The following is a 56620-nucleotide window of genomic DNA, read 5'->3' as shown; positions in this document are numbered from 1 at the left end:
TGGCTGGATGGTGCGCCGGAAGCGGCGCACCCCGGGTAGGCGTCGTGCGCCATGCGCACGGAAAAGACCGATGCGCGGCGCACACGGCCTCGTCATGGCCCAAGATCGCGAGCAAAGCTCGCTCCTACAAACAGGCGCGGCTTACAGCCCCTTGACCGCGAAGATGCCGGCGGCGTTGCGCCAGTAGCCCTTGTAGTCCATGCCGTAACCGAAGATGTAGCGATCGATGCACTGCAGGCCTACGTAATTGGCCTTCAGGTCGGGACGTGCCTTGCGGTCGTGATACTTGTCGATCAGCACCGCGGTATGCACGGCACGTGCGCCGGCATGGTGGCAGAAATCGATGATCGCACCGAGAGTGTGCCCTTCATCGAGAATGTCATCGATGATCAGCACGTCGCGGTCGATGAACGACACTTCCGGCTTGGCTTTCCAGAACAGTTCGCCACCGCTGGTTTCGTTGCGGTAACGGGTCGCGTGCAGGTAGGACGCCTCAAGCGGGAAGTTCAGCTTGGTCAGCAGCTTGCCGGAAAAGATCAGGCCGCCGTTCATCACGCAGAACACCACCGGGTTGCGCTCGGCCAGCTCGCCGTTGATCTGGCTGGCGACCTTGTCGATGGCCGCTTCCACCTCGGCTTCGGTGTACAGGCAGTCGGCTTCCGCCATGACTTGGCGAATGTGCGCGAGATCGGCGGACATGATGAGACTCTCTCTTGATCGGGCTGATGAATGGCGGCGAGCGACCTGAAAGCTGATCGACTCGTCAAATAAAAGCGGGCAAAGGTACAGACCCGTGCAGCGCTTGCCAAGTATCGGCAGACCAGCGTAGCCGATGCGCCATGCCGGACGTCGTGACTTATCAATCACCCACCACTTGGCATGAGCAATGCTTTAATCTAACGCGATTTTTCCCAGAGCCCCGTTGGAGATCCCAGCCCATGCCCACTCGCGAGATCCGCCACCCGCTGATCCGTCACAAGATCGGCCTGATGCGCCGCGCCGATATCAGCACCAAGAATTTCCGTGAGCTGGCCCAGGAAGTGGGCGCCCTGCTGACTTATGAAGCCACCAATGACCTGCCGCTGGAAGCCTACAACATCGAAGGCTGGGCCGGCACCGTGCAGGTCGAGAAGATCGCCGGCAAGAAGATCACCGTTGTGCCCATCCTGCGTGCCGGCATCGGCATGCTCGATGGCGTGCTCAGCCTGATTCCCGGTGCCAAGGTCAGCGCCGTGGGCGTCGCGCGCAACGAGGAAACCCTCGAGGCGCACACCTACCTGGAGAAGCTCGCACCGGAAATCGACTCGCGTCTGGCCCTGATCATCGACCCGATGCTGGCCACCGGCGGCTCGATGGTCGCCACTATCGACCTGCTGAAAAAAGCCGGCTGCAAGGACATTCGCGCCATGGTACTGGTCGCCGCCCCCGAGGGCATCAAGGCGGTCGAGCAGGCTCACCCGGACGTGACCATCTTCACCGCCTCCGTCGACCAGCGTCTGAACGAGCACGGCTACATCATTCCGGGGCTGGGTGATGCCGGCGACAAGATCTTCGGCACCAAGCAGAAGGACGCCTGACATGTCGCAGACGGACTTCAACGATCCGCTGTGGCGCCAGGGCATTGCCGGCGCACAGATGCTCTTCGTGGCCTTCGGCGCCCTGGTGCTGATGCCGCTGATCACCGGCATGGACCCCAACGTGGCATTGTTCACCGCGGGTATCGGCACCCTGCTGTTCCAGCTGGTGACCAAGCGTCAGGTTCCGGTTTTCCTCGCCTCCAGCTTCGCCTTCATCGCGCCGATCCTGGCAGCCAAGGGCGAGTTCGGCCTGCCTGCCGTGATGGGCGGTGTGATCGCCGCCGGTCTGGTCTACATCCTGCTTTCGCTGTTGGTCAAACTGCGCGGTCCCAACTTCATCGACCGGCTATTGCCCCCTGTGGTGATCGCGCCGGTGATCATTTCCATCGGCCTGGCGTTGTCGCCGGTCGCGGTGAACATGGCCATGGGCAAGGCCGGTGACGGTAGCGTCGAGCTGGTGCCGTACAAAACCGCGATGATGATCTCGATGCCAGCTTTGATCACCACCCTGCTGGTGGCCGTGCTGGGCAGCGGCATCTTTCGCCTGGTGCCGATCCTCGCCGGTATCGCGGTTGGTTGCGCCATCGCCGCCGTGCTCGGCGTGATCGACACCACCGCCGTGAGCCAGGCCTCCTGGCTCGCCGTGCCCAACTTCATCGCACCGGAGCTGCATTGGGGCGCCATTCTGTACATGGTGCCCGTGGCTCTGGCGCCAGCCATCGAGCACATCGGCGGCGTGGTCGCCATCGGCAACGTCACCGGCAAGAACTTCGTCAAGAACCCCGGGCTGCACCGCACCCTGCTTGGTGATGGACTCGCCACCTCGGCCGCCGGCATGTTCGGTGGCCCGCCCAATACCACCTATGCCGAAGTTACCGGCGCGGTGATGCTGACCAAGAGCTACAACCCGAAGATCATGACCTGGGCTGCGGTATTCGCCATCGCCCTGGCCTTTATCGGCAAGTTCGGCGTGGCCCTGCAGAGCATTCCGGTACCGGTGATGGGCGGCATTCTCTGCCTGCTGTTCGGCTCCATCGCCGTGGTCGGCCTGAACACTTTGATTCGTCACCAGGTCGATCTGTCCGAAGCGCGTAACCTGATCATCGTTTCGGTGACCCTGGTGTTCGGCATCGGCGGCATGGTCATTGGCGGCAAGGAATTCGCCCTGTCGGGGATATCCCTGTGCGCGATCAGCGCCCTGCTGCTCAATCTGGTATTGCCGGGCAGCGCCAGCTGGCGCAAGCGGGAAGTGGAAGAAGCCTGATTCCGTCGCCCAATGAAAAAGCCCGCGATCATCGCGGGCTTTTTTCGTCTGCACGGCGTTACGACTTACCAGCCAACGCCGAAGCCCAGGGTGTAGCGGGTTTCATCCAGGTCACCCTCGGCGCCGCTGACCATGTCCTTCTCGGCTTTCACGTTCAGCGAAGCCCAGTCGGTCACCTTGTAGCGCAGGCCGATCTCGGCATCCAGGCTGTAATCGGCCGCACCGCTTAGCGGACGACCGACTTCGCCGACGCTGAACAATTCGACGGTCTTGCCGACCAGATAGCGGTTGTAGTCCCACTTCACGCTCATGGCGTAGAAGCGATCCTGTTCGCCATTGCTGTAGCGGTAGTCGCTGCGGTTGGCCAGGGTGGCAATGGAGAAGGCACCCAGCTCGTCATCCCAGAACTGGTAACCAGGGCCGGTACCGAGGGTGCGCTGACGCTCCACTTCCTCGATGCGGTCGCGCTTGTATTCGAAGCGCCCCTGCCAGAACCATTTCTCGGTAAGGAAGCGATCGAGCGCGTATTCGGCGCTCCAGTTGTCGGTGCTGACGACGTCATCCTTCAACTCGCGATTGTAATCGGCGAGCGCATTGTGCCGCCAAAGACCGTGACGGGCCTGGGTCTTCAGATCGACATCGTAATCGTCGGAATCGCGCTCGCCGCGCTTGTAGTCCAGACCGAGATCGATATTGCCCTTCCAGGTGAAATCTTCCACCAACGGCTTGGGCTTCATGATCTGCTCGATCTGCGTCAGTTCGATGGTCTTGGGCGCCTCGCCATTGGCCAGCGTCACCTTGCCGGGCTCGGCGGCCAGCAGCGACTTGGCGCGCTCACCATCTACGGGGCCGAGCTTGACCAGCAGCTCATGCTCGCTTTCCAGGGTGGCGATCTTCTTCCAGTCCAGCGGGATGGAGCCGCCGAAGTCGGTCTCCAGCAACAGCTTGCTGCCGTCGAAGAAGCGGATGGTGCCAGTCAGGCGATCACCGTTCTTCAACCAGACGGTATCGGCGAAGGTAACTGAACTGCACAAGGCGATGCTCAACCCGAGCAGGGACAGCGATGTAGAGCGAGGCATAAGGGAGATATAGAGGTTCGTGAGCGAAAGCCGGGCATTATCCGCAAGCCCGGCGCCAGAGCAACAGCTGACCGATCCAGACAGCTAGAGTTCAGGTTTTTCCGTTGGGCGGCAATTCCGCCGGACGACTTCACCAGCCCACGCCAATACCGATCAGATAATGTCGATCTGAAACGGTCTGCCCCTGCCCCCGCAATTGATCCAGTTCATACAGGAGCGACAGCCGCGCCCACTGATTGAGTCGGTAGCGCAGACCGAACTCGCTATCGAGCACGTAGTCGATCTCATCGACATGCGGAATCTGCAATTCGGCGTTAGCGTAAAACTCCAGCCGTGTGCCCCAAAGCAAGCGCTTGTAGTCCAGCTCCAGCGATGTGGTGTTGAAGGCCAGGTCGGCGAGCTGCGACTCCAGGCGCACGCGGTTGACCTGGCCGATCAGATCAAAGCGCCCCAGTTCATCGTCCCAAAAGCGATAGCCGGGGCCAGTACCGGCGATGCGCTGGCGATCGACCGTCTCGAACTCATCCTCGGCTTGCTCAACCCCGACCCGCCAGAACCAGTGTTCGGTGAAAAAGCGATCAAGGTCGTACTCCAGCTCCCAATTGTCCTCGACCTTTCTGTCGTTCTTGGTTTCGCGCTCCAGCTCGCCGCTGAGCACATGACGCCAGCGGCCGTGCTCAAAACGGGTATTGCCCTTGAGCTTCCACTCATCGACATCGTTCTGGTTGCGCTTCATGTCCAGCTTGGCGTCTAGGTTGCCCTCCCAGAGGTGATCCTCCAGCAGCGGCCGTGGCGGCACCAAGCGTTTGATCTCTGCTAGAGGCAGGGTGTACTCGCGCTCTCCCTGCACCCGGACCATGCCCGCTCCGGCCGCGGCCAACCTTTCGCTGCGCTCGCTGTCGAAACCGCTGCGCCGTACCAGCAGGGGCTTGTCCGAACTGAGGGTATCGATATCCTTCCAGTCGATCAGCACCTGGCCGGCGTATTTGGTCTTCAGCGCCAGCTTGCCGCCATCGAGCAGGATGATCTCGCCGCTCAGGCGATCACCGTTGTTCAACCATACGGTATCGGCCCAGAGCGGGGCTGCCAGGGTAAACAGGAACAAGGCGATCAGTACGCGCATGATGAGGGCACACCCTATGGGCAAGACGAAACCGCCAGAGTCTGCATGGCCGGCATCGCCACCGGCAAGCGTGGAGGCGCGCCGCGAAGCGCTGTACCTGGTGTTGGCGCAGGTGCCGCAAGGCAAGGTCGTCAGCTATGGCGAGCTGGCGCAACTGGCCGGCCTTGGTCGTGCAGCGCGCTGGGTCGGCCGCACGCTGAGCCAGTTGCCCGACGGCACCACCCTGCCCTGGCACCGGGTAATCGCCGCGGGCGGGCGCCTCAGTCTGGCGGCCGGGAGCCCTTCTGGCGCGGAACAACGCGCGCGCCTGCGTGCAGAAGGCATCAGCATCCTGAACGAACGTGTGGATATGCGTCGTCACGGCTGGCGCCCGATGGAGCACAGCAGTTAGAGTGCGCCCTACGAACCACCCCTGCCCAGATTCGAGCCTGATGCCACGCAAATCCTGGCGAGAAGCCCTCGCCACCTATGCCAACCCCGCCACACTGGCTCTTCTGCTTCTGGGTTTCGCCGCCGGCCTGCCCTACATGCTGGTGTTCTCGACCCTTTCGGTATGGCTGCGCGAAGCCGGTGTGGCGCGCGAGACCATCGGTTTCGCCAGCCTTATCGGCCTGGCCTACGCCTTCAAGTGGGTGTGGGCGCCGATGCTCGACCAGTGGCGCCTGCCGCTGCTCGGCAAGCTCGGCCGCCGTCGCTCCTGGCTGGTGCTTTCGCAAGGCCTGGTCGCCATTGGCCTGATCGGCATGGCCAATTACGACCCGCAAACGCACCTGTCCTCGCTGATCGCCCTCGCCGTGCTGGTGGCCTTCGCCTCGGCCACCCAGGACATCGCCGTCGACGCCTACCGCCTGGAAATCCTCGGCGACGAACATCAGGCTGCGCTGGCCGCCGCGTACATGACCGGCTACCGCGTCGCCGCACTGTTGGCCACCGCCGGTGCGCTGTACTTCGCCGAAGGCTTCGGCTCGACCGCCAAGGATTACCAGTTCGGCGCCTGGACCGGCACCTACCTGGTCTTCGCCCTGCTCATGCTGCCTGGGCTGCTTACCTCGCTGTGGATGCGTGAGCCACCGGCGCCGCCACACATTCATGTCCCACCGCCCAAGCACGGCTTCTTTCATCAGTTGCTGGCGATCCTCGCGGTGATCGTACTGGTCATCGCCGTGCCGACCATGTTCATCCAGTTCTACCAGAGCGACCTGATGCTCATGCTGCTCGGCGATGTCAGCATGCAGGAGCTGCTCTACAACGACCGCGCCTTCCTGCGCGCCATGCTCTACAGCACCCTGGCCTGCGTGTGCGCCTCTGGCCTGTTCTGGGGCGGGCTGGCGCCGGTGCTGAAAACCGCCGCGGCGAAATACGGTTTCTTCCACCAGCTGCTTTCCGTGCTGCTGCTGATCATTTTGCTGATTTCCATTCCGGCGATGGTCACCCAGTTCTACGAAAGCGACCTGCCACTGCTGTTCCAGGGCCAGATGAGCCTGCAGGAGCTGCTGTATTACGACCGAGCCTTCCTTCGCGCACTGCTCTATACCCTGCTCACCGGCCTGTCGATATCCAGCCTGTTCTGGGGCGGCATGGCCCCTGTGCTCACACCGATCAACGACTTCATCGTGCGTTATCGCTGGCAGGCGTTGCTGCTGCTGAGCCTGATCGCCACCTATCGCCTGTCCGACACGGTAATGGGCGTGATGGCCAATGTGTTCTACATCGACCAGGGCTTCACCAAGGAGCAGATCGCAAGCGTCAGCAAGGTCTTCGGCCTGGTGATGACCCTGCTCGGCGCAGGTGTCGGCGGTCTGCTGATCGTGCGCTTCGGCATCATGCCGATCCTGCTGATCGGCGCGGCGGCGTCGGCCGCGACCAATCTGCTGTTCATGCTGCTGGTGGGCATGGGGCCGCACCTGAACATGCTGATCGTCACCATCAGTTGCGACAATTTCAGCGCCGGCCTGGCCACCTCGGCGTTCGTCGCCTACCTGTCGAGCCTGACCAACCTGAAGTTCTCGGCCACCCAGTACGCCCTGCTCAGCTCCATCATGCTGCTGCTGCCACGTTTGATCGGCGGTTATTCCGGGGTGATGGTGGAGCACCTCGGCTATGCCAACTTCTTCCTCGCCACGGCGCTGATGGGCATTCCGACGCTGCTGCTGATCCTGCTGCAGTGGCAGCGCCAGAGCAGACAAAGCTAGGCGCCACGGCACCTGCCGCAAGACCGCTGACAGTCTCGATAACAGGCATAAAAAAACCGGCCAAATCTCGCCTGGCCGGTCTCGTTCTGCCGCAATAGACGCGCTTATTCGGCTGGCGCGCTCTCGTGCACCATATGCACCACCCGCTGCGGGAATGGGATGCCGATGCCACGCATCTTGAGTCGGTCACGGGCCTGCTCGTTGAGCATGAACATCACATCCCAATAGTTGGGCGTATCGACCCAAAGACGCAGGGACACGGTAATGGCGCTGTCACCCAGGGCGCTCACTACCACAACCGGCGCAGGTTCCCTGAGCACGCGCTCGTCCTGTGCCAGCTCCAGCAACACTTCACGGGCTGCCTGCAGATCGGCCTCGTAATCAACGCCCACATCGAACACTACCTTGCGCGTCGGCTGACGGTTGTAGTTGGTGATGATGCCGTTGGACAGGTTGCCGTTCGGCACGATGACCGTCTTGTTGTCGCCGGTACGCAGCACGGTATGGAAGATCTGAATGCTGTCGACCGTGCCCATCACGCCCTGAGCCTCGATCCAGTCACCAATACGCAGCGGGCGGAACAGCAGGATCAACACACCGCCAGCGAAGTTCGCCAGGCTGCCCTGCAAGGCCAGACCAATCGCCAGGCCTGCCGCACCGATCGCAGCGATGAAGGACGTGGTTTCCACGCCGACCATCGAGGCCACGCTGATGATCAGCAGCACCTTGAGGATGATATTGGCCATGCTGCCAATGAAGCCCTGCAGCGCCGGATCGGCCTTGCGCGCAGCCAGCAGCTTGCTGATATTGCCGGTCAGACGATTGATGAACCACCAGCCGATCAGCAGGGTTACCAGGGCCAACAGCAGCTTGCTGCTGTATTGCATGATCAGAGGGATCCACGTTTGCGATTCACGCAGGAGCTGATCGATTTCAGCATTGAGATCCATAGGGATTGCTCCTTGGTTGGGGCGAAACGACAACGCCATGGCTGCGCCTACAGCCATGGCGTTATGGGCATGATGAATGCGACGCCGGGCAGACGCGCGGGTTCAATCACCCATTCAATCGCGGAAGTTATTGAACTGCAGCGGCATGCCGAATTCGTGACCACGCAGATGGGCGATGGCCTCCTGCAGGTCATCGCGCTTCTTGCCGGTGACACGCACCTGCTCGCCCTGGATGGCGGCCTGCACCTTGAGCTTGGCGTCCTTGATGTGGGCGACGATCTTCTTCGCCAGCTCCTTGTCGATGCCCTCGCGGAAGGTGACTTCCTGCTTCATCACCTTGCCGGAGGCGTAAGGTTCCTTGGTTTCCATGCACTGGCAGTCGATCTTGCGCTTGATCAGGCTGCTGCGCACGATGTCGAGCATCTGCTCGAGCATGAACTCGGCTTCGGCAGTCAAGGTCAGCGCCTTGTCCTTGCTCTCGATGCTGCACTTGCCGCGCAGGTCGAAACGGCGGTCGAGTTCCTTGATGGCGTTGTCGACCGCATTGGTCAGTTCGTGTTTGTCCAGTTCAGACACGACGTCGAACGAAGGCATGAGTGGGCTCCTGATGGACGGCGCGATCCTCTTCACGGAGTGAGCGCGCCTGACTTGACGATAACTTTGGCGGGCCCATTATACCCAGTCTGATATACGCCGCTTGGCGTCCTTCCTCTCTGCCTGCGAGCCTGCACCATGCCCAACCCCCATCTCAGCATCCTGGTGGTGGACGACGCCAAGTTTTCCAGTGCCATGATCGGTCGTGCCCTGAGCCAGGCCGGCTACCAGGACGTGCGCTTCGCCAGCAGCGCCAGCGAAGCGCTGCAGTTGCTGGAGCAGCGCCCGGCCAGCGTACTGCTGGCCGACTGGCTGATGCCCGAGATCGACGGCCTGGAGCTGACCGCGCGGGTGCGCCAACTGGACGAGACGGCCGATCACTACACCTACATCATCCTGCTGACCGGCAAGGAAGGCGAAAACGTCCTCGGCGAAGCCTTCGACCGTGGCGTCGATGACTTCATCAGCAAGGCGGCGATGAACGAGCAACTGGTGCCACGCGTCTACGCCGCCGACCGGCTGTGCAATACCTTGCAGCGCCTGCTGCACGAGAACCGCATGCTGACGCAGAACATTGCCAGCCTGGAGCGGCGCAATCTGGTCGACCCGCTCACCGGCCTGGGCAACCCGCGCTACCTGCGCCAGAAGCTCGGCGACAGCCTGCGCCAGATCGAATCGCGCGGCGGCGCCGTGTGCTACCTGCTGATCGGCCTGCAGGATGCCGGGCAGCTGCGCAGCCAGTATGGCGACCGGTTCTTCAATGAGCTGCTGCACGGCGTCGCGCGCCGCCTGCAGCAACTGGTGCGGCCACTGGACGTGCTGACCCGCCTGGATGACAACCACTTCGGCCTGATCACCCTGCTCGAAGACCTGCACGAATGCTCGCCGAGCAGCTTCAAACGCCTGCATGAAGGACTGAATCTCAAGGCGTTCAAGACCAGCGAGGGCTTCATCACCCTCAAGGCCGGTATCAGCCTGGTCGGGCTGGACGCCAAGGCGCTGCCAACCGACCCCGAGCAACTGATCCAGCACGCGGACAAATTGCTCGCAGAGTCCTACGCCAGCGGCCGGGTCGCCGCCATGCGCCTGCCCCTGCCGTGACCTGGCACATCCTCGGCGCCGGCAGCCTCGGCAGCCTCTGGGCCACTCGCCTGGCCCGCGCCGGCTTGCCGGTCAGGCTGATCCTGCGCAACCGGCAACGCCTCGATGCCTATCGCCAGGCCGGTGGCCTGACGCTGATCGAAGCGGGCCAGGCCCAGCAGTACGCGATTGCCGCGGAACTGCCACAGACGGACACGCCAATCCAACGCCTGCTGCTCGCCTGCAAGGCCTATGACGCGCAGGACGCGGTGACCAGTATCGCCACGCGTCTGGCCCCGGGTGCCGAGTTGCTGCTGTTGCAAAATGGCCTGGGCAGCCAGGATGAGGTCGCGCAACGTTTACCCGGCCAGCGCTGCCTGTTCGTCTCCAGTACCGAAGGCGCCTTTCGTCCTGCCGACTTCCAGGTGGAGTTCGCCGGACATGGCCACAACTGGCTGGGCGACCCAGGCAATCCGCAGCCGCCCACCTGGCTGAACGAGCTGCAGCGCGCCGGCATCGCCCACCAGTGGAGCCCGGACATCCTCGCGCGCCTGTGGCGCAAGCTCGCGCTCAATTGCGCGATCAACCCGCTCACCGTATTGCACGACTGCCGCAACGGCGGCCTGGCCGAACATCCGGCCGAGGTCGCCACCCTATGCGCCGAACTCGCCGAGCTGCTGCAGCGCTGTGGTCAACCGGCTGCGGCGGAAGATCTGCTCGAGGAAGTACGGCGAGTGATTCACGCCACCGCGGCGAACTACTCGTCCATGCATCAGGACGTAGCCCAGGGTCGCCGCACCGAGATCAGCTATCTGCTGGGCTACGCCTGCGCCGCGGCGCAGCGCCATCAGCTGCATCTGCCGCACCTGCAGCACCTGCAACAACGCCTGCTCGGTCACCTGCAAGCACGCGGCTTGCCTGTGAACTAGCGGCCCAGGCCGTGGCAATGGCTGCCCCGGCGCGCTAACCTGCCGTTTTCATTCACCACAGCGATAACCTCATGAGACTGCGTCAGCGCCTGGAAAACCTGCCGGTTGGCCGCAAACTGCTCGCCGCGCTGCTGGTGTTGCTCGCCGCGGTGATGCTGGTGGCCAACCTGGCCTTCATCAGCGCGGCCTACTGGATCACTCAGGAGAGCATGGCGCCACAGGCCCTGCACACCCTCGGCCGGCTCATCGCCAGCCCGGCGCTGAGCGCGCAGGCGCTGCGCTCGCCGGACTCGGCCGAAGCACTGCTAAAACGCCTGGACGAATACGCGCCGCTGCGTGCCGCGGTGATCTACGACGGCAACGGCAACAGCGTGGCGCAGTTGCAGCGCGGTGAAAAACTGCAACTGCCGCAGGAGCTCGACGAACTGCAGAACTGGCGTGTAACCGCCTTTCGTACCAACCTGCTGGTCGAGCTGCCGCATCCAAGCGGCCGCCCCGGAGCGCTGTTGCTGGTCGCCTCCAGCGAGCTGCCTGGCGCGTTCTATACTGGTACCCTGACCGCCAGCCTGGTCATCCTGGCCTTCAGCGTGCTGCTCTGGCTGCTGGTGGCCAAACAGATCAAACGCCTGGTGACCAAACCCATCCGTCGTCTGGAAGAGCTCTCACGCCAGGTCACCCGCGAAGAGAACTATGCACTGCGTGCCAATCGCGGCAATCAGGATGAAATCGGCAGCCTGGCCGACGCCTTCAACACCATGCTGATGCGTATGGAGGCACGCGAGCAGCAGCTCAAGCGCGCCCGCGACGACGCCCAGCAGGCCTTCGACCAGGCGCAGAGCCTGGCCGAGGAAACCCGCCACTCCAATCGCAAGCTGGAGCTGGAAGTACAGGTGCGCAGCAAGATCGAGAAAAAGCTCACCGGTTTTCAGAACTACCTCAACAGCATCATCGACTCCATGCCTTCGGCGCTGATCGCCCTCGACGAACAGCTCTACGTGACGCAATGGAATCAGGAGGCCAGCGCCCTGTCCGGCACGCGCCTGGAGGAGGCGCTGAACCAGCCGTTCTTTCTCGCATTCCCACCGCTCAAGCCGTTTCTCTCGCAACTCAAGCACACCGCCGAACAGCACAGGGTGGAAAAGATCGAGCGCGTGACCTGGCACAAGGGCGAGGATCCCCACCACTACGCGCTGACCTTCTATCCGCTGATGGGCAGCGCCGGGCGCGGTGTGGTGATCCGTATCGACGACATCACTCAGCGCCTGGCCCTCGAGGAAATGATGGTGCAGTCGGAGAAGATGCTGTCGGTCGGCGGCCTGGCCGCGGGCATGGCGCACGAGATCAACAACCCGCTCGGCGCCATCCTGCACAACGTGCAGAACATTCGCCGACGCCTGTCACCGGACCTGGAAAAAAACCTCGAACAGGCCGAGCAGGCTGGCGTCAGCCTGGCCGTCATCCAGCACTACATGACGGCGCGCGAGATACCGCGCCTGCTCGACGGCATCCAGCAGGCCGGCCAGCGCGCCGCCAAGATCGTCAGCCACATGCTCAGTTTCAGCCGGCGCAGCGACCGCCAGCTCTCGCCCTGCGACCTGCCAGCGCTGATCGATCAGGCTCTGGATATCGCCGGCAATGACTTCGATCTGGCCGACAGCTTCGATTTCAGAACCCTGGAGATCGTGCGCCAGTTCGACCCGATGCTGGGGCCAGTGGCCGGTACCGCCAACGAACTGGAGCAGGTGCTGCTCAACCTGCTGAAGAACGCCGCCCAGGCCATCCATCAGCGCGACGACGAGGCCGAGCCCGGCCGCATCATTCTGCGCACCCGGCAAGCCGGCAACTGGGCGGAAGTTCAGGTGGAAGACAACGGCACAGGCATGAACGAAGCGGTGCGCAAGCGCATCTTCGAGCCGTTCTTCACCACAAAGGAGGTCGGCCAGGGCACCGGCCTCGGCCTGGCGGTTTCCTATTTCATCGTCACCAACAATCACAAGGGGCAGATGGAGGTGCACTCCACGCCGGGCCAGGGCACCTGCTTCACCCTGCGCCTGCCGTTGGCCTCGCTGCCCGAGAACACAGGACTCTGAGCCATGGGCTTTCGCCTCTCGAAGATCTACACCCGCACCGGCGACAAAGGGGAAACCGGCCTGGCCGATGGCCGCCGAGTCGGCAAGGACCACCCACGTATCGACGCCATCGGCGAACTGGACACGCTCAACAGCCAGCTCGGCCTGCTGCTCGCCGATCTGGATGAAGCGGCAGCGACCAGACCGGGCCTCAAGGAGATCAGCGAGGTGCTGAGCCCCTGCCAGCACCGCCTGTTCGATCTCGGCGGCGAGCTGGCAATGCCCGAATATCAGGCGCTGCAATCGATGGAAATCGAACGTCTGGAGTCTGTTATCGACCGCTGGAACGACGAGGTCGGACCGCTGGAGAACTTCATCCTGCCTGGCGGCTCGAGACTGATCGCCCAGGCCCATGTCTGCCGCAGCTTCGCCCGCAGCGCCGAGCGCCGCTGCCAGCATCTCAACGCCGTCGAGCCGCTACGCGCCGAGGGCCTGGCTTACGTCAACCGTCTTTCCGACCTGCTGTTCGTCGCCGCCCGCCTGATCGCCAGACGCCAGGGCGTTGCCGAGGTACTGTGGAAGGCGGCTGACAAACCATAGAAACGATCACGCCCCCGCCAACCGTCCAGCATCCATCCGCTGCCGGGCCGGCTTTTTGTAGGAGCGAATTTATTCGCGATCATCGACGTCCCCGTGCCTGCCGCCCTTCGCGGATAAATCCGCTCCTACAGAACATGGATTCACATCCACACGGTGCAGGGTCGGCTTTTTGTAGGAGCGAATTTATTCGCGATCATCACGGTCTCGGTGCCTGCCGCCCTTCGCGGATAAATCCGCTCCTACAAACCGTGCCGCCACATCCATCCGCTACCGGGCCGGCTTTTGTAGGAGCGAATTTATTCGCGATCATTGACATCCCGGTGCCTGCAACCTTTCGCGGATAAATCCGCTCGCCCCCATCCATACATTCCTGCGCACCTACAGGGCAGGCCAGAACGCGCGGATACCCGCTACACCTTGTGCGCCGGTCTGCCAGGCGCGTTCGATATCGGCCGGGGCAACGCCGCCCAACAGATAGGCCGGCAGGTTGAAATGGGTCAGCAGTTCGCGCGCAGCCTCCCAGCCCAGCGGCTGTGCCTCAGGGTGCGTCGCGGTCGCCTGCACCGGCGACAGGGTGACGAAATCCACGCCCATCTGCGCCGCCAGCGCCAGCTCCTCGGCACCGTGGCAGGAGGCCGCCAGCCAGCGATCCTCCGGGAAAGGCCGGCCACCCGCGGCATACTTGCGCAGCTGTTCGGCGGTCAGGTGCCAACCCGCCGCAGGAAAATCCCCCAGCCACTCCAGCGGTCCCTTGAGCATCAGTTGCGCCTTGCCGGCACACAGGCCCTGCACGTCGACAGCCAAATCTCGGTACTGCGGGTCGAACATATTCGGCGCGCGCAACTGAATCAACCGTACTCCCTGCGTCAGAGCACTGCGGATATCGGCGAGCAGCTCACTCGGCTCTAGGCCATCCGGGGTGATCAGGTAGCGGTCCGGCAGGCGCGCGGCGGCGACTATGGGCTTGTTGGCAGCCGGGAACTCGTATTCCAGCAACTGCCGCTCGCTAGCCCAGGCCAGCGGCTGGCCTTCTGCGCCATGCGGCTCGCCACTGAAGGCCGAGACTTCCCAAACGTCCAGCAACACCTGCTTGTCCGGGTAGTCGTGGCGAATCTGGATCAGCGGGCGCGCCGCCTGCGGACGAATGCCCAGCTCCTCCTCCAGTTCGCGATCAAGAGCGACACGCACCGCCTCGCCCTCTTCCACCTTGCCGCCGGGGAACTCCCATAGGCCGCCCTGATGTTTGTCCTCGGGCCGCCTGGCGATCAGGATGCGTCCATCGACATCCCGAATCACCGCTGCGGCGACATGCACACGCTTCAACCCTTCACCTCCTGCAATGCCGCCTGATACCAGCGCTGGAACGCCGGCCAGCGATAGATGGTTTCGACATAGGCCGCAGCCGCTGTCGGCAGCGCCACACGATAGCTGCGCAGTCGCGCGGCGACCGGCGCATAGAAGGCGTCGGCGATGCCGGCCTGGCCGAACAGATAGTTGCCGGCGCTGGCGTAACGCTCGCGGCAGCCGGCCCAGATCGCACAGATGCGGTCGATATCGGCCTGTGCCGCGTCAGGCAGTTCGGCCAGTGCCTGGTCTCGCGCCAGGTCCATGGGCAGGTGGCTGCGCAGCGCACTGAAACCGCTGTGCATTTCAGCGCAAATGCTGCGCGCCAGCGCGCGAGCCTGACGCTCCTGCGGCCACAGCTGCGACTCGGGATAACATTCGGCCAGATACTCGGCAATCGCCAGGGAATCCCAGACGGCGCCCTGCTCAGTCAGCAGAACCGGCACTTTGCCGGTGGGCGAGTAGCGCAACAGTTGTGCGCGACTGTCAGGCTGAAACAAACGTACCCGCAGCTCTTCGCAGTCGGCTCCGGCCAGATCGACCGCCAACGCCGCACGCAGCGACCAAGAGGAATAGTTCTTGTCGCCAATCACCAGTTGCAGTGCCATCTTGCGCGTCCTCGCCTAGGGTCTTGGAAATGATCTGAAGTCGCTCGACGTTAAAAGCCCGTCCTCCGAATAGCAAATTCCCGCGCGTCATGGGGTCATGAGGCGCGGGAATGAGAGAGGCAGCTCCAGGCTCAGCGAGGACCGTTTCCAACTCGGAGCCAAATCTCAGGCTCGTGGCCTGAGGCCTGCAGCCGCTTATGTGCGGTATTCGGCGTTGATCTTGACGTACTCGTGGGACAGGTCGGTGGTCCAGATGGTCTCGCTGCAGGCGCCGCGACCCAGCTCGATGCGGATGGTGATCTCCTCACGGGCCATCACCGCTGCGCCCTGATCTTCGGTGTAGGTGGTCGCTCGGCAGCCCTTGCTGGCGATGCAGACCTCACCGAGGAATACGTCGATCCTGCTCACGTCCAGTTGCGGCACGCCGGCATAGCCGACAGCCGCGAGGATGCGCCCCCAGTTCGGGTCGGAGGCGAACAGCGCGGTCTTGATCAGCGGCGAGTGGGCCACGGCATAAGCTACGTCCAGGCATTCCTGATGGGTGCCGCCGCCGTTGACCTGCACGGTGACGAACTTGGTCGCACCTTCGCCGTCACGCACGATGGCCTGCGCCACTTCCATGAACACGTCGAACACCGCCTGCTTGAGCTTGGTGAACAGCTCACCGGAAGCCTCGCTGATCTCCGGCAGCGCGGCCTGGCCGGTGGCGATCAGCATGCAGCAGTCGTTGGTGGAGGTGTCGCCGTCGATGGTGATGCGGTTGAACGACTTGTTCGCCGCGTCGCGCACCAGATCCTGCAGCACGCCCTGGGCAACCTTGGCGTCGGTAGCGATGTAGCCGAGCATGGTGGCCATGTTCGGACGGATCATGCCGGCGCCCTTGGAGATGCCGGTGACGGTGATGGTCACGCCATCGTGCTGGAATTGACGGCTGGCCCCCTTGGGCAGCGTGTCGGTGGTCATGATGCCGGTGGCGGCGGCTTCCCAGTTGTCGACCTTGAGATCATCCAGCGCGGCCTGCAGCGCGGATTCGATCTTCTCCACCGGCAGCGGCTCGCCGATCACACCGGTGGAGAATGGCAGCACGGCACCTTCGGTAACGCCGGTCAATTCGGCCAGACGCGCACAGGCGCGGCGCGCACGGGCTAGGCCGTCCGCACCGGTACCGGCGTTGGCATTGCCGGTATTGGTCAACAGGTAACGCACCTCGCCACCCAGACGCTCACGGGTGATCAACACGGGCGCAGCGCAGAACGCATTGGTGGTGGTGACCCCGGCGATACGCGAGCCCTCGGCGCAGCGCATCACCACCACATCCTTGCGCCCGGGGCGCTTGATGCCGGCCGAGGCGATGCCCAACTCGAAACCAGGAACCGGGTGCAGGGTAGACAGCGGGCCAAGACCAACAGCCATAAGGTGAGCTCCTTGTAAGACGTGCCGACCGCCAGGCGGCCTGAAAGATGGTAAAACGCCGCGAGCGGCAGAGCCGTCGCGGCGTCATCGAGGGCGGCAACAGCATAGCCGAAGCCCCCTCTACTGCAAGCGCCTTGGCGGCGCTCACCTGCCGTGATCAGCCGATCTGACCGTGGCAGTGCTTGTACTTCTTGCCCGAGCCACAAGGGCACGGCTCGTTGCGCCCTACCTTCGGCTCGGCGCGCACCGGCGCGGCAGCCACGGCGACATCGCCCTCTTCGCCTTCATTCTCTTCAGCCGCCAGCGCCGAGGCATCGGCGTGCTGGAACTGCATACGCTCGGCCATGGCCTCGGCCTCGCGACGCAGACGGGCTTCTTCCTCGGCCGGATCTTCGCGACGCACCTGAACGTGGCTGAGCACGCGGATGGCATCGCGCTTGATCGATTCCAGCAGTTCCTGGAACAGGGCGAAGGACTCGCGCTTGTATTCCTGCTTGGGGTTCTTCTGCGCGTAGCCACGCAGATGGATACCGTGGCGCAGGTGGTCCATGGTCGACAGGTGGTCTTTCCACAGGTCGTCCAGTACACGCAGCAGAATCTGCTTCTCGAAGGTGCGCAGGGCCTCGGCGCTGGCCTGAGTCTCCTTCTCGTTGTACGCCGCCAGCAGCTCGGCGAGGATGCGCTCGCGCAGGGTTTCCTCGTACAGCTTGTGGTCTTCGTCCAGCCACTGCTGGATCGGCAGCTGGATGCCGAAGTCGCTCTGCAGGGTGGACTCAAGGCCAGCAACGTCCCACTGCTCCGGCATCGATTGCGGCGGGATATGGTTGTTGACTGCGGCAGTCAGCACTTCCTCGCGGAACTCGGCGATGGTGTCGCCGACGTTATCGGCAGCCAGCAGGCTGTTGCGCATGTGATAGATCACCTTGCGCTGCTCGTTGGCCACGTCGTCGAATTCGAGCAGTTGCTTGCGCATGTCGAAGTTGCGGCCTTCGACCTTGCGCTGGGCCTTCTCGATGGCATTGGTGACCATGCGGTGCTCGATGGCCTCACCGGACTGCATGCCCAGGGCCTTCATGAAGTTCTTCACCCGATCCGAGGCGAAGATGCGCATCAGGTTGTCTTCCAGCGACAGGTAGAAGCGGCTCGAACCCGGGTCGCCCTGGCGACCGGCACGACCACGCAGCTGGTTGTCGATACGGCGCGATTCGTGACGCTCGGAAGCGATCACGTGCAGGCCGCCAGCCTCGATCACCTGCTGGTGACGCTTCTGCCACTCGGCCTTGATCTGCGCGATCTGCTCGTCAGTCGGGTTTTCCAGCGCGGCAACTTCCACTTCCCAGTTGCCACCGAGGAGAATGTCGGTACCCCGACCGGCCATGTTGGTGGCGATGGTCAGCGCACCCGGACGGCCGGCCTGGGCGATGATCTCCGCTTCCTTGTCGTGGAACTTGGCGTTGAGCACCTTGTGCTCGATACCTTCCTTGTTCAGCAGCAGGCTGACGTACTCGGAGGTCTCGATGGTCGCGGTACCGACCAGGATCGGCCGGCCCTGAGCCTGGCAGTCCTTGATGTCGGCGATGATCGCCTGGTACTTCTCTTCCTGGGTCAGGTAGACCAGGTCGTTGAAGTCCTTGCGCGCGATCGCCTTGTTGGTCGGGATCACCATCACGTCCAGACCGTAGATCTGGCGGAATTCGAACGCCTCGGTATCGGCGGTACCGGTCATACCGGACAGCTTGTTGTAGAGACGGAAGTAGTTCTGGAAGGTGGTCGAGGCCAGCGTCTGGCTCTCGGCCTGGATGTTCACCCCTTCCTTGGCTTCGATGGCCTGGTGCAGACCCTCGGACAGGCGACGGCCCGGCATGGTACGGCCGGTGTGTTCGTCGATCAGAATCACCTGCCCGTTCTGCACGATGTATTCGACATTGCGATTGAACAGCTTGTGCGCACGCAGGCCGGCGTAGACGTGGGTGAGCAGGCCGAGGTTGTGCGCCGAGTACAGGCTTTCGCCCTCGGCCAGCAGGCCGGCTGCGGTGAGCATCTCCTCGACGTACTGGTGGCCGGCCTCGTTGAGTTCGACCTGGCGCGACTTCTCGTCGACCTTGTAATGGCCTTCCTGAGTCACCACGCCTTCTTCTTCCTCGATGTGCTGCTTGAGGCGCGGGATCAGCTTGTTGATCTCGATGTACAGCTTGGAGCTGTCTTCGGCCTGACCTGAGATGATCAGCGGGGTACGGGCTTCGTCGATGAGGATGGAGTCGACTTCGTCGATCACGGCGAAATTCAACTCGCGCTGGAATTTGTCTTCCAGGCTGAAGGCCATGTTGTCGCGCAGGTAGTCGAAGCCGAATTCGTTGTTGGTGCCGTAGGTGATGTCGGCGGCGTAGGCGGCGCGCTTCTCTTCCGGCGGCTGGAAGGGGGTGACGATGCCGACGGACAGGCCGAGGAATTCGTACAGCGGACGCATCCAGTTGGCGTCGCGGCGGGCCAGGTATTCGTTGACCGTGACCACGTGCACGCCCTTGCCGGACAGTGCGTTGAGGTAGACCGCCAGGGTACCTACGAGGGTCTTGCCCTCACCGGTACGCATCTCGGCGATCTTGCCTTCATGCAGGGTCATACCGCCGATCAGCTGCACATCGAAGTGGCGCATGCCCATCACCCGCTTGCCGGCCTCACGGGCCACGGCGAAGGCTTCGGGGAGCAGTTTGTCGAGGGTTTCGCCTTTGGCCAGACGGCCCTTGAACTCTTCGGTCTTGCCACGCAGTTGCTCGTCCGAGAGGGCGATCATCTGCTCTTCGAGGACATTGACGGACTGCACCGCCTTGAGCATGCGTTTGACTTCACGCTCATTCTTGCTTCCGAAAAGTTTTTTAAACAGAGGCGCAAACATATCGACAGGATCTTCCGGCGAATGGATGGAGGTCGGCGCAAATCGCGACCTGGCAGCCTGCATGGCTGCGGGCGAAGGGGGCATTCTACCCGGAAAACCCGGTGAGGAAAGTGACGTTGTCAGCCCATTGCTGCCGCGTGATGGCGAAGGCCACGCATCCCCGGCGAACCGGGGGCGCGGCGTGAAACGTTATATGAGGGTCGCATGCTGGCAATTCAAGGGCAGCGCAAAAGCGGCATGCTCACTCGACGCCGCTGGCACGCGCGATGTACAGCGCAGGATTGACCTGACGGCCATCCTTGCTGACCTCGAAATGCACGTGATAACCGGTGGAGCGCCCCGTGCGACCGACCTTGGCGATGGTCTGACCGCGCTGCACCAGATCACCGATCTGCACGGTGTTGCTCTGGTTGTGCGCGTAAAGCGTGACGTAGCCATCGGCGTGGCTGATTTCCACGGTATTGCCGTAACCCCTCTTCTTGCCCGAGAAGGTCACCACCCCCGCCGCCACGGAAACCACATCGCTACCGGGCTTGGCGGCGAAATCCATGCCCTTGTGCATGCTCGAACGGCCGGTCAGCGGATGCACGCGACGGCCGAAAGGCGACGACACATAACCTTGCAAAACCGGACGTCCGGACAGTGTTTCTGCTTCGTTCAGGCGACGTTCGCCAAGCAATTGCTCCAGCACTTCCAGCTGCTGTTCGCGGCTTTCGACACGCAGGGCGAGTTCATCCAGCGCGCTCATGAAAGGTGGCGGCGTGTAAGCCGAAGCGCCCAGGGCATCTTCCGCACCGCCCTGGCCAACGCTCAGGGAGAAGTCGAACTCGCCGGCGTCCAGCTCTGCCAGCTCGGTGAGGCGTTCGCCCAGGGCATCGAGCCGGGTCAGGCGCGCCTGCAGTTCGGCGACGTGCACGGCGAACGCATCGAGCTGACGCTGGGCGTCCTGACGTACCGCACCGACCTGCTCGCGCTGCTGGTCGAGCGCGTCTACCAGCGAGGTGTCGACCACAGGTTCGGCTGTCAGCCACTTGGCGCCCAGCGCGGCACCAGCGCCCAGGCTCATGACCAGCAATAGGACGGCCGACAGCAGCAACCAACGCAGGTTTAGATGGATCGTTCGCGCCGAACCGTGACGGCTGTTGAGCAGAATGATATGCATGGTTTCCCCATTTCGCAGAACACAGGCCGGCAGCACGCTCTGCTACCATGACGGCTCTGCAATCAAAGGCCTCCTGCCATGACGTTTCGTCCCTTGCCGGCTCAGGCACCCGCTAAGCTGTTACGCGAAGCCAAGCCCCTGAAAGCGCTGTTCGGTCAGGCGCAACGCCTTACCCACCTGCAGCGTCTTGTCGAAAGCCAGCTACAACCAGCTGCCCGGGAACACTGTCATGTAGCGTCCTGGCGTGAAGGCTGTCTGCTATTGATCGTGACCGATGGCCACTGGGCAACACGCCTGCGTTATCAGCAAAGAAAGCTGCAACGACAACTGCAGGCACTCGAAGAATTCGCGACCTTAACGAAAATTCTGTTCAAGGTGCAACCTCAAGGGGGCCAGAATCGTGGAACCGGTCGCACCCTGCACTTGTCCAATAGCGCCGCCCAAAGCATTCAGGCGACCGCCGAAGGTATCAGCGACCCCAGGCTGCGCGCCGCATTGGAGCGCCTGGCCAGTCATACCCAGAAAGGCGAATAACGCCCCGCTCCGTTCGTCGGCAAACTCCCGCTCGCGCCCTACGCCAGGCAAATGGCGCCAGAAATCCTCCTGAACCGTTCCTTTCCCTCAACCGCCCCAGCATTTCGCGCTCTCCGGGGGAGGATACGCTTGACACCGGACTGGCAAGTTTGTGTGCGCATCGCTTACTGACTTAGCACTATCCATTACCGCGTGCGCTGAGCGTTTGGCTTTTGCTCTTGAAGCGCGATCTCACAGACGACGCACAAGCTCCCCCTTCAGGAGGCCGAGTGGAATCGCCGTGGAAGGGGTTGAGCGACATGGATGTCGCGAGAGCCGTGATGGGCCAGGGATGGCCCTTCGTCGGTGGGCCGCATCCGGTCGTGCCCCTGGAGCGGTGATGGAGCGAGGGAACCCCGGCGCAGCCGGGGCCGTATGCAGGGGTGTGTTTCTTTGCTTACTTTCTTTGCACAAGCAAAGAAAGTGAGTCGCCCGTAAGGGGTGAAACCCATCAGATCAGGCGACGCGCCAATGGATAGTGCCAATACCGAAAGCACACATTTATTTGCCAGTACGGTGTCAAACCGCAACTTCCCCAAACTATGCGAAGAACCATAAAAAAGGCCACCCGAAGGTGGCCTCAAATAAAGCTGGAAAGAGAGTAGGTTTACACGGCCGCAACCGGGCGCATGTAAGAGATCGGCGCGAGCTTGGCGTCCTCGAAGGTCACCATTTCCCAGGCATCGGTCTGCTCAATCAGCGTACGCAGCAAACGATTGTTCAGTGCGTGACCAGACTTGAAACCCTTGAACTCGCCGATCAGGCTGTTACCCAGCAGGTACAGGTCGCCGATGGCGTCGAGAATCTTGTGCTTGACGAATTCGTCCTCGTAACGCAGGCCGTCCTCATTGAGCACGCGATACTCGTCGACCACGATGGCGTTTTCCACACTGCCACCGAGCGCCAGATTCTGCGAACGCAGGAACTCGATGTCACGCATGAAGCCGAAAGTGCGGGCCCGGCTGACTTCCTTGACGAAAGACGTGCTGGAGAAATCCACACTGGCGCTCTGCGTACGGTTGCGGAACACGGGGTGATCGAAGTCGATCTCGAAGCTCACCTTGAAGCCGTCGAAAGGCACGAAGGTGGCGCGCTTGTCGCCCTCCTCCACGGTTACCTCACGCAGGATGCGGATGAACTTCTTCGGCGCTTCCTGCTCCTGCAGGCCAGCGGATTGAATCAGGAATACAAAGGGACCGGCACTGCCATCCATGATCGGTACTTCGGACGCGGAGAGCTCGACGTAGGCGTTATCGATGCCCAGGCCTGCCATGGCCGAAAGCAGATGCTCTACCGTATCCACCTTGACATCACCATTGATCAACGTGGTCGACATGGTGGTTTCACCGACATTCCCGGCCAGTGCGCGGATTTCCACGACGGGGTCGAGATCGGTGCGACGAAACACGATACCAGTGTCCACCGGTGCCGGCTTCAGGGTCAGGTAAACCTTCTCCCCCGAATGCAGGCCAACGCCGGTGGCACGGATGATGTTCTTCAGGGTGCGTTGTCTGATCATGGCTTGGCCGCTATATCGCTAGTTGCGAACTGTTTTCAACAATGGTCGGGAATGATAGCAGAACCGACCTTTGCTGAACACCAATCACCCATATACTCCTGATAAATTCCATCAATCAGCCTGGCGACGCAGGAAAGCCGGAATATCCAGGTAATCCATATCGTCCTGGGTATTGAGCTTGGCTGCAGTGGCCGCGCCGCTGTGGCTCTGACGCTGTACGGTCGGACGCTCGTAGTCCTTGTAGTTGACCGATTGCTCGCTACGCGGCTGCGCGGCGGGCTGCTGGGCGACCGGCTGGCTGACGGCGACCTGCACGGTGTTATCGACCACCTTGACCGGTTTTTCCATGCGCGCACCAAGGCCGGTGGCGACCACGGTAACGTGCAGCTCATCACGCATGTCGGCATCGATCACGGTGCCAACCTTGACGGTGGCCTGCTCGGAAGCGAACTGCTCGATGATGCTACCCACGTCGGAGTACTCGCCCAAGGACAGGTCAGGACCGGCAGTGATATTCACCAGGATGCCGCGGGCGCCCTGCAGATTGACGTCTTCCAGCAGCGGGTTGCGGATGGCCGCTTCGGTGGCTTCACGCGCACGGTTCGGACCGCTGGCGCAGCCAGTGCCCATCATGGCCATGCCCATTTCACTCATCACGGTCTTCACGTCGGCGAAGTCGACGTTGATCATGCCCGGACGCTTGATGATGTCGGAGATACCGCGCACGGCACCGGCCAGCACGTCGTCAGCCTTGGCGAAGGCGGACAGCAGGCTGGCATCCTTGCCGAGGATGGTCAGCAGTTTTTCGTTGGGGATGGTGATCAGCGAGTCGACGCTCTCGGCCAGCGCACGGATGCCTTCATCGGCGATGACCATGCGCTTCTTGCCTTCGAACGGGAACGGACGGGTAACCACGGCCACGGTGAGAATGCCCAGCTCCTTGGCCACTTCAGCGATGACCGGCGCGGCGCCGGTACCGGTACCACCACCCATGCCGGTGGTGATGAACACCATATCGGTGCCGGAAAGTACTTCGGCGATGCGCTCGCGATCTTCCAGCGCGGCCTGACGACCGACTTCCGGATTGGCGCCAGCACCCAGGCCCTTGGTCACGCCCGGGCCGAGCTGCAGAACGGTGCGCGCACCGATGTTCTTCAGCGCCTGCGCATCGGTGTTGGCGCAGATGAACTCGACGCCCTCAATGTTGCTGACAGCCATGTGATTGACCGCGTTACCGCCGCCACCACCGACACCGATGACTTTGATCACCGCGCTTTGTGGAATGTTGTCTACTAGTTCGAACATGATCCCTCTCCTTCCTTTCTAGTTGTGTAACGCCTACTGCAAAATTTAGAAATTGCCTTGCACCCAACGCTTGATGCGTTCGAGTACCGGGGTTTTGCTCTCGTCCTGATAAGGACTGCCCACCGACATGGAAATGCCGTCGTTCTGCTTCTGCAGCCCGTACATCAGCAAGCCCACACCGGTGGAATAAATCGGGTTGCGCACGACATCGGCCATGCCCTTGACGCTGTGCGGCACGCCGAGGCGTACCGGCATGTGGAAGATTTCCTCGGCCAGTTCCACCGCGCCTTCCATCTTTGCCGTACCGCCGGTCATGACGATGCCGGCGGGAATCAGGTCTTCGTAGCCACTGCGACGCAGCTCGGCCTGAACCAGGGTGAACAGCTCGTCGTAACGCGGCTCGACCACTTCGGCCAGGGACTGGCGCGACAGGTCGCGCGGCGGACGATCGCCGACGCTCGGCACCTTGATGGTCTCGCCGGCACCAGCCAGCTTGGCCAGGGCGCAGGCGTAGCGGATCTTGATCTCCTCGGCGTACTGGGTCGGCGTACGCAGGGCCATCGCGATGTCGTTGGTCACCTGATCACCGGCGATCGGGATCACCGCGGTATGGCGAATCGCGCCCTCGGTGAAGATGGCGATATCGGTGGTGCCACCACCGATGTCCACCAGGCACACGCCCAGCTCCTTCTCGTCCTCGGTCAGTACCGAATAAGCGGATGCAAGCTGCTCGAGAATGATGTCGTCGACTTCCAGGCCGCAACGGCGCACGCACTTCTCGATGTTCTGTGCGGCATTAACGGCGCAGGTAACCACGTGCACCTTAGCCTCCAGACGCACGCCGGACATGCCCAGCGGCTCGCGCACGCCTTCCTGATTATCGATCACGTAATCCTGCGCCAGGGTGTGCAATACCCGCTGGTCCGCCGGGATGGCCACGGCCTGTGCAGCGTCGAGCACGCGCTCGATATCGGCCGGGCTCACTTCTCGATCGCGGATGGCGACGATGCCGTGGCTGTTGAGGCTGCGGATATGATTGCCGGCCACGCCGACGAACGCCGAATGGATGCGGCAACCGGCCATCAGCTGCGCCTCTTCCACGGCGCGCTGAATCGAGGCCACGGTGGACTCGATATTGACCACCACGCCTTTCTTCAGCCCGCGCGACGGATGGGTGCCGATGCCGACGATTTCCAGCTGGCCGTCGGCCGTCACCTCGCCCACCAGCGCCACCACNNCACCTTGGAGGTGCCGATGTCCAGGCCAACGATCATCTTGCCGCTCTGCGCGCTACTCATTTAGTCCTGCCTCTTCTCAATTCACTTTCTGCTCGGCCGCAGCCGGCTCCACCGGCTCACGCCAGGCCACGGCCAAACCGTTGGCATAACGCAGGTCGATGCGCGCGATGTTCGCGCTCTGTTCTTTCAGTTCCCGCTCATAGATGGCGGCGAACCGACGCATTTTTTCCACCACGTGATCACGCCCCAACAGGATGTCGATACGCTGGCCGCTGGCATTCTCGGTGGCCGAGAGGAACCAGCTGCCACGTTCACGCAGTTGCAGCCCGACCACGGTGAAGCCCATCGGCCGCAGCAGTTGGCTAAGCATCTGATACTGCTGCATCACCTTCGGTTGCGCGCGCTTGGGGCCGGAAAGCTGTGGCAGGTGCTGGTAGTTGTCCAGCTCCTGCGGCGCGAACGCCTGGCCCTGGTTGTTGAGCAGCGCCTCGTCACCCCAACGAGCGATGGGCAGTTGTTCTTCCAGGCGCACGTCGATCTGATCCGGCCAGACGCGACGCACTTCGGCGTGGGCTATCCAGGGCATGCGCTCCAGTTCCTCGCGCATGCCGCGCAGGTCGGCGCTGAAGAAGCTCGCCTCGATGAATGGCGCGATCCTCCGCTGTACCGCCTGCTGGCTGACGTAAGCCAGATCACCCTGCACGCTGATGCGCGCGATCGGGCGGTCGGCGTATGGCAGCAGACGCTGCGCACCTTCGTAGGCGCCAAAGCCCAAACCGACCAGCAGCAGCGGCCAGAGCACACGCCCGACCCAGGAGAAATCCGGTTTGGGCATGCGCAGGCGCATCGGCTCTTTGGCCACCAGACGGCTGGCGCCACGCGGCGCGGGCTTACCGCGCAGCGGAGCCCTCAGCGTGTCCTGGTGACGCAAAGCCACTGTCATGACTTAACCCCTCGCCTCGACGCTGTCGGCCAGAATCGCCAGCACCAGTTGCTGGAAATCCAGGCCCGCAGCGCGTGCGGCCATCGGCACCAGGCTGTGATCGGTCATGCCCGGTACGGTGTTCACTTCCAGCAACCAGAACTGGCCGCTGGCGTCCTGCATCACGTCGGCGCGCGCCCAGCCCTGAGTGCCCACGGCCTCGCAGGCGCGTGCGGTGAGCGCTTTCAGCTCGGCTTCCTTGTCGGCGGACAGGCCGCAAGGAATGCGGTACTGGGTGTCATCGGCCAGGTACTTGGCGTCGTAGTCGTAGAAGGTGTGCGGGGTGCCGAGCCCAATGGGCGGCAGCACTTCACCACGCAACACGGCGATGGTGTACTCGGGGCCGGCGATCCACTGTTCGACCAGCACCTGGCTGTCGTAACGAGCGGCGTCCTGCCAGGCAGCGATCAACGCCTCCAGGCTTTCCACCTTGGCCATGCCGATGCTCGAGCCCTCATGGGCCGGTTTGACGATCAGCGGGAAGCCCAGCTCTGCCGCGGCGGCTTCGCAATCGGCCTGCGAGGTCAGCACGGCGTGACGCGGCGTCGGCAGGCCGAGGCTGTGCCAGACCTGCTTGGTGCGCAGCTTATCCATGGCCAGCGCCGAAGCGAGGATGCCGCTACCGGTGTAGGGAATGCCGGCGCATTCGAGCAGGCCCTGCATGGAGCCGTCCTCACCACCGCGGCCGTGCAGCACGATGAACGCGCGGTCGATCTTCTCGCTGTTCAAACGAGCCAGGAAATCATCACCCACATCGATGCCGAAGGCGTCCACGCCAGCCGTCTGCAGGGCGCTGAGCACCGCATTACCGGATTTCAGCGACACCTCGCGCTCGGCGCTCTTGCCGCCGAACAGCACGGCGACGCGGCCGAACGCCTTGGGATCGAGGGTATTGTGCAAACTCATTTCGACTCCCCCACGAACAGTGGGTGCTTGATCAATTGCGGCGCCACCGCGCCGATATCGCCAGCGCCCTGGCACAGCAGAATGTCGCCGGCGCGCAGCAGCGGTCTGAGCAGCGGCGCCAGGTCGGCGCCACGCTCGACGTAGATCGGGTCGAGCTTGCCGCGCTGACGAATGCTGTGGCACAGCTGACGGCTGTCGGCACCTGGAATCGGCTCCTCGCCGGCCGGGTACACCTCAACCAGCAACAGCACGTTGGACTCACCGAGCACCTGCACGAAGTCGTCGTACAGATCGCGGGTACGGCTGTAACGATGCGGCTGGTAGACCATGACCAGGCGACGCTCCGGCCAGCCGCCGCGTACGGCCTTGATCACCGCGGCCACTTCACGCGGGTGATGACCGTAGTCGTCCACCAGCATCACGCTGCCGCCATCCACCGGCAGTTCGCCGTAGACCTGGAAGCGCCGGCCGACGCCCTGGAAGCCGGACAGACCGCTGACGATGGCGGCATCGTCGATGCCTTCGTCGCTGGCGATGGCGATGGTCGCCAGTGCATTGAGCACATTGTGATTGCCCGGCATGTTCACCGACACGTCGAGCGGCTCGCAGTCCGGGCGCAGCACGGTGAAATAGGTGCGCATGCCTTGCTGGCGTACGTTGATCGCACGTATATCAGCATCTTCGGAGAAGCCGTAGGTCACGGTCGGGCGACCAACCTGCGGCAGCAGCTCGCGCACCACCGGGTCGTCCACGCAGAGCACGGCCAGGCCGTAGAACGGCAGGTTGTGCAGGAACTCGACGAAGGTCTTCTTCAGCCTGTTGAAGTCTCCGCCATAGGTGCTCATGTGGTCGGCGTCGATGTTGGTGACCACCGAAACCATCGGCTGCAGATGCAGGAAACTGGCGTCGCTCTCGTCCGCTTCTGCGATCAGGAAGCGGCTGGAGCCGAGCTGAGCATTGGTGCCGGCCGCATTCAGGCGGCCACCGATGACGAAGGTCGGGTCCAGGCCGCCAGCAGCGAATACCGAAGCCAGCAGGCTGGTAGTAGTGGTCTTGCCGTGGGTGCCGGCGACGGCGATGCCGTGACGGTAGCGCATCAGCTCGGCGAGCATCTCGGCACGCGGCACCACCGGAATACGACGCTCCAGCGCAGTGGCGACCTCCGGGTTGCTGGTGTTGACGGCGCTGGATACCACCAGCACATCGGCTTGCTCGGCGTTTTCCGCGCGGTGACCGATGAATATGGTCGCCCCGAAGTTTTCCAGGCGCTCGGTCACGGCCGAGGCCTTGAGGTCCGAGCCGGACACTTCGTAACCCAGGTTCAGCAGCACCTCGGCGATACCGCACATGCCCACACCGCCGATACCGACGAAGTGGATGCGACGGATACGACGCATGCGCCGCACTTCAGCCTTGACCGCAGCAGGCGACTTAGCCACGCATCACCTCCTGGCAGATGTCGACCACCGTGCGGGTTGCATCGGGCTTGGCCAGGCGACGCGCGGTGGCGCCCATGACATTGAGTTTTTCCAGGTGCATCAGAACCTCGGTGAGCTGCGCGGCAAGCGTGTCCGCGTCAGTGGCATGTTGCGCAAGAAGGACAGCTGCGCCCTCCTTCGCCAGGTATTCGGCATTGCGGGACTGGTGGTCGTCGATGGCGTGCGGCAGCGGCACCAGAAACGACGGCAGACCTGCGGCGGCCAGCTCGCTGACTGTCAGTGCGCCAGCGCGGCAAACCACCAGATCAGCCCAACCGTAGGCGCGAGCCATGTCTTTGATGAAGGGCGCGACCTCGGCTTCGACCGCAGCATCGCGATAACGCTCCGCAGTGATTTCGGCATGTTGTTTACCGGCCTGGTGGAACACCTGCGGACGAACGTCAGCGGCAATTTTCCCCAGCGCGGCCGGCAACAGTTTGTTCAGTGGCTCGGCCCCCAGGCTACCGCCGAGGACCAGCAATTTCGGCTTGCGACCAACCAGCGGCTCGCGCGGCGTTTCCAGGAACAGCTCTTCACGCACCGGATTACCGGTGGTGCGCCGCTTGTCGGATGCGCCGAAGGTATTCGGGAAGGCTTCGCAGATGCGCGTGGCGATACGCGACAGCAGGCGGTTGGCGGTACCGGCCACGGCGTTCTGCTCGTGGATCACCAGCGGCACGCCGGCCATACGCGCAGCCAGACCACCCGGGCCGGTGACATAGCCGCCCATGCCCAGCACGCATACCGGCTGCAGCTCGCGCACGATGCGGCGCGCCTGCAGCAGCGAGCGCAGCAGTTGGAACGGCGCCTTGAGCAGGGACAGCTTGCTCTTGCCACGCAGACCGCTGACGTTGATCAGGTGCAGCGGCAAGCCAGCTTGCGGCACCAGTTCGTTCTCGATACCACGCGGCGTACCCAGCCAGTGCACACTGTAGCCGCGGGTCTGGAACTCACGCGCGCAGGCCAGCGCCGGGAACACGTGGCCGCCGGTGCCGCCAGCCATGATCAAGACATTACCGCGCATGGGCGACCTCCTTGTTCGGCTCGGCGAAATCCTCTTCGCTGAACTCGATATCCTCGTTGCCCAGCACGTTGCGCGCCTCCCATTCGATACGCAGCAGGATCGCCAGGCTGACGCAACAGATCACCAGCGACGAGCCGCCGTAGCTGAGGAACGGGAGGGTCAGGCCCTTGGTCGGCAGCAGACCGGTGTTCACCCCGATATTGATCAGGAACTGGCCGATCCACAGGAAGGACAGGCCGTAGGCCACATAGGCGGAGAAGAACTGCTTGGCCTTCTCCGCCCACAAACCGATATACAGGCCGCGCACGCAGACGAAGACGAACAGTGCCAGGGTCGCCAGCGCGCCGACAAAGCCCAGCTCCTCGGCCAGTACCGAGAAGACGAAGTCTGTATGCGCTTCCGGCAGGTAGAACTGCTTCTGGATGCTGTTGCCCAGGCCCACGCCGAACCATTCACCACGGCCGAAGGCGATCAGCGCCTGGGTCAGCTGGTAGCCCGAGCCATACTGATCCGCCCAGGGGTCGGTAAAGGTGATCAGACGCTGCAGGCGATATTCCTGGGTCTGCACCAGGACGAAAACGGCGCCGACCGCCAGAGCCACCATCAGGCCGAAGCGCAGCATGCCGACGCCGCCGAGAAACAGCATGGCCATGGCCGAGCCCATCATCACTACGGTGGCACCGAAGTCCGGCTCCAGCAGCAGCAGGCCGGCCATCGGCAACAGCACCACGAACGGCTTGAAGAAGCCCATCCAGCTTTCGCGCACTTCTTCCTGGCGACGCACCAGATAGCCGGCCAGGTAGACCACGACGAAGACCTTGGCGATTTCCGATGGCTGCACGTTGAAGGCGCCGAAGCCAATCCAGCGCCGCGCACCGTTGACCTCTCGGCCGATTCCGGGGATCAGCACCAACACCAGCAAACCGAACGCGGCCAGCAGCAGCATCCAGCCATAGCGCTGCCAGAAGCTCATCGGAATCATCAGCACGATGCCGGCTGCGCCGAGACCGATGACCAGATAAACCAGGTGGCGAATCATGTGATACAGCGGGTTGCCGGACAGCGCCGCCGCCACTTCCGACGAAGCCGAGGTGATCATCACCAGGCCCAGGCCGAGCAGGCCGAGGCAGCCAGCCAGCATCGGGAAGTCGACATCGAAGCCGCGTCCCAGCAGCGGCGAAGGGCGAACGCGCAGGAAGGCCAGCATCAGGACAGCCCTCCCACGGCCTGGGCGAACAGGCGTCCGCGCTCTTCGAAGTTCTTGAACATGTCCAGGCTGGCGCAAGCTGGCGACAACAGCACGGCATCGCCAGCCTCGGCCAGTTCGCTGCAGCGCTGCACGGCTTCATCGAGTGTTGCCACCCGCACCAGCGGCGCAGCATCGCCCAATGCCCCGGCCAGGCGCTCGGCATCACGCCCCAGCAGCACAACGGCGCGGCAGAGGCGCGCAACCGGCGCCTTCAGTGCGGAGAAATCTGCACCCTTGCCGTCGCCACCTGCGATCAGCACCAGCTTGCCGGCGATATCCGCGCCGAGGCCTTCGATGGCCGCCAGTGCAGCACCGACATTGGTGGCCTTGGAGTCGTCGTAGTAGTTCACCCCGGCGCGCTCACCGACCCATTGGCAGCGGTGCGGCAAACCGGCGAACTGACGCAACGTGGCGAGCATCGCCTCCATCGGCAGGCCGACGGCGTGACCGAGCGCCAGGGCTGCCAGGGCGTTGGACTGGTTGTGTGCGCCGCGAATCTTCAATTCGCTCACCGGCAGCAGCGCCTCGAAACGAAACGCCAGGCATTTTTCGCCGCTCTCTTCGAGCAGGCCGAAGCGCTTGAAGTCCGGCTTACCCAGGCCGAATTCCCAGCTGGTCACCTGGTCGGCGATCAGCGGACGCGACAGCGCGTCGTCACGGTTGATCACCACCTGACGAGCGCCACGGAAGATCCGGTGCTTGGCCAGGTGATAAGCCGGCAGGCCGCTGTAGCGGTCCATGTGGTCTTCGCTGATGTTCAGGCAGGTGGCTACTTCGGCATTGAGCTGATCGGTGGTTTCCAACTGGAAGCTGGACAGCTCCAGCACGTACAGCTCGACGTCATCGGCCAGCAGGTCCAGCGCCGGCGTGCCGAGGTTGCCGCCTACGGCCACGCGCTTACCGGCGGCAGTCGCCATTTCGCCCACCAGGGTGGTGACGGTGCTCTTGGCGTTGGAGCCGGTGATGGCGATGATCGGCGCCTTGGCATGACGCGCGAACAGGTCGATGTCGCCGGACAGTTTCACCCCACGCACAGCGGCTTCGGCCAATGCCGGCGTGGCCACGGCCAGGCCCGGGCTCACGTACAGCTCCGAGGCGCGGCAGAGGAAATCCACATCCAGCTCGCCGCAGCGTACTTCCACCTGCGGGTAATCGCGCTTGAGCGTTTCCAGCTCCGGCGGGTTCGCGCGCGTGTCGGCCACGGCAAAGCGCACGCCCTGCTGCGCCAGGAAGCGCACCAGGGACATGCCGCTCTTGCCGAGGCCGACAATGATGCGGAACTGGTCGGAAGCGATCAACGACACGCTCAATTACCTCAGTTTCAGGGTGGCAAGGCCGATCAGCACGAGAATCACGGTGATGATCCAGAAACGGACGATCACGCGTGGCTCGGGCCAGCCCTTGAGTTCGAAATGGTGATGGATCGGCGCCATGCGGAACACGCGCTTGCCGGTCAACTTGAAGCTGGCGACCTGGATGATCACCGACAGGGTTTCCATGACGAAAACGCCGCCCATGATGAACAGCACCACTTCCTGGCGCACGATCACGGCGATGGTGCCCAGTGCGGCGCCCAGCGCCAGCGCGCCGACGTCGCCCATGAACACCTGCGCCGGGTAGGTGTTGAACCACAGAAAGCCCAGACCGGCGCCAACCAGCGCGGCGCAGAACACGATCAGCTCACCGGCGCCCGGCACGTAGGGGATCAGCAGGTACTCGGAGAAATTCACGTTGCCCGACAGGTAGCAGAAGATACCCAGGGCGCCGCCAACCATCACGGTGGGCAGAATGGCCAGGCCATCGAGGCCGTCGGTAAGGTTCACCGCGTTGCTCGAGCCAACGATGACGAAGTAGGTCAGCACCACGAAACCGATGCCCAGCGGAATGCTGACGTCTTTCAGCAGCGGCAGGATCAGCGTGGTTTCTACCGGATTCTGCGCGGTCATATAAAGGAAGAAGGCAGCGCCCAGGCCGAACACCGACTGCCAGAAGTACTTCCAGCGACTCGGCAGGCCGCGCGAGTTCTTCTCGATCACCTTGCGGTAGTCATCGACCCAGCCGATGGCGCCGAACGCCAGGGTAACGGCCAGCACCACCCACACGTAGCGGTTGGACAGGTCGGCCCAGAGCAGCGTGCTGACGGCGATGGCGGTGAGGATCAGCGCGCCGCCCATGGTCGGCGTGCCTTTCTTCGACAGGTGCGATTGCGGGCCGTCGTTGCGCACGGCCTGGCCGATCTGACGCACCTGCAGGGTGCGGATCATCCACGGGCCAAGCCACAGCGACAGCGCCAGGGCGGTGAGCACGCCGAGGATGCCGCGCAGGGTCAGGTACTGAAAGACCGCGAAGCCCTTGTAAAACTGTTGCAGGTACTCTGCCAGCAGCAGCAGCATTTAGTGACTCTCCCCAGATACAGATATGCCACACAGCGCCGCCACGACCTTGTCCATGGCTGCGCTGCGTGAACCCTTGATTAGTAGTGTGCTGCCGGCCTGCTCGGCGTGAAGCGCTTCGATCAGCTCGGCTTGTTCGACGAAGTGGCGGCCTTTTGAGCCGAACTCCTCGACAGCAAAACGCATCAGCGGGCCGACGGCATACAGCGCATCGATCTTGCCCGCGGCATGGCGGCCGACATCGCGATGACCCTGTTCGGCCCATTCGCCCAGCTCGCCCATGTCTCCCAGCACCAGGACGGTGCGACCGGAGAAGCCGGCGAGTATATCCACCGCCGCGCACATAGACACGGGGTTGGCGTTGTAACTGTCATCGATAACCCGAACGCCGTTCGGCGCCAGCTGCGCTACGGCGCGGCCCTTGACCGGCTGCAGATTTTCCAGCCCCTGAACCATGGCGACCAACGGCATGCCAAGGGCATGAGCCGCGGCGCAGGCAGCCAGTGCATTGGCCACGTTGTGCTCGCCCAGCAGGTTGAGTTGAATAGGCGCGCTGCCAAGCGGGCTGCGCAGAGTGAAGCCCTGGCAACCACGCTCGTCGCGGGCCAGGTCGCTGCCGTGGAAGTCGGCGCGGGTATCGCGCAGCGCGAAGCTGCATACCTGGCGGCCAGCCGCGCGGCGCTGCCAGGTGATAAAGGCCTTGTCATCCAGGTTGAGCACGGCCACGCCATCGTTCGGCAGGCCCTCGAGAATCTCGCCCTTGGCCTCGACGATCTTTTCCGGACCGCCGAACTCGCCGACATGGGCATTGCCGGCATTGGTGATGATCGCCACCTGCGGCCGGGTCAGGCTGACGGTGTAGGCGATCTCGCCGACATGGTTGGCGCCGAGTTCGATCACGCCGGCGCGATGCTCCGGTGCCAACTCCAACAGGGTCAGCGGTGCGCCAAGATCGTTGTTGAGGTTGCCACGGGTGGCCAGCACCGCGCCGTTCAGGCCGGCGCGCAGAATGGACGCGAGCATCTCCTTGACGCTGGTCTTACCACTGGAGCCGGTAACAGCCGCCAGCGGGCCGGTGAAGGCCTGGCGATTCAGCGCGCCCAGCTGACCAAGCGCCATGCGGGTATCTGCCACCAGCAACTGCGGCAGCGGTGCTCCCTCCACTTCACGCTCGACCAGTGCAGCAACTGCGCCCTTCGCGGCGACTTCGGCCAGGTAGTCGTGGCCGTCGAAACGCGGCCCGGTCAGCGCCACGAACAACTGGCCAGCGGTGATGGTGCGGCTGTCGGTGCCCACGGCGGAAAACGCGACATCGGCGCCAATCACGCTCGCATTCAGGTCCGCGGCGACTTCGCTGAGCAGCCAGGGCTTAAGCATGAGCCGCCTCCCAGGCCGCCAGGGCCTTGTTCGCTTCGATCAGGTCGGAGAACGGCTGACGCACACCCATGATTTCCTGGTAATCCTCGTGACCCTTGCCTGCCAGCACCAGCACGTCGGCAGCCTCGGCCTGGGCGATCAGACGCGCAATGGCATCGCCACGACCGTGAATGAACTGCACCTGTTCCGGTGCTGCGAAGCCCGCGCGGATATCGGCAACGATCTGCGCCGGCTCTTCGGTGCGCGGATTGTCATCGGTCACCCACACCGCATCAGCCAGGCGCTCGGCGACGGCGGCCATCAACGGACGCTTGCCACTATCGCGATCGCCGCCACAGCCAAACAGACAAACCAGACGCCCTTCCACATGCGGGCGCATGGCTTCGAGGACTTTCTCCAGGGCATCGGGGGTGTGCGCGTAATCGACCACTACCAGCGGCTTGTCGCCACCGCCCAGGCGCTGCATGCGACCAGCCGGACCCTGCAGCTGCGGCAGCACCCTGAGAATCTCATCGAGTGCGAAATCCAGCCCCAGTAGCGCACCGACCACGGCCAGCAGATTGCTGAGGTTGAAACGACCGAGCAGGTTGCTGCGCAGCACGCCCTCGCCACGCGGCGTGACCAGGCGCGCGCGCACGCCGTGATCATCGAAGTGCGCTTCGCTGCAATAAAGAAAGGCGCCAGCATCGTTCAGGCTGTAGCCGATCAGGCGCGACTCGTGCGTTTGCGCCGCCAGCTCACGGCCGAAGGCGTCATCAAGGTTGATCACCCGGCAACGCAGATTTGGCCAGGCGAACAACTTGGCCTTGGCTGCGCCATAAGCCTCCATGCTGCCGTGGTAATCGAGGTGATCACGCGATAGGTTGGTGAACACCGCAACGTCGAACTCCAGCGCGGCGACACGGCCCTGGTCCAGGCCATGGGAAGACACTTCCATGGCCACGGCGCGGGCACCGGCTTGCTTGAGCGACGCGAGAGTGGCCTGCACGCCGACCGGATCGGGCGTTGTGTGCTTACCCTGCTCCAGCGCGCCATGGAAACCATTGCCCAAAGTACCAACGATGCCGCAGGGTTGGCCGAGCAGATCCAGCGCCTGCGCCAGCAACTGGCTGACACTGGTCTTGCCGTTGGTCCCGGTAATGCCGACCAGATACAGGGCACGGCTCGGCTCACCGTAGAAGCGCCCGGCGATGGCCGAAAGCTGTTTGGCGAGACCTTTTACCGGGATCAGCACGGTGCTATCGGCGTGCAGGGCGGGGGCGCCTTCTGCCTCGAAGGCGACGGCGGCTGCGCCACGCGCGATGGCATCGGCGATATGCACGCGACCATCCTGCTGGGTACCCTGCACGGCCAGGAACAGATCACCCGGACGCACCTTGCGGCTATCCAGAGTCAGTTCACGAATCAGCGCGCTGCTCTCGGCAGCCGGCAGAAACTGGTTGAGTGGCATGGGCATCAGTTACGCCCTCCCTGGCCAGCGGCCGCCATCTTCTGCTCGGGGGACGGCAGGTTGTCCGGCGCAATATTCATCAAACGCAGCGAGCCAGCCATCACCCGGCTGAACACCGGTGCAGAGATCAGGCCGCCGTAATAGGCGCCCTTGCCGGGCTCGTCGATCACCACGACCAGCGCAATGCGCGGGTCCTGTGCCGGGGCGAAGCCCGCGAACAGGGAGCGATAGGAGTTGGTCTGATAGCCCTTGGCTCCGGCGTTGGTCTTGCGCGCCGTGCCGCTCTTGCCAGCGACGTGGTAGCCCGGCACCTGAGCGCGGAACACACCACGCGGCGCCTCGACCACCTGCTGCAACATGCCCTGCAGGGTCTTGGCCACCTCAGGCGGCACCACCTGCAATGCGCTCGGCTTGCTGTCCACACGAATCATCGACAGCGGCGTCATGCTGCCGCCATTGGCCAGTGCTGCATAGGCATGCGCCAGCTGCACGGCGGTCACCGACAGGCCATAGCCGTAGGATAACGTGGCCGTTTCCGCCTGACGCCACTGACGGTGATTGGGTAGATTGCCGACCCGCTCACCTGGGAAACCCAGGCCGGTGTCACGGCCGAAGCCGAGGTTGCTCAGTACCTGATGGATGTTCTCTCCGCCTACGTCGAAGGCGATCTTGCTCATGCCAACGTTACTGGAGTTGATCAGGATGCCGGTCAGGTCCAGCGCCGGACCTTGCGTACGGGAAACGTCGCGAATGCTGTAACGACCGATCTGCAGGGTGCCATTGCCGACCTGGACGATATCGCTGGGCTTCCAGCGGCCGGACTCCAGGGCAGCGGCCATCGACAGCGGCTTGATGGTAGAACCGGGTTCGAACACATCGATCATGGCGCGGTTGCGCATGGCGGCCGGTGTCAGGCTGCGGCGGTTGTTTGGGTTGTAGGTCGGATGGTTAACCATCGCCAGCACTTCGCCGGTTTTCACGTCGACCATGACCAGGCTGCCGGCCTTGGCATCGTTTTCCAGCAACGCATTGCGCAGCTCACGATGGGCCAGGTACTGCAGGCGCAGGTCGATCGACAACGCCAGGGCCTTGCCAGCCTTGGCGTTCTGAGCGACCTGTACATCCTTGATCAGCTTGCCGCGACGGTCCTTGAGCACCTGGCGCTTGCCCGGCACACCGGCCAGCCAGTCCTCGTAGGCCAACTCCATACCCTCGCGACCACGATCGTCGATGTCGGTGAAGCCAACGACATGCGCGGCAACTTCGCCTGCCGGGTAGAAACGGCGGAATTCTTCGATGGCATAGACGCCCGGCACTTTCAGGTCCAGCACGCGCTGACCGTTCTCCGGGGTCAGGCCGCGCACCAGGTACATGAACTCGCGTTCCTTGTTCTGCTCCAGACGCGCGGCGAAGTTGGCCGGGTCCTGACCCAGAGCCGCAGCCAGCGCCGGCCACTGCCCGCGACCAGCTTGCAGTTCCTTGCCGTTCGCCCACAGCGTGGTCACCGGCGTACTGACCGCCAGCGGCTCGCCGTTACGGTCGGTGATCAGGCCGCGGTGTGCAGGAATCGGGATATGCCGAACACTACGGGCATCGCCATGAGCCTTGAGGAAATCATGGTCGAGCACCTGCAGATCGAGCATGCGCCAGGCGATGGCACCGACCATCAGCGCGAGCAGCACCAGCACCAGGCGGAAACGCCAGGGATAGAGTGCGCCTTCGAGACCGATCATGGACGCACCATGCGCACGGCCGCAGGGTCGGGAATGTGCATTTTCAGCTGTTCGCTGGCCAGCGCCTCGATGCGATTGTGCGCAGTCCAGGTGCTTTGCTCGAGAATCAGCCGGCCCCACTCGGCCTGGGTTTTGTCACGCACGCTCAGCTCGCCATACAGCTCGTTGAGCAATACGCGATTCCAGTGCGCGCTGTAGGCCACGGCCACGGCAGAAACCAGAATAGCGACGAACAACAGCAGCATCAGAAAGCTGCCATTGGGCATGGATTTGATCAGCCGGCGGCTCACCGCAACTTCTCCGCGATGCGCATCACCGCGCTGCGCGAGCGCGGGTTGGCCTTGAGTTCGGCTTCGGCGGCATAGACCGGCTTGCCGATCAGCTTCAGACGCGGCTCGAAGGCTTTCGGGATGATCGGCAGGTCGCGCGGCAGCTTGTCCGCTTCGCCCTTGGCCTGGCGTTTCATGAACTGTTTGACGATACGGTCTTCCAGCGAATGGAAGCTGATCACCACCAGACGGCCGCCCACCTCCAGCGTTTCCAGCGCAGCCTCGAGCCCGCGCTCGAGATCGCCGAGCTCGTTGTTGACGTGAATACGGACACCCTGGAAAGCGCGAGTCGCCGGGTTCTTGCCCTTTTCCCAGGCGGGATTGGCATCGGTCAGGACTTTCGCCAAATCAGCGGTGCGGGTGAACGGCTGCTCGGCACGGCGCTGCACCACAGCGCGCGCCATGCGCTTGGCAAAACGCTCCTCGCCATAGTCCTTCATCACGCGGGCGATTTCGTCTTCATCCGCCGTGGCGATCCAGTCAGCGGCACTCACGCCGGCATCCGGGTTCATGCGCATGTCCAGCGGGCCGTCATTAAGAAAGCTGAAGCCGCGCTCCGGATCATCCAGCTGCGGCGATGACACGCCGAGGTCCAGAAGGATGCCGGAGACCTGACCGCGAAGGCCGCGGACAACAGCCTCGTCGCCGAGTTCCGCAAAACTGCGCTGCACAACGACAAAGCGGCCGTCTTCGGCCGCCAATGCTTCCCCGGTGGCTATCGCCAGGGGATCCTTGTCGAACCCCAGTAGCCGCCCTCCCGGCCCGAGCTTCTGCAGGATCAGCCGGCTATGCCCTCCTCGTCCGAAGGTGCCATCCATATAGCAACCATCAGCGCGCACGGCGAGCCCCTCGACGGCTTCGTCGAGCAGCACGGTGATATGGCGGAAGTTGCTGTCGGTCATGGTCACAGGATCAGGCTACGCAGTTCATCGGAAAGGGCTCCCGGCAGCTTGATGGCGGCCAGGTCGTTTGCAGCTTGGGCATTCCAGGTTTCTTCATCCCACAACTGGAACTTGTTCAGGTGGCCGACCAGCATCGCGTGCTTGTCCAGCTTGACGTGGTCACGCAGGCGCGGCGGGATCAGGATGCGGGCACTGCCGTCCATTTCGAGATCTACCGCGTTCCCCACCAGCAGGCGCTGCAGGATCCGGTTCTTCTCATCCAGGGAGGCCAGCACGCTGAGCTTTTCCTCGATCCGCTCCCACTCGACCAGGGGATAGATGTTCAGGCAGGGGTCATTGATGTCGATGGTCACGATGAGCTGGCCTGCGCAACGCGAAACGAGCTCGTCACGATACCGACTCGGCATCGCGAGGCGCCCTTTGGCGTCGAGACTGATGGCGTTAGCTCCGCGAAACACGGCTGCGCTTCCCCTGTAATTAGCTTTCCTTGCCCATAAAAACCCACTTCATGCCACTTTTCACCACTTGCGCACACTATAGAAACGCCTACGCCCCACCGTCAAGGCGGCACGAAAGGGAAAAATCCTTACAGGACGGAGATTTAGCGAACAAAAGCGAGGGGAAAAGGGATGCCGGGGCCGGCTTAGGACAGGCAAATTCCAGCCATTCCAGCGAGCTGAAAATCGAACTTAAAGTAATTTATTAAGAGTAAGAATTTTTCGGTATCAGAACAGCGAGGGATAGAAGCGCGAAACAAGAAGGGAGAGAAGAGGAGAGTCGATCTGTAAGCCGGGTTCTGTCGAGGACAGCCATTCCTCTACGACGTACATCACTGCACGCCTTTAGCAACCTACCCGGTTCCAGCGCGGGCCACGCCGATGGAACCCTATTTGGTCTTGCTCCGAGTGGGGTTTACCTAGCCACGGACTGTTGCCAGCCGTGCGGTGCGCTCTTACCGCACCTTTTCACCCTTACCGGCGCCGAAACGCTTAGGCGGTTATTTTCTGTGGCACTTTCCGTAGGCTCACGCCTCCCAGGCGTTACCTGGCACTCTGCCCTATGGAGCCCGGACTTTCCTCCCCCTTCTTGCGAAGGCAGCGACTGTCCGATCGACTCTCCGCCGGCAAGGGTAACAAAGCGGCAAGCGCCAAGCTACAAGCTGCAAGAAAAAGCAGCTGCGACCATTGGCGTAGGAGCGGCATCAGCCGCGAATGGGCCACCATCGCTCCTGCCCTATTCGCGGCTAAAGCCGCTCCTACAGCTGGCGCTCCAGCGCCACCTGATACAGCAGGTTCTTGCGCACGCCGGTGATCTGCGCCGCCAGCGCTGCCGCCCGCTTGAGGGGCATTTCCGCCATCAGCAGATCGAGCACGCGCAGCGCTTCGGCGCTGACCGCCTCCTCGCCTTCCGGCGCCTGCCAGCCCGCCACCAGCACCACGCACTCGCCACGCTGCTGATTACTGTCTGCGCCCACCCACTCGCACAGCTCGGCCAGCGGCAGCCCCTGCAGAGTCTCGAAGGTCTTGGTCAGCTCACGCGCCAGCAATGCCGGGCGCTCGGCGCCGAATACGTCGCGCATATCCTGCAGGCACTCGAGAATACGGTGCGGCGCCTCATAGAAGATCAGCGTGCGCGGCTCCTCGCGCACCTGCTCCAGGCGCGCCCGGCGACCCGCCGCCTTGGCTGGCAGGAAACCCTCGAAGATGAAGCGATCGGATGGCAGACCAGCGGCCGACAGCGCCGCGATCAGCGCGCAGGCACCCGGCACCGGCACCACTGCGAAGCCGGCGGCACGCGCCTGGCGCACCAGGTGATAGCCCGGATCGGAAATCAGCGGCGTACCGGCATCGGAAATCAGCGCCACATCTTCCCCTGCCTGCAACCGCGCCAGAAAGCGGCCGCCCTGGTCGCGCTCGTTGTGCTCATGGCAGGCAGCCAACGGCGTTGCGATGCCGAAGTGCTGCAGCAGGCGCGCCGAATGCCGAGTGTCCTCCGCGGCGATCAGCGCCACCTCGCGCAGAATCCGCAAGGCCCGCGCACTGATGTCGTCCAGGTTGCCGATCGGCGTGGCGACCACATAAAGGCTGCCGGGCTGGACGCTTGCGACTGCGGGCTGACTCACTGGAAACACCTCGTTAATTGAATGAGCGCTCATTCTAGCCGGTTCCGCCCCTGCGGCATCGCACCGATCTCGGGGCTTGGGTACAATCGCCGCTTGATCTGCTCAAGTATCAGGATGACCCGATGATCGCTAGCCTGCGTCCTCTTTCCGCTCTTTTCCTGGCAGGCTTGCTCGCCGCCTGCGCCAGCTCGCCCTCCAACGACCTGGGCCAGCTACCGCGTACGCCACAAGCGAGCATCGAGCAGATGCTCCAGCAAGCCGCCGAGAGTAAACCGGAACAGGCCGCCCTACTGCGCCTGTCGGCAGCCGACCAGAGCTACCAGCAACATGACGTGGCGCGTGCCACACGCATTCTCGAGCAGCTCGATATCACCAGCCTGCAGCCCGCGCAGCAGATCTTCGCCAGTACCCTGAAGGCGGAGCTGGCCATGGCCCGCCAGCAACCGCAAAGCGCGCTGAAAGCGCTGCAGCATCCCAGCCTGGAGCGCCTGGGCGAATTGCCGGTCGAGCAACAGATTCGCACCCAGCTGGTTCGCGCACGCGCCCTGGAAGCCGACGGCCAGACTCTGGCCGCCGCCCGCGAACGCGTGTTCATCGCCCCACTGCTGAGTGGCCAGGCCGCCCATGACAACCACGAGAATATCTGGGCACTGGTGTCCGCTCTGCCAGCGCAAACCTCTGCCGGCGCCGACAGTGACCTGGCCGGCTGGCTGGAGCTGGCTCAGCTGACCAAGAGCAGCGCCACGCTCGAGCAGCAGCAAGCCGCCATCGACCAGTGGGTCGCGCAGAACCCGCAGCACCCGGCTGCCGAGCAACTGCCCGAAGCACTGGGCAAGCTGCGCGAACTGGCCAGCCAGCCGCTGACCCGCATCGCCCTGCTGCTGCCACAGGAAGGTCAGCTTGCCAGTGTTGCCCGGGCACTGCGCGACGGTTTCCTCGCCGCCCATTACGAAGCCCAGCAGGCCGGACAGAACCCGCCTGACATCAAGCTCTATGACAGTTCGCGCATCGGCTCGCTGGACGCCTTCTACCAGCAAGCGCAGGCCGACGGCGTGCAACTGGTGGTCGGCCCACTGGAAAAACCACTGGTCAAGCAACTCAGCGATCGCGAGCAACTGCCCATCACCACCCTCGCCCTGAACTACAGCGATGCCGGCCAGGAAGGCCCCGCACAGTTGTTCCAGTTCGGCCTGGCGGCCGAGGACGAGGCCCGCGAGGTGGCGCGCCGCGCCTGGAATGACGGAATGCGCCGCGCCGTCGCCCTGGTGCCGCGTGGTGATTGGGGTGATCGTGTGCTGGATGCCTTCCGCCAGAGCTGGCAAGCCCAGGGCGGCACCCTGATCGCCGCCGAGCACGTCGACCAGCCCGTGGAACTGGCCCGCCAGATCGCCGACCTGTTCCAGCTGCGTGAGAGCGAGGCCCGTGCACGCCGCCTGCAAAACACCCTGGGCACCAGCCTGGACGCGCAACCGGCGCGCCGCCAGGACATCGACTTCATTTTCCTGGCCGCCACACCGCAACAGGCGCAGCAGATCAAGCCGACCCTGGCCTTCCAGTACGCCGGCGACGTGCCGGTCTACGCCACCTCGCACCTGTTCACCGGCGCGCACAGCCAGGCTCAGTATCAGGACCTGGAAGGCATTCGTTTCTGCGAAACCCCCTGGCTGCTCGACACCCACGCACCGCTGCGCCAGGAAGTCATGAACCAGTGGCCGCAGGCCGGCGGCAGCCTGGGTCGCCTGTACGCCATGGGCGTCGACGCCTATCGCCTTGCACCGCGCCTGGGCCAGCTCAAGGCGCTGCCTGAGTCGCGCATCGACGGCCTGTCCGGCAGCCTCAGCCTCAATGCCACGCAGCGCATCGAACGCCAACTGCCCTGGGCCGAGTTCCGTGGCGGCCAGGTTCAGCGCCTTCCCGACAGCATCAATTGAGCGCACACAATGATCTGGGCCGAGCCTCCGAACAGGCGGCTCGTCAGCATCTGGAACGTAACGGCCTGCGCCTGATCGAACAGAACTGGAGCTGTCGGCGTGGCGAGCTCGATCTGGTCATGCTCGACGGCGATACAGTAGTATTCGTCGAAGTCCGCGCCCGCCGCCATAGCGCCTGGGGCGGCGCCCTGGAGAGCATCGATGCGCGCAAGCGTGGCAAGCTGGTCATCGCCGCAGAACTCTTCCTCCAGCAACACTCACGCTGGACCCGCTACCCCTGCCGCTTCGATGTGGTCGCCATCAGCACTGACGGCACCACTCGCCTCGACTGGATCAAGAACGCCTTCGACGCCTGACGGCCGCACATTCAAGGTTTAACCGATGGACATGCAATCCCGAATCCGCCAGCTCTTCCAAGCCAGCATCGACACCAAGCAACAGGCCATGGAAGTCCTGGCACCCTATATCGAGCACGCCAGCCTGGTGATGGTCCAGGCGCTGCTCAACGAGGGCAAGATTCTCTCCTGCGGCAACGGCGGCTCTGCCGGCGATGCCCAGCACTTTTCCTCCGAGCTGCTCAATCGCTTCGAGCGTGAGCGCCCGAGCCTGCCAGCCATCGCCCTGACCACCGACAGCTCGACCATCACCTCGATCGCCAACGACTACAGCTACAACGAGGTTTTTTCGAAACAGATCCGCGCGCTCGGCCAACCCGGCGACGTGCTGCTGGCAATTTCCACCAGCGGCAACTCAGCCAATGTCATCCAGGCCATTCAAGCTGCGCATGACCGCGAAATGATCGTCGTCGCCCTCACCGGCCGCGATGGCGGGGGCATGGCCTCGCTGCTGCTACCGGAAGACGTCGAGATCCGCGTTCCAGCAAAAGCCACCGCACGCATCCAGGAAGTCCACCTGCTGACCATCCACTGCTTGTGCGACCTGATCGACAGTCAATTGTTTGGGAGTGAAGAATGAAGCGTTCCGCCCTGATTCTGGCCGCCCTGGCCGTTACCCTGAGCCTGGCAGGCTGCGGTAGCCGCAGCATCGGCAACAAGATCGACGACCAGTTCCTCGGCCCGGAGGTCGCCTCGCGTATCAGCAACGCTCATGCCGACCTGTCCAGCCCGACCTCGCGCATCGTGGTCACCAGCTACAACGGCGTGATCCTGCTCGCCGGGCAAACTCCGCGTAACGAGCTCAAGGATCGCGCCGCGCAGACCGCTCGTGGCGTACAGGGCGTGAAGAAGGTCTACAACGAACTGCAGGTGCAGCAACCGGCATCCCTGCTGGCGCGCAGCAACGACTCGCTGCTGACCACCAAGATCAAGACCCAGATGCTGGCCGACAGTAATGTGCCGAGCGCACGCGTGAAGGTCGTCACCGAAAACGGCATCGTCTATATGCTCGGCCTGGTGACGCGCGAAGAAGCCAACGCCGCCACCCGCGTGGTACAGGGTGTGTCAGGCGTACAGCGGGTCGTGCGCCTGTTCGAATACACCAACTGAAGCCGTCTTAAACTGCGGAACAAGAACGGGCGCCCAAGGGCGCCCGTTTTCGTGTGCGGCAAAGATTGCTTCCCGTAGGAGCGAGCTCTGCTCGCGAAGCTTTTGCGTCGAGCGGATTCGCGAGCAGAGCTCGCTCCTACCCTAACGCTGTTCACTTAAGGTTGCATGCGTTTGGCTCCCCTCTCCCATTTATGGGAGAGGGGCTGGGGGAGAGGGCTGACAGCACCGCAAACTACTAGCTTTCCCCTCGCCGAACGCGGCCCGCCCTAACCCTCTCCCCAAAGGGGCGAGGGACTGATCGCGCTCGACCATTTTCTTATGTGAACAGCATTACGCTCCAACCCTATTTCACCACCTTGAGGCTGGGTCGGCCGCTGGGACGCGGTGGCTCGTCACCGGACGGACCGTCATCATCCGGCCCCGGTTCCTCCGGGCCGCCGGCAATCGACGGTTCCATATCGAAGACCATGCCCTGGCCGTTCTCCCGCGCATAGATCGCCAGGATCGCTGCAGCAGGGATATAGAGACTGTGCGCCACACCGCCGAAGCGCCCTTCGAAGCTCACCGCCTCATTGTCCATGTGCAGATGGCGCACGGCACTGGGCGAGGCATTGAGCACGATCTGGCCGTCACTGGCGAAGCCAGATGGCACCTGCACTCCAGGGTGCTCGGCATTGACCAGCAGGTGCGGCGTGCAATCGTTATCGACGATCCATTCGTACAGGGCGCGAACCAGGTAGGGACGACTGGAATTCATGACTTCCTCCTTCTCAGCGCATTGCGCGCTCGGCTGCGGAAAGACTGGCCTGAAAGGCCTCACGGGCGAACTGGCGCTCCATATAGTCGAGCAGCGGCTTGGCCGGACGCGGCAGCTCGATACCCAGCACCGGCAAACGCCAGAGAATGGGCAGTAGACAACAATCCACCAGACTCAGCTCCTCGCTGAGGAAGAATGCCTTGTCCGCGAACAGTGGCGATACACCTGTCAGGCTCTCGCGCAGCTCCTTGCGCGCCAGCTGGCGCTCAGCCTCCTTGCTGCGCTTGTCGAGAATACGGTCGACCAGCACGCACCAGTCACGCTGGATGCGATGCATCAGCAGACGGCTGTTGGCGCGTGCCACGGGATAGACCGGCAACAGCGGCGGATGCGGATAACGCTCGTCGAGATACTCCATCACCACGGACGCCTCGTACAGCGCCAGGTCACGGTCGACCAGGGTCGGCAAACTGCCATAGGGATTGACTTCGGCAAGCTTGGGCGGACAGCGGCCCTGCTCGACATCGATGATCTCGACGCTGACACCTTTCTCGGCGAGCACCAGACGCACGCGATGGGAATAGTGATCGGCGGGGTCGGAGTAGCAGGTCAACCTGTTGGTCACCGCCATGGCGATCCTCCTCGCTTTTTGATTATTCAGAAACAGGAAAAATTGCCGGAGCAATTTTTCGTCGCAGACACGGCGCCCTAAGGCGGCCGTTAGAAATGGCAGGGCAGAAAAACCTGCGCGCCCCTCAGGGCGCGCAGGTCTCATGCAGCTCGAACGACTTAGTGAACGTCCTTCCAGTACTCACGCTTGAGCAGGTAGGCGAACACGAAGAAGAACGCCAGGTACAGCAGCACGTAGGTGCCGATGCGCTGGGATTTCAGCTTGACCGGGTTGGCCGAGTAGGCCAGGAAGGTCACCAGGTTCTTGATCTTCTCGTCGAACTCCGCCTCGCTCAGCTTGCCGGTGTTCGGCTCGATGGTGAGCTGATCGCAGGCCTCGTGAGTGATCGGCGCACCGGTCAGCGGGTCGAATTGCTTCTTGCCGTCGGTGACGACCTGAACCTGCTTGCAACCGATGACCTGATTGCCCTGCAGGCCGACCAGCACGTTGGGCATACCGACGTTCGGGAACACCTTGTTGTTGGAGCCCAGGGGACGGGTCGGGTCGGCGTAGAAAGTACGCAGGTAGGTGTACAGCCAGTCGTTGCCACGCACACGAGCGACCAGGGTCAGATCGGGCGGCGCTGCGCCGAACCAGGCCTTGGCATCGTCCGGCTTCATGCCGATCTTCATGTGGTCGCCGATCTTGGCGTCGTTGAACACCAAGTTGTCCAGCATGATTTCATGCGGGATGCCGAGGTCATCGGCAACGCGCTCGTAACGCTGGTACTGGGCCGAGTGGCAGCCCATGCAGTAGTTGGCGAAGGTACGTGCGCCGTCCTGCATGGCAGCCTTGTCGGTCAGGTCGATGTCGACCTTGTCCAATTGCACATCATGACCACCGGCGGCGAAGCTGAGGGCCGGCAGCGCAGCGAAAACAAATGCAGCAAAGAGCTTTTTCATCAGCCAGTCACCCTTTCCGGAACCGGTTTGGTCTTCTCCATCCTGGTGTAGAACGGCATCAGGATGAAGTACGCGAAGTACAGGAAGGTGCACACCTGCGACAGCAGGGTACGACCCGGGGTCGGCGCCAGCACACCCAGCACGCCCAGGATGACGAAGGAGATGCAGAACACCACCAGCCAGATCTTGCTCAGCCAACCCTTGTAGCGCATCGACTTGACCGGGCTGCGGTCGAGCCAAGGCAGCACGAACAGCACGGCGATGGCAGCACCCATGGCGATGACGCCGAGCAGCTTGTCCGGTACCGCACGCAGAATCGCGTAGAACGGAGTGAAGTACCAAACCGGCGCGATGTGCTCAGGGGTCTTGAACGGGTTGGCCGCTTCGAAGTTCGGCTTCTCGAGGAAGTAACCGCCCATTTCCGGGAAGAAGAACACCACGAAGCAGAACACGAACAGGAAGACCACTACGCCGACGATGTCCTTCACGGTGTAGTACGGGTGGAACGCGATACCGTCCAGCGGCACGCCGTTCTCGTCTTTGAACTTCTTGATGTCGACGCCGTCCGGGTTGTTCGAGCCGACTTCGTGCAACGCCAGGATGTGCAGCACGACCAGGCCGAGCAGAACGATCGGCAGCGCGATCACGTGCAGGGCGAAGAAGCGGTTCAGGGTGATGCCGGAGATCAGGTAGTCACCACGGATCCACTGGGTCAGGTCGTCACCGATGACAGGGATGGCACCGAACAGCGAGATGATCACCTGGGCGCCCCAGTAGGACATCTGGCCCCACGGCAGCAGGTAGCCCATGAAGGCCTCGGCCATCAGCACCAGATAGATCAGCATGCCGAAGATCCACACCAGCTCGCGCGGCTTCTGATAGGAACCGTAGAGCAGACCGCGGAACATGTGCAGGTAGACCACCACGAAGAACGCCGAAGCGCCGGTGGAGTGCAGATAGCGCAGGATCCAGCCGTACTCGACGTCACGCATGATGTATTCGACGGAGGCGAAAGCGCCTTCGGCCGAAGGTTCGAAGCTCATGGTCAGCCAGATACCGGTAACGATCTGGTTGACCAGCACCAGCAGTGCCAGCGAGCCGAAGAAGTAGAAGAAGTTGAAGTTCTTCGGGGCGTAGTACTTGGAGAGATGATCTTCCCACATCTTGGTGGCGGGGAAGCGCGCATCCACCCATTCCATGAATTTGCTCATCACGCGTTCTCCTGGTCCACACCGATGATGATCACATCATCCGTCTCGTAGGTGTGCGGCGGCACTGGCAGATTCAGCGGCGCAGGCTGGGCCTTATACACGCGACCGGCGAGGTCGTAGCGCGAACCATGGCAGGGGCAGAAATAGCCGCCAACCCAGTCCGGCCCCAGGTCAGCCGGGGCGACTTCCGGGCGGAAGGACGGCGCACAGCCAAGGTGGGTGCAAAGACCTACCAGCACCAGCAGTTCCGGCTTGATCGAGCGGGTTTTCTTATCCACGTACTCAGGCTGCACGGAAGCAGCCGACTCGGGATCCGCAACGCTACCTTCGATCTTGGTCAGGTTGGCCAGAATCTCCTCGGTACGGCGCACGATGAACACCGGCTGACCGCGCCATTCAGCAACCATCTGCTGACCTGCTTCGATCTTGCCGACGTTCACCTTCACCGGTGCACCGGCCGCCTTGGCCTTGGCACTGGGGAACCATGACCCCACGAACGGAGTCGCAGCACCTACCGCCCCTGCTGCACCCACCACGGAGGTGGCTGCAACCAGGAAGCGACGCCGGCCTGCATTCACGCCGTCATTGCTCATTCAGTCGTCTCCCATCAGCTTTGTGGCCTGTTGTTCAGGCCTCTACTAAGTAAAAATCGGGCCGCGCAAAAAATTCGCCAAATGGTAAAGAAAAGCCCCTTTTCTGACAAGGTAATTACCCCCGAAGAGACTGGCGAAAGCCTTGGCGCGTGCGGCTTGCGCGTATGCGGCACGTTGTCGCAGCAATTTTCCAGGCCCATAAAAAACGCCCAGCTCCGTAAGGAAACTGGGCGCTTTTGGAAGCGTAGACGCGATTAACGCTTCGAGTACTGCGGACGCTTACGCGCCTTGCGCAGACCGACTTTCTTACGCTCGACTTCACGGGCGTCACGAGTGACGTAACCGGCTTTACGCAGCGGGCTGCGCAGGGTCTCGTCGTACTCGATCAGAGCGCGGGTGATGCCGTGACGGATGGCACCGGCCTGGCCGCTGACACCACCACCAGCAACGGTGACGAAGATGTCGAACTTCTCGACGGTCTCGGTCAGCTCCAGCGGCTGACGCACGACCATGCGAGCGGTTTCGCGACCGAAGAAGGTATCCAGGTTGCGATTGTTGATCGAGATGTTACCAGTGCCCGGACGCAGGAAAACGCGCGCGGTTGCGGTCTTGCGACGGCCAGTGCCGTAGTTTTGAGTCGCCGACATAATGAACTATTCCGTTAAATCTTCAGTTCTTGGGGCTGCTGAGCGGTGTGCGGGTGAGCGGCACCCTTGTACACCTTCAGCTTACGGTACATGTCGCGACCCAGCGGGTTCTTCGGCAGCATGCCTTTGACCGCGGTCTCGATCACGCGCTCAGGAGCACGAGCGATCAGCTTCTCGAAGTTGATCTCTTTGATGCCGCCCGGGAAACCGGAGTGGGAGTAGTACTTCTTGTCGCTGGCTTTGGCACCAGTTACACGCACCTGCTCGGCATTGATCACGACGATGTAGTCGCCGGTATCAACGTGCGGGGTGTACTCAGGCTTGTGCTTGCCACGCAGACGGCTCGCGATTTCGGTGGCCAGACGACCCAGGGTCTGACCAGCAGCATCAACGACGAACCAATCGCGTTTTACTGTTTCCGGTTTAGCAGTAAAAGTTTTCATTCTTTATAGCCTCAGGGGCCGCCCAGCAAAAATAGACGGCGGATCTTACTGGATAGTGCGTACTTTGACAAGTCAAAGGCAGCCGCATACGGACGCTATCGGGGGCTCGGGTCAGCGCGTCCACAATACGGCAAGATTCTTCGGCAGGCGGCGCATCACTTCCACCGCAGAAAGAGGTGCCGGATTATCCGGATTGCGAAAAAAATTTCAACCTGCTTGTATGACTCTTTTAGCCAAGGAGCACTTCATGGAATACCGCAAGCTAGGCCGAACCGATCTCGATGTCAGCGCCCTGTGCCTGGGCACGATGACCTGGGGCGAGCAGAACAGCGAGAGCGAAGGCCATGCCCAGATCGAGCGGGCCAAGGCCAGCGGCATCAATTTCATCGATACCGCCGAGATGTATCCGGTGCCGCCGCGCGCTGAAACCTACCGCAAGACCGAGCAGATCATCGGCAGCTATTTCAAGCGCCACGGCGATCGCGCCGACTGGATTCTGGCCAGCAAGATCGCCGGCCCCGGCAACGGCATCAGCCACATCCGCGATGGCCAGCTCAAATTCAACCGCCAGCACATCGTCGCCGCGCTGGATGCCAGCCTCGAGCGCCTGCAGACCGACTGGATCGACCTGTATCAGTTGCACTGGCCTGAGCGCCCGACCAACTTCTTCGGTCAGCTCGACTACAAACACAAGGACGTTGATTTCACGCCGCTGGAAGAAACGCTCGAAGTGCTCGACGAGCAGGTCAAGGCCGGCAAGATTCGCCACATCGGCCTGTCCAACGAAACACCCTGGGGCACCATGAAATTCCTGCAACTGGCCGAGAGCCGCGGCTGGCCGCGCGCTGTATCGATCCAGAACCCCTACAACCTGCTCAACCGCAGCTTCGAGGTCGGCCTGGCCGAGGTGGCGATTCGCGAGCAGTGCGGCCTGCTGGCCTATTCACCGCTGGCGTTCGGCATGCTCAGCGGCAAGTACGAAGGCGGCGAGAAACCGGCCGGCGCGCGCCTGACCCTGTTCGAACGTTTCCAGCGCTACAACAACGCACAGAGCATCGCAGCCACCTCCCGCTACGTGACCCTGGCCCGCGAGCATGGCCTGGACCCGGCGCAGATGGCCCTGGCTTTCGTTACCGCGCAGCCGTTCGTAACCAGCAACATCATCGGTGCCACCAGCCTGGAGCAGTTGGACAGCAACATCGCCAGCGCCGGGTTGAAACTCTCCGAAGAGGTGCTTGCCGGTATCGAGGCGATTCACAAGGCGCAGCCCAACCCCGCGCCCTAAAAAAGAGAGGGCTGATCGTTCCTGGCATCGCGTCGCGAGGCCAGGCGATCGGCCAGTCGGGTCGGTTCGGGCAGGCGGTGACGCCTGACGCAGGCCATGACCAGCTCCGGCGCTCGCTCGAGACTGACCCGATTGCCCGGAGAGACGATCAGCGGTCGCACACCATCCTTGCTGCGCAACACCCAGCCGATTCGCTCGCCTCTCCTGCTCAGCAGCTCGACGCGCGCACCACGCGCCTCATCCAGCTCGGCGTGATGTCCGGTGAGAATCTTCTTGGCCACACCAATGGTCGGCAAGCCGCTGACCACGCCCAGGTGCGCGGCGATGCCCAGACCGCGCGGATGGGCGATGCCGTGACCGTCGACGAAGACCAGATCCGGTTCGTGCGGCAGATCAACCAATGCTCGAAGCAAAGCGGGCAATTCGCGAAAGGACAGCAACCCCGGCACGTAGGGCATGCTGGTGGGAATGCGCGCCACGCACTCGGCCAGCGGTTCGAGAGTATCGGCGTCCAATAGCACTGCGGCAGCGCGAGTGATGGCGCCGCCCTCCTCGAAGCCGACATCCACACCCGCCAAGCGCCGCAGCGGCGGATAATCGTCCTCCAGCCGTACTTGCCGGGCCAGTTGCGTCTGCAATTCGCGGGCAGCCGTCGGGCTGCCGTCCCAATCCGCGAAGGGGGCGGCAGCCAGATCGCTCAATCGGGTCATGAGGCTCTCCAGGCATTTCTACCTTGGAGCCGCGGGGCGACGCCTGAGTTCGCCCCGTGAACCACTACCCCATTACACCAACGAGCGGGAAATGATCTCCTTCATGATCTCGTTGGTACCGGCATAGATGCGCTGCACGCGCGCATCAGCCCAGGCACGCGCAATCGGATACTCCCACATGAAGCCGTAGCCGCCGTGCAGTTGCACGCACTCATCGAGTACCTTGCACTGCAGGTCAGTGGTCCAGTACTTGAGCATCGCCGCAGTCGGCACATCGAGCTTGCCATCAAGGTGCAGCTCCAAACAGCGGTCGATGAACACCCGGCCGACCTGAATTTCGGTCGCCATCTCGGCAAGCTTGAAGCGAGTATTCTGGAAATCCGCCACGGCCTTGCCGAATGCCTTGCGCTCGCGGGTGTACTCCAGCGTCCACTTGAGCGCCGCCTCGGCCGAAGCCAGCGCGCCGATGCCGACGGTCAGACGCTCCTGCGGCAATTCCTGCATCAGGTAGGCGAAGCCCATGCCCGGCTGACCCAGCAGGTTTTCCTTGGGCACGCGTACATCCTGGAAGAACAGCTCGGAGGTGTCCTGCGCTTTCATGCCGACTTTTTCCAGGCGCTTGCCCTTGGAGAAGCCCGGCGTATTGGCCTCCACCAGGAACAGGCTGGTGCCCTTGGCGCCGGCCTTGGGGTCGGTCTTGGCCACGACGATGACCAGATCCGCCAGCCAGCCATTGGTGATGAAGGTCTTCGAGCCATTGATGACGTACTCGTCGCCATCGAGCACAGCGGTGGTCTTCACACCCTGCAAGTCGGAGCCGGCGCCCGGCTCGGTCATGGCGATGGCGGTGACCATCTCGCCGCTCACCAGCTTGGGCAGGTAGCGCTGCTTCAGCGCCTCGCTGCCGTAATGCAGGATGTACGGCGCGACGATGTCCGAGTGCAGCGAGAAGCCGATACCGGTCAGCCCCAGACGACCGATCTCCTCGATCACCACGGTGCTGTAGAGGAAGTCGGCCGCCATGCCGCCGTACTCTTCGGGGATATGCGAGCAGAGCATGCCGGCCTCACCCGCCTTGTTCCACAGCGCCCGATCGATATGGCCGTCCTTCTCCCATTGATGATGATGAGGCACCGCTTCCTGCTCGAGAAACTTGCGCACGCTGTCTCGGAACAGTTCATGGTCGGAGCTGAATAGGGTTCTGGGAATCATAGCGCTACCTGTAGTCATCGAGGAATCAGCGCTCGACTTTAGCCAAGCAAACGCTTGCTTACACTGGACACAAGCGCCAAAAAATAAGACGATCCAGCCACCCAGTGACCACTTAGCCTTTATAAAAACAACATATGGTTAATCATCAGTCAGGCGCCTTACGGCGCGTCAGCATTCTCGCCACCGACGGCGTGTTCGCCTCTACGGTGATGCAAGCCAAGGACTTTTTCCACATGGCTGGCGTTCGCTACGCCAAGCAGCAAGGTCTTGACCTTAAGCCGCCTTTCGAAATCCACTTGGTCAGCCCCGACGGCCAGCCGGTGAACAGCTTCAGCAATGTACGCGTTCCGGTCGATAGCGGCCTGGACGCCTGCGATGTGATCATCCTGCCGGCCTTCTGGGACGACTTCGATGCGCTCAGCCGTCGTTACCCGCAGGTGCTGGACTGGCTCAAGCGTCAGCATGCCAGCGGTACGGCGATCTGCGGAGAAGCCAGCGGCGTATTCTGGATGGCCGAAGCTGGCCTGCTCGACGGCAAGGAGGCCACTACCTACTGGCGCTTCTTCCGCGAGTTCGCCGAGCGCTTCCCCAAGGTCCTGCTCAACCAGGACAAGCATCTGTCGGATGCCGACAACCTGTATTGCGCCGGCGGCGTCACCTCGGCCTGCGATCTGTATATCTACCTGATCGAACGTTACTGCGGCGCTGGCGTCGCCCAGGGTGTGGCACGTGACATTCTCTACGAGGTGCAACGCAGTTATACGCCGGGGCGCATCGGCTTCGGCGGGCAGAAACTGCATCAGGACGTCACCGTACTGCAGATCCAGCATTGGCTGGAGGAGCACTACGCCGACAAATTCCGTTTCGAGGACGTAGCCCGCGAGCACGGCATGAGCATTCGCAACTTCATGCGTCGCTTCCAGGGCGCCACCGGCGACAAACCGCTGCACTACCTGCAGCGCCTGCGCATCGAAACCGCCAAGAGCCTGCTCTCCTCCACACGCAAGAGCATCAAGACCATCAGCTACGAAGTCGGTTACGACGACGCCAGCTTCTTTGCACGCCTGTTCCGCCAGCACACCGACCTGTCGCCGAACCAGTACCGCCGGCAATTTCAGCAGAAGGAAAAACAGGAGTAAGCGTCGCCCTGCCCGTCGAGTTCGCCAGCTATCTGACGTAGGTGTAAGGCGACAGCAAAGACAACTCGCGGCAACGAGCAAGGCGGCCACTGCCATGGATAAGCGGGAAATGGCTTATGCGCAAATCTGCTGGCTTAGCCTCAGCAGAAGCTAGCGAGAAACCGAAGGCCGTAAGGCACGCCCGCAGGCGTAACGCTGTTCACGTAAGCGGCCGAACGCGATCAGTCCCTCACCTCTTCGGGAAAAGGGTTGGGACGGAGGAACTGACAGCCTTGCTGTATTTCAGCCCTCTCCCCCAACCCCTCCCCCAAGTGGGCGAGGGGAGACAGGCACATGCAGCCTTGGCGAACAGCGTTGACTTGAGCGCTATTTATCGTGGCTCGTCAGTTTCTCAGGGGCGGTGTGGGCGCGAGAGGAACTCGTGCGATTGCATTTCCAGCAGACGGCTCAGCGTACGCTGGAACTCGAAGCTCAGGCGGCCGCCGGTGTAGAGATCCTTGAGCTCCACCTCGGCAGAGATGATCAGCTTGACGTTGCGGTCGTAGAACTCATCTACCAGATTGATAAAGCGCCGTGCCATGTCGTCCTTGGCCACGCCCATCTGCTCGACGTTGGCCAGGATCACCGCGTGGAAGATCTTGCCCAGCTCGATGTAGTCGTTCTGGCTGCGCGGGCCGTCGCAGAGTTCGCGGAACTCGAACCAGGCCACGTCCTCGCACACACGTACGGCGTTTATCGCGCGGTTCTCGATCATCAGCGCCTCGTTCTCCACCATGTGCGTGCAGTCGGGCAGCAGGCTCTGGAAGCTCTTGCGCAGGCTCTCTTCCGCCGTCGGCCCGAGTGGGTAGTGGAACAGCTCGGCCTGCTCCAGTGCACGCAGGCGGTAGTCGACGCCGCTGTCGACGTTGACGATATCGGTATGCTCCTTGAGCAAAGCGATGGCTGGCAGGAAGCGCGCACGCTGCAGGCCATCCTTGTACAGGCCGTCCGGAACGATGTTGGAGGTGGCGACCAGCGACACACCGTTCTTGAACAGCTCTTCGAGCAGTGTGGCGAGGATCATCGCGTCGGTGATGTCGCTGACGAAGAACTCGTCGAAGCAGATCACCCGCGCCTCGTCGGCGAAACGCTTGCCAATGATGGTCAGCGGATTCTTCTCGCCCTTGAGGGTCTTCATTTCCTCGTGCACGCGCTTCATGAAACGGTGGAAGTGGGTGCGCATCTTCTGCTCGAACGGCAGCGCATCGAAGAAGGTGTCGACCAGATAGGTCTTGCCGCGTCCCACGCCGCCCCAGAAGTAAAGGCCCTTGACCGGCCCCTGCGGCTTCTTGCCGAACAGCTTGCCCATCAGCCCGGACTTGCCCTGGTCGCGCGCGATCAGATCGTCGTATAGACGCTGCAGATGGCGGACGGCATTTTCCTGGGCCGCATCATGGAAGAAGTCGGGCCGCTTGAGGTCGGCCTGATAACGCTCTAAGGGGGTCATGATTCGTTAGCCGGGCAAGTAAAAACGGGGGCGTCACTTTAGCGACGCCCCCGTTGATTGGCAATCGGTGCAAGCCAGGCACTCCCTCTCCCATTTATGGGAGAGGGTCGGGGAGAGGGCAGGCCGACGACGCGGTGCACCGGACAACCCTCTCCCCCAGCCCCTCTCCCGCAAGCGGGAGAGGGGAGCGATAGCCTACCTCACTCCTGCGGCGCAAGCGCCTCACGCAGGCGGGCGATGGCAGCTTCCACGGCCTGACCGTCGGCAAATTCGGGGCTGCCTGCCACGTTTTCACCGTCAATCCATACCGAGAACGCCAGACCATCGGCACGCACATCCAGCGCTTCGCCGGACTGCAGGCGCTTGTTGACCATACCGGCCGACTTGCCATCGGCGAAGGATTTCGACAACAGCAGTTGCTCGCCATCGACATCCAGCAGACGGAAGCGGAAGCTGCCGTCGTCATCGCGGAAGCTGACGAAGCGTGCGCTCTTGCTGGCTTTCTTCTTCTCGCCAGTAGCCACCTGCACCTGCTCACGGAACGAGCGCAAGCCCACCGCCTCGCGCAGTTCGCCGAGGAATGGTGTGGCGATCTTGCGCGCCTTGGCGGCGCCGGCGAGGAGAATGTCCTCCAAATCGGCCGGCTTGGCGATCAGCGCGTTGTAGCGCTCG

At 62.9% G+C, this 56620-nt stretch carries 51 protein-coding genes, 1 other RNA gene and 3 pseudogenes (1 of these 55 running past the window's edge); 16 read left to right on the top strand and 39 right to left on the bottom strand.

Annotated features, from left to right (window positions below):
* Positions 1 to 39, top strand: partial view of a C4-dicarboxylic acid transporter DauA gene (gene dauA / locus B3P22_RS08755; RefSeq protein ID WP_296270675.1) — the 3' portion only. 1701 nt of this gene lie to the left of the window's left edge; only the last 39 of its 1740 coding nucleotides appear in the window; the start codon falls outside the window, past its left edge; its stop codon occupies positions 37 to 39.
* A 102-nt stretch (positions 40 to 141) separates the two neighbouring features.
* Here dauA and B3P22_RS08750 read toward each other — a convergent pair whose 3' ends face one another.
* A complete protein-coding gene (locus tag B3P22_RS08750) occupies positions 142 to 699 on the bottom strand; it encodes a hypoxanthine-guanine phosphoribosyltransferase (protein WP_296270674.1) in 558 nt (185 codons plus the stop codon).
* Positions 700 to 938: 239 nt separating this feature from the next.
* Between B3P22_RS08750 and upp the strand changes: the two genes are divergently transcribed.
* Together upp and B3P22_RS08740 are read left to right on the top strand one after the other, a co-directional pair.
* Complete coding sequence (gene upp / locus B3P22_RS08745; protein ID WP_197857439.1) at positions 939 to 1577, top strand: uracil phosphoribosyltransferase; 639 nt, start codon at positions 939 to 941, stop codon at positions 1575 to 1577.
* Position 1578: 1 nt separating this feature from the next.
* On the top strand, positions 1579 to 2841 hold the full coding sequence (locus B3P22_RS08740; protein ID WP_296270673.1) for a uracil-xanthine permease family protein: 1263 nt from the start codon (positions 1579 to 1581) through the stop codon (positions 2839 to 2841).
* 65 nt (positions 2842 to 2906) lie between these two features.
* On the opposite strand, the gene B3P22_RS08735 is transcribed toward B3P22_RS08740, so the two are convergent.
* Together B3P22_RS08735 and B3P22_RS08730 are read right to left on the bottom strand one after the other, a co-directional pair.
* Complete coding sequence (locus tag B3P22_RS08735) at positions 2907 to 3920, bottom strand: DUF481 domain-containing protein (protein WP_296270672.1); 1014 nt, start codon at positions 3918 to 3920, stop codon at positions 2907 to 2909.
* Positions 3921 to 4050: 130 nt separating this feature from the next.
* On the bottom strand, positions 4051 to 5043 hold the full coding sequence (locus B3P22_RS08730) for a DUF481 domain-containing protein (protein WP_296270671.1): 993 nt from the start codon (positions 5041 to 5043) through the stop codon (positions 4051 to 4053).
* A gap of 16 nt (positions 5044 to 5059) precedes the next feature.
* On the opposite strand from B3P22_RS08730, the gene B3P22_RS08725 reads away from it, so the two are divergent.
* Together B3P22_RS08725 and B3P22_RS08720 are read left to right on the top strand one after the other, a co-directional pair.
* Positions 5060 to 5434, top strand: a complete 375-nt coding sequence (locus B3P22_RS08725) for an MGMT family protein (RefSeq protein WP_197857446.1) — start codon at positions 5060 to 5062, stop codon at positions 5432 to 5434.
* 40 nt (positions 5435 to 5474) lie between these two features.
* Positions 5475 to 7235: an AmpG family muropeptide MFS transporter gene (locus tag B3P22_RS08720; RefSeq protein WP_296270670.1), complete on the top strand. Its 1761-nt coding sequence runs from the start codon at positions 5475 to 5477 to the stop codon at positions 7233 to 7235.
* Between the two features lie 104 nt (positions 7236 to 7339).
* On the opposite strand, the gene B3P22_RS08715 is transcribed toward B3P22_RS08720, so the two are convergent.
* Both B3P22_RS08715 and B3P22_RS08710 read right to left on the bottom strand, forming a co-directional pair.
* On the bottom strand, positions 7340 to 8185 hold the full coding sequence (locus B3P22_RS08715) for a mechanosensitive ion channel family protein (protein ID WP_197857448.1): 846 nt from the start codon (positions 8183 to 8185) through the stop codon (positions 7340 to 7342).
* 114 nt (positions 8186 to 8299) lie between these two features.
* Complete coding sequence (locus B3P22_RS08710; RefSeq protein ID WP_275547060.1) at positions 8300 to 8779, bottom strand: YajQ family cyclic di-GMP-binding protein; 480 nt, start codon at positions 8777 to 8779, stop codon at positions 8300 to 8302.
* A gap of 135 nt (positions 8780 to 8914) precedes the next feature.
* Between B3P22_RS08710 and B3P22_RS08705 the strand changes: the two are divergent.
* From B3P22_RS08705 to B3P22_RS08690, 4 genes and pseudogenes are all read left to right on the top strand, one after another.
* Positions 8915 to 9880 (top strand): annotated as a pseudogene (locus B3P22_RS08705) (response regulator); the annotation flags it as partial.
* Complete coding sequence (locus tag B3P22_RS08700; protein ID WP_275547058.1) at positions 9877 to 10788, top strand: putative 2-dehydropantoate 2-reductase; 912 nt, start codon at positions 9877 to 9879, stop codon at positions 10786 to 10788. The pseudogene B3P22_RS08705 and the gene B3P22_RS08700, both read left to right, overlap by 4 nt.
* Before the next feature lie 71 nt (positions 10789 to 10859).
* Positions 10860 to 12878: an ATP-binding protein gene (locus B3P22_RS08695; protein ID WP_275547057.1), complete on the top strand. Its 2019-nt coding sequence runs from the start codon at positions 10860 to 10862 to the stop codon at positions 12876 to 12878.
* Positions 12879 to 12881: 3 nt separating this feature from the next.
* Complete coding sequence (locus B3P22_RS08690; protein WP_275547056.1) at positions 12882 to 13457, top strand: cob(I)yrinic acid a,c-diamide adenosyltransferase; 576 nt, start codon at positions 12882 to 12884, stop codon at positions 13455 to 13457.
* Positions 13458 to 13835: 378 nt separating this feature from the next.
* Here the strand turns inward: B3P22_RS08690 and B3P22_RS08685 are convergent, their stop codons facing one another.
* From B3P22_RS08685 to B3P22_RS08665, 5 genes are all read right to left on the bottom strand, one after another.
* Positions 13836 to 14780: a Nudix family hydrolase gene (locus B3P22_RS08685; protein ID WP_275547055.1), complete on the bottom strand. Its 945-nt coding sequence runs from the start codon at positions 14778 to 14780 to the stop codon at positions 13836 to 13838.
* Entirely contained in the window at positions 14777 to 15409 is a 633-nt protein-coding gene (locus B3P22_RS08680; protein WP_275547054.1) for a glutathione S-transferase family protein, read from the bottom strand. The genes B3P22_RS08685 and B3P22_RS08680 overlap by 4 nt, the downstream gene beginning before the upstream one ends.
* A gap of 195 nt (positions 15410 to 15604) precedes the next feature.
* Positions 15605 to 16822 carry a bifunctional glutamate N-acetyltransferase/amino-acid acetyltransferase ArgJ gene (gene argJ / locus B3P22_RS08675; protein WP_296270669.1) on the bottom strand — a complete coding sequence of 406 codons (1218 nt, stop codon included), beginning with the start codon at positions 16820 to 16822 and terminating at the stop codon, positions 15605 to 15607.
* Positions 16823 to 16979: 157 nt separating this feature from the next.
* Positions 16980 to 19715 carry a preprotein translocase subunit SecA gene (secA, locus tag B3P22_RS08670; protein WP_296270668.1) on the bottom strand — a complete coding sequence of 912 codons (2736 nt, stop codon included), beginning with the start codon at positions 19713 to 19715 and terminating at the stop codon, positions 16980 to 16982.
* Between the two features lie 241 nt (positions 19716 to 19956).
* Entirely contained in the window at positions 19957 to 20877 is a 921-nt protein-coding gene (locus tag B3P22_RS08665) for a M23 family metallopeptidase (RefSeq protein WP_296270667.1), read from the bottom strand.
* 78 nt (positions 20878 to 20955) lie between these two features.
* Between B3P22_RS08665 and B3P22_RS08660 the strand changes: the two genes are divergently transcribed.
* The gene (locus B3P22_RS08660) at positions 20956 to 21411 is read left to right on the top strand and encodes a DUF721 domain-containing protein (protein WP_296270666.1); all 456 of its coding nucleotides are present in this window, start codon (positions 20956 to 20958) and stop codon (positions 21409 to 21411) included.
* Between the two features lie 646 nt (positions 21412 to 22057).
* Here B3P22_RS08660 and lpxC read toward each other — a convergent pair.
* The 18 genes and pseudogenes from lpxC to rsmI form a co-directional block, all read right to left on the bottom strand.
* Positions 22058 to 22969, bottom strand: coding sequence for a UDP-3-O-acyl-N-acetylglucosamine deacetylase (gene lpxC, locus B3P22_RS08655; protein ID WP_013714156.1), 912 nt, complete (start codon positions 22967 to 22969; stop codon positions 22058 to 22060).
* Positions 22970 to 23080: 111 nt separating this feature from the next.
* Positions 23081 to 24274 (bottom strand): cell division protein FtsZ, encoded by a 1194-nt coding sequence (gene ftsZ / locus B3P22_RS08650; RefSeq protein WP_296270665.1) that lies wholly within the window; start codon positions 24272 to 24274, stop codon positions 23081 to 23083.
* A 45-nt stretch (positions 24275 to 24319) separates the two neighbouring features.
* Positions 24320 to 25572, bottom strand: a pseudogene (gene ftsA / locus B3P22_RS08645) (cell division protein FtsA).
* A 16-nt stretch (positions 25573 to 25588) separates the two neighbouring features.
* The gene (locus tag B3P22_RS08640) at positions 25589 to 26455 is read right to left on the bottom strand and encodes a cell division protein FtsQ/DivIB (protein WP_197857478.1); all 867 of its coding nucleotides are present in this window, start codon (positions 26453 to 26455) and stop codon (positions 25589 to 25591) included.
* A 3-nt stretch (positions 26456 to 26458) separates the two neighbouring features.
* The gene (locus B3P22_RS08635; RefSeq protein ID WP_296270664.1) at positions 26459 to 27400 is read right to left on the bottom strand and encodes a D-alanine--D-alanine ligase; all 942 of its coding nucleotides are present in this window, start codon (positions 27398 to 27400) and stop codon (positions 26459 to 26461) included.
* Positions 27397 to 28797 (bottom strand): UDP-N-acetylmuramate--L-alanine ligase, encoded by a 1401-nt coding sequence (gene murC / locus B3P22_RS08630; RefSeq protein ID WP_296270678.1) that lies wholly within the window; start codon positions 28795 to 28797, stop codon positions 27397 to 27399. The genes B3P22_RS08635 and murC overlap by 4 nt, the downstream gene beginning before the upstream one ends.
* Before the next feature lie 34 nt (positions 28798 to 28831).
* Entirely contained in the window at positions 28832 to 29902 is a 1071-nt protein-coding gene (gene murG / locus B3P22_RS08625) for an undecaprenyldiphospho-muramoylpentapeptide beta-N-acetylglucosaminyltransferase (RefSeq protein WP_041976974.1), read from the bottom strand.
* Positions 29892 to 31109 (bottom strand): putative lipid II flippase FtsW, encoded by a 1218-nt coding sequence (gene ftsW, locus B3P22_RS08620; RefSeq protein WP_296270663.1) that lies wholly within the window; start codon positions 31107 to 31109, stop codon positions 29892 to 29894. Before ftsW ends, murG begins: the two co-directional genes overlap by 11 nt.
* Positions 31109 to 32455, bottom strand: a complete 1347-nt coding sequence (gene murD / locus B3P22_RS08615) for a UDP-N-acetylmuramoyl-L-alanine--D-glutamate ligase (protein ID WP_296270662.1) — start codon at positions 32453 to 32455, stop codon at positions 31109 to 31111. The genes ftsW and murD overlap by 1 nt, the downstream gene beginning before the upstream one ends.
* Positions 32456 to 32461: 6 nt before the next feature.
* Positions 32462 to 33544 (bottom strand): phospho-N-acetylmuramoyl-pentapeptide-transferase, encoded by a 1083-nt coding sequence (gene mraY / locus B3P22_RS08610; RefSeq protein ID WP_197857487.1) that lies wholly within the window; start codon positions 33542 to 33544, stop codon positions 32462 to 32464.
* Positions 33545 to 34921 (bottom strand): UDP-N-acetylmuramoyl-tripeptide--D-alanyl-D-alanine ligase, encoded by a 1377-nt coding sequence (locus B3P22_RS08605; RefSeq protein WP_296270661.1) that lies wholly within the window; start codon positions 34919 to 34921, stop codon positions 33545 to 33547.
* Positions 34914 to 36377: a UDP-N-acetylmuramoyl-L-alanyl-D-glutamate--2,6-diaminopimelate ligase gene (locus B3P22_RS08600; protein WP_296270660.1), complete on the bottom strand. Its 1464-nt coding sequence runs from the start codon at positions 36375 to 36377 to the stop codon at positions 34914 to 34916. Before B3P22_RS08600 ends, B3P22_RS08605 begins: the two co-directional genes overlap by 8 nt.
* Positions 36377 to 38104: a peptidoglycan D,D-transpeptidase FtsI family protein gene (locus tag B3P22_RS08595; protein WP_296270659.1), complete on the bottom strand. Its 1728-nt coding sequence runs from the start codon at positions 38102 to 38104 to the stop codon at positions 36377 to 36379. The genes B3P22_RS08600 and B3P22_RS08595 overlap by 1 nt, the downstream gene beginning before the upstream one ends.
* Positions 38101 to 38394: a cell division protein FtsL gene (ftsL, locus tag B3P22_RS08590; RefSeq protein WP_092380077.1), complete on the bottom strand. Its 294-nt coding sequence runs from the start codon at positions 38392 to 38394 to the stop codon at positions 38101 to 38103. Before ftsL ends, B3P22_RS08595 begins: the two co-directional genes overlap by 4 nt.
* Positions 38391 to 39335, bottom strand: a complete 945-nt coding sequence (gene rsmH, locus B3P22_RS08585) for a 16S rRNA (cytosine(1402)-N(4))-methyltransferase RsmH (RefSeq protein WP_296270658.1) — start codon at positions 39333 to 39335, stop codon at positions 38391 to 38393. Before rsmH ends, ftsL begins: the two co-directional genes overlap by 4 nt.
* Before the next feature lie 2 nt (positions 39336 to 39337).
* Entirely contained in the window at positions 39338 to 39793 is a 456-nt protein-coding gene (gene mraZ, locus B3P22_RS08580; protein WP_296270657.1) for a division/cell wall cluster transcriptional repressor MraZ, read from the bottom strand.
* A 311-nt stretch (positions 39794 to 40104) separates the two neighbouring features.
* Positions 40105 to 40452, bottom strand: an RNA gene (gene rnpB / locus B3P22_RS08575) — RNase P RNA component class A.
* A 138-nt stretch (positions 40453 to 40590) separates the two neighbouring features.
* On the bottom strand, positions 40591 to 41490 hold the full coding sequence (rsmI, locus tag B3P22_RS08570) for a 16S rRNA (cytidine(1402)-2'-O)-methyltransferase (protein WP_197857493.1): 900 nt from the start codon (positions 41488 to 41490) through the stop codon (positions 40591 to 40593).
* An 89-nt stretch (positions 41491 to 41579) separates the two neighbouring features.
* Between rsmI and B3P22_RS08565 the strand changes: the two genes are divergently transcribed.
* From B3P22_RS08565 to B3P22_RS08550, 4 genes are read left to right on the top strand one after another with little or no spacing between them, the layout of a single operon-like run.
* Complete coding sequence (locus tag B3P22_RS08565) at positions 41580 to 43388, top strand: penicillin-binding protein activator (protein ID WP_296270656.1); 1809 nt, start codon at positions 41580 to 41582, stop codon at positions 43386 to 43388.
* Positions 43385 to 43744: a YraN family protein gene (locus B3P22_RS08560; RefSeq protein WP_296270655.1), complete on the top strand. Its 360-nt coding sequence runs from the start codon at positions 43385 to 43387 to the stop codon at positions 43742 to 43744. The genes B3P22_RS08565 and B3P22_RS08560 overlap by 4 nt, the downstream gene beginning before the upstream one ends.
* Positions 43745 to 43769: 25 nt before the next feature.
* Entirely contained in the window at positions 43770 to 44363 is a 594-nt protein-coding gene (locus tag B3P22_RS08555; RefSeq protein ID WP_197857497.1) for a phosphoheptose isomerase, read from the top strand.
* Entirely contained in the window at positions 44360 to 44893 is a 534-nt protein-coding gene (locus tag B3P22_RS08550) for a BON domain-containing protein (RefSeq protein ID WP_197857498.1), read from the top strand. The genes B3P22_RS08555 and B3P22_RS08550 overlap by 4 nt, the downstream gene beginning before the upstream one ends.
* A 343-nt stretch (positions 44894 to 45236) precedes the next feature.
* Here the strand turns inward: B3P22_RS08550 and B3P22_RS08545 are convergent, their stop codons facing one another.
* The 7 genes from B3P22_RS08545 to rplM form a co-directional block, all read right to left on the bottom strand.
* Complete coding sequence (locus B3P22_RS08545) at positions 45237 to 45650, bottom strand: ClpXP protease specificity-enhancing factor (RefSeq protein ID WP_197857499.1); 414 nt, start codon at positions 45648 to 45650, stop codon at positions 45237 to 45239.
* Between the two features lie 13 nt (positions 45651 to 45663).
* Positions 45664 to 46281: a glutathione S-transferase N-terminal domain-containing protein gene (locus tag B3P22_RS08540; protein WP_013714134.1), complete on the bottom strand. Its 618-nt coding sequence runs from the start codon at positions 46279 to 46281 to the stop codon at positions 45664 to 45666.
* A gap of 158 nt (positions 46282 to 46439) precedes the next feature.
* Positions 46440 to 47222 carry a cytochrome c1 gene (locus B3P22_RS08535; RefSeq protein ID WP_161864972.1) on the bottom strand — a complete coding sequence of 261 codons (783 nt, stop codon included), beginning with the start codon at positions 47220 to 47222 and terminating at the stop codon, positions 46440 to 46442.
* Positions 47222 to 48433 carry a cytochrome b gene (locus B3P22_RS08530; protein WP_143506930.1) on the bottom strand — a complete coding sequence of 404 codons (1212 nt, stop codon included), beginning with the start codon at positions 48431 to 48433 and terminating at the stop codon, positions 47222 to 47224. The genes B3P22_RS08535 and B3P22_RS08530 overlap by 1 nt, the downstream gene beginning before the upstream one ends.
* Positions 48433 to 49026 carry a ubiquinol-cytochrome c reductase iron-sulfur subunit gene (gene petA, locus B3P22_RS08525; RefSeq protein ID WP_197857500.1) on the bottom strand — a complete coding sequence of 198 codons (594 nt, stop codon included), beginning with the start codon at positions 49024 to 49026 and terminating at the stop codon, positions 48433 to 48435. The genes B3P22_RS08530 and petA overlap by 1 nt, the downstream gene beginning before the upstream one ends.
* Before the next feature lie 254 nt (positions 49027 to 49280).
* Entirely contained in the window at positions 49281 to 49673 is a 393-nt protein-coding gene (gene rpsI, locus B3P22_RS08520) for a 30S ribosomal protein S9 (RefSeq protein WP_161864970.1), read from the bottom strand.
* A gap of 14 nt (positions 49674 to 49687) precedes the next feature.
* Positions 49688 to 50116: a 50S ribosomal protein L13 gene (gene rplM / locus B3P22_RS08515; RefSeq protein WP_003242947.1), complete on the bottom strand. Its 429-nt coding sequence runs from the start codon at positions 50114 to 50116 to the stop codon at positions 49688 to 49690.
* A gap of 247 nt (positions 50117 to 50363) precedes the next feature.
* On the opposite strand from rplM, the gene B3P22_RS08510 reads away from it, so the two are divergent.
* The gene (locus B3P22_RS08510) at positions 50364 to 51401 is read left to right on the top strand and encodes an NADP(H)-dependent aldo-keto reductase (RefSeq protein ID WP_296270654.1); all 1038 of its coding nucleotides are present in this window, start codon (positions 50364 to 50366) and stop codon (positions 51399 to 51401) included.
* On the opposite strand, the gene nfi is transcribed toward B3P22_RS08510, so the two are convergent.
* Positions 51398 to 52111: a deoxyribonuclease V gene (nfi, locus tag B3P22_RS08505; protein WP_275547038.1), complete on the bottom strand. Its 714-nt coding sequence runs from the start codon at positions 52109 to 52111 to the stop codon at positions 51398 to 51400. The genes B3P22_RS08510 and nfi overlap by 4 nt on opposite strands.
* Before the next feature lie 72 nt (positions 52112 to 52183).
* Positions 52184 to 53323 (bottom strand): acyl-CoA dehydrogenase family protein, encoded by a 1140-nt coding sequence (locus B3P22_RS08500; RefSeq protein ID WP_419096424.1) that lies wholly within the window; start codon positions 53321 to 53323, stop codon positions 52184 to 52186.
* A gap of 233 nt (positions 53324 to 53556) precedes the next feature.
* Between B3P22_RS08500 and B3P22_RS08495 the strand changes: the two genes are divergently transcribed.
* Positions 53557 to 54462: a GlxA family transcriptional regulator gene (locus B3P22_RS08495; RefSeq protein WP_197857510.1), complete on the top strand. Its 906-nt coding sequence runs from the start codon at positions 53557 to 53559 to the stop codon at positions 54460 to 54462.
* Positions 54463 to 54853: 391 nt separating this feature from the next.
* Here B3P22_RS08495 and zapE read toward each other — a convergent pair whose 3' ends face one another.
* Both zapE and B3P22_RS08485 read right to left on the bottom strand, forming a co-directional pair.
* On the bottom strand, positions 54854 to 55948 hold the full coding sequence (gene zapE, locus B3P22_RS08490; RefSeq protein WP_275547036.1) for a cell division protein ZapE: 1095 nt from the start codon (positions 55946 to 55948) through the stop codon (positions 54854 to 54856).
* A gap of 200 nt (positions 55949 to 56148) precedes the next feature.
* Positions 56149 to 56620, bottom strand: a pseudogene (locus B3P22_RS08485) (tryptophan--tRNA ligase); the annotation flags it as partial.

This window comes from Pseudomonas sp. UBA6323 (assembly GCF_002439135.1).
Classification (GTDB): domain Bacteria; phylum Pseudomonadota; class Gammaproteobacteria; order Pseudomonadales; family Pseudomonadaceae; genus Aquipseudomonas.
The sequence above is the reverse complement of the archived record's forward strand: the minus strand, read 5'-3'. Positions and strand labels throughout refer to the sequence as shown.

Excerpts from the sequence above, each read along its gene's own strand:
- B3P22_RS08750 (WP_296270674.1), bottom strand. The coding sequence starts at position 699 with ATGTCCGCCGATCTCGCGCACATTCGCCAAGTCATGGCGGAAGCCGAC.
- upp (WP_197857439.1), top strand. The coding sequence starts at position 939 with ATGCCCACTCGCGAGATCCGCCACCCGCTGATCCGTCACAAGATCGGC.
- B3P22_RS08740 (WP_296270673.1), top strand. The coding sequence starts at position 1,579 with ATGTCGCAGACGGACTTCAACGATCCGCTGTGGCGCCAGGGCATTGCC.
- B3P22_RS08735 (WP_296270672.1), bottom strand. The coding sequence starts at position 3,920 with ATGCCTCGCTCTACATCGCTGTCCCTGCTCGGGTTGAGCATCGCCTTG.
- B3P22_RS08730 (WP_296270671.1), bottom strand. The coding sequence starts at position 5,043 with ATGCGCGTACTGATCGCCTTGTTCCTGTTTACCCTGGCAGCCCCGCTC.
- B3P22_RS08725 (WP_197857446.1), top strand. The coding sequence starts at position 5,060 with ATGGGCAAGACGAAACCGCCAGAGTCTGCATGGCCGGCATCGCCACCG.
- B3P22_RS08720 (WP_296270670.1), top strand. The coding sequence starts at position 5,475 with ATGCCACGCAAATCCTGGCGAGAAGCCCTCGCCACCTATGCCAACCCC.
- B3P22_RS08715 (WP_197857448.1), bottom strand. The coding sequence starts at position 8,185 with ATGGATCTCAATGCTGAAATCGATCAGCTCCTGCGTGAATCGCAAACG.
- B3P22_RS08710 (WP_275547060.1), bottom strand. The coding sequence starts at position 8,779 with ATGCCTTCGTTCGACGTCGTGTCTGAACTGGACAAACACGAACTGACC.
- B3P22_RS08695 (WP_275547057.1), top strand. The coding sequence starts at position 10,860 with ATGAGACTGCGTCAGCGCCTGGAAAACCTGCCGGTTGGCCGCAAACTG.
- B3P22_RS08690 (WP_275547056.1), top strand. The coding sequence starts at position 12,882 with ATGGGCTTTCGCCTCTCGAAGATCTACACCCGCACCGGCGACAAAGGG.
- B3P22_RS08680 (WP_275547054.1), bottom strand. The coding sequence starts at position 15,409 with ATGGCACTGCAACTGGTGATTGGCGACAAGAACTATTCCTCTTGGTCG.
- argJ (WP_296270669.1), bottom strand. The coding sequence starts at position 16,822 with ATGGCTGTTGGTCTTGGCCCGCTGTCTACCCTGCACCCGGTTCCTGGT.
- secA (WP_296270668.1), bottom strand. The coding sequence starts at position 19,715 with ATGTTTGCGCCTCTGTTTAAAAAACTTTTCGGAAGCAAGAATGAGCGT.
- B3P22_RS08665 (WP_296270667.1), bottom strand. The coding sequence starts at position 20,877 with ATGCATATCATTCTGCTCAACAGCCGTCACGGTTCGGCGCGAACGATC.
- B3P22_RS08660 (WP_296270666.1), top strand. The coding sequence starts at position 20,956 with ATGACGTTTCGTCCCTTGCCGGCTCAGGCACCCGCTAAGCTGTTACGC.
- lpxC (WP_013714156.1), bottom strand. The coding sequence starts at position 22,969 with ATGATCAGACAACGCACCCTGAAGAACATCATCCGTGCCACCGGCGTT.
- ftsZ (WP_296270665.1), bottom strand. The coding sequence starts at position 24,274 with ATGTTCGAACTAGTAGACAACATTCCACAAAGCGCGGTGATCAAAGTC.
- B3P22_RS08640 (WP_197857478.1), bottom strand. The coding sequence starts at position 26,455 with ATGACAGTGGCTTTGCGTCACCAGGACACGCTGAGGGCTCCGCTGCGC.
- B3P22_RS08635 (WP_296270664.1), bottom strand. The coding sequence starts at position 27,400 with ATGAGTTTGCACAATACCCTCGATCCCAAGGCGTTCGGCCGCGTCGCC.
- murC (WP_296270678.1), bottom strand. The coding sequence starts at position 28,797 with ATGCGTCGTATCCGTCGCATCCACTTCGTCGGTATCGGCGGTGTGGGC.
- murG (WP_041976974.1), bottom strand. The coding sequence starts at position 29,902 with ATGCGCGGTAATGTCTTGATCATGGCTGGCGGCACCGGCGGCCACGTG.
- ftsW (WP_296270663.1), bottom strand. The coding sequence starts at position 31,109 with ATGCTGGCCTTCCTGCGCGTTCGCCCTTCGCCGCTGCTGGGACGCGGC.
- mraY (WP_197857487.1), bottom strand. The coding sequence starts at position 33,544 with ATGCTGCTGCTGCTGGCAGAGTACCTGCAACAGTTTTACAAGGGCTTC.
- B3P22_RS08605 (WP_296270661.1), bottom strand. The coding sequence starts at position 34,921 with ATGCTTAAGCCCTGGCTGCTCAGCGAAGTCGCCGCGGACCTGAATGCG.
- B3P22_RS08600 (WP_296270660.1), bottom strand. The coding sequence starts at position 36,377 with ATGCCCATGCCACTCAACCAGTTTCTGCCGGCTGCCGAGAGCAGCGCG.
- B3P22_RS08595 (WP_296270659.1), bottom strand. The coding sequence starts at position 38,104 with ATGATCGGTCTCGAAGGCGCACTCTATCCCTGGCGTTTCCGCCTGGTG.
- rsmH (WP_296270658.1), bottom strand. The coding sequence starts at position 39,335 with ATGACCGACAGCAACTTCCGCCATATCACCGTGCTGCTCGACGAAGCC.
- rsmI (WP_197857493.1), bottom strand. The coding sequence starts at position 41,490 with ATGAGCGCTCATTCAATTAACGAGGTGTTTCCAGTGAGTCAGCCCGCA.
- B3P22_RS08565 (WP_296270656.1), top strand. The coding sequence starts at position 41,580 with ATGATCGCTAGCCTGCGTCCTCTTTCCGCTCTTTTCCTGGCAGGCTTG.
- B3P22_RS08555 (WP_197857497.1), top strand. The coding sequence starts at position 43,770 with ATGGACATGCAATCCCGAATCCGCCAGCTCTTCCAAGCCAGCATCGAC.
- B3P22_RS08550 (WP_197857498.1), top strand. The coding sequence starts at position 44,360 with ATGAAGCGTTCCGCCCTGATTCTGGCCGCCCTGGCCGTTACCCTGAGC.
- B3P22_RS08545 (WP_197857499.1), bottom strand. The coding sequence starts at position 45,650 with ATGAATTCCAGTCGTCCCTACCTGGTTCGCGCCCTGTACGAATGGATC.
- B3P22_RS08540 (WP_013714134.1), bottom strand. The coding sequence starts at position 46,281 with ATGGCGGTGACCAACAGGTTGACCTGCTACTCCGACCCCGCCGATCAC.
- B3P22_RS08535 (WP_161864972.1), bottom strand. The coding sequence starts at position 47,222 with ATGAAAAAGCTCTTTGCTGCATTTGTTTTCGCTGCGCTGCCGGCCCTC.
- B3P22_RS08530 (WP_143506930.1), bottom strand. The coding sequence starts at position 48,433 with ATGAGCAAATTCATGGAATGGGTGGATGCGCGCTTCCCCGCCACCAAG.
- petA (WP_197857500.1), bottom strand. The coding sequence starts at position 49,026 with ATGAGCAATGACGGCGTGAATGCAGGCCGGCGTCGCTTCCTGGTTGCA.
- rpsI (WP_161864970.1), bottom strand. The coding sequence starts at position 49,673 with ATGTCGGCGACTCAAAACTACGGCACTGGCCGTCGCAAGACCGCAACC.
- rplM (WP_003242947.1), bottom strand. The coding sequence starts at position 50,116 with ATGAAAACTTTTACTGCTAAACCGGAAACAGTAAAACGCGATTGGTTC.
- B3P22_RS08510 (WP_296270654.1), top strand. The coding sequence starts at position 50,364 with ATGGAATACCGCAAGCTAGGCCGAACCGATCTCGATGTCAGCGCCCTG.
- nfi (WP_275547038.1), bottom strand. The coding sequence starts at position 52,111 with ATGACCCGATTGAGCGATCTGGCTGCCGCCCCCTTCGCGGATTGGGAC.
- B3P22_RS08500 (WP_419096424.1), bottom strand. The coding sequence starts at position 53,323 with ATGATTCCCAGAACCCTATTCAGCTCCGACCATGAACTGTTCCGAGAC.
- B3P22_RS08495 (WP_197857510.1), top strand. The coding sequence starts at position 53,557 with ATGGCTGGCGTTCGCTACGCCAAGCAGCAAGGTCTTGACCTTAAGCCG.
- zapE (WP_275547036.1), bottom strand. The coding sequence starts at position 55,948 with ATGACCCCCTTAGAGCGTTATCAGGCCGACCTCAAGCGGCCCGACTTC.